A 57671-nucleotide genomic window follows, 5' to 3' on the forward strand; every position below is an offset into this window, starting at 1 on the left:
TCCCCGGGAACAGTTATTATGTAAGAAGAGGAGATACGGTTTACAAAATTTATATCCCGAGAGTAAAGGTGAGGATCGAAGAATGGGAGCATTGAGAAGAGTTGAACTTGTTAATCTGGTGATGTTTGTTTTTTCATCTTATATAGATTATAGGTTTTCTGAGGTCCAACCATTGCTTGAAGAGAGGTTTGGCCCTGTTGACTATATCTCGAAAAATCTGGATTTTGATAAATACACCTATTTCTATAATAATGAGATGGGCTACAAACTCCAGGGGAAGCTGATAAGCTTCAAAAATCTTATTCATCCTTCGGAACTTGCGGAAATAAAGTTAACCACCAATAAAATCGAAGAGCTGTTTAAGGTCGATGGAAAACGCAAGATAAATCTTGATCCAGGATATATTCATCATACGCAGTTTGTTCTTGCGTCCACGAAGCACTGGGCCAATCGGATATATATAGGTAGAGGCATATACGCTGAAATAACACTCATGTACGTTAACGGGAAGTTCATGCCATTGGATTATACCTACCCGAATTACAAAGATCAGGAATATATTCAGGAATTGACCGGTATCAGAGAAATTTATCTGAAAAAGAGAAAGGAATTTTATAGATGAGAATAGGAACACTCGTACTTGGTTGTCCCAAAAACATCGCCGATATGGATAATTTCAAAGGAATAATGCTCAAAAGAGGCCACGAATTCGCTAATGGCGTGGAAAGTGCTGGTATTGTCGTTATCGATACCTGTGGGTTCATAGATGAAGCAAAAAAAGAAAGCATAGAAGAAATCCTGAGGCTCTGCTCATTCAAAGAAGAAAAACCAGATCTTAAGGTAATCGCTGTTGGGTGCCTTGTTCAGAGATACTATCGGGAATTAAAGGAAGGAATCCCTGAAATCGATGGGTTGATAGGAGTTACATCTCCGGAAAAATTGGCCGATCTTATTGAGGCAGGGAATTTTTTCTTTATTGAAAAACCGTCAACAGTTTATGATTTCAAATTTCGAACGTATGGCAAACCTTATTCTTATGTGAAGATTGGCGATGGTTGTGATCGTGGCTGTGCCTTTTGTTCTATCCCATCGTTCAAGGGTTCATCACGGAGCAGACCTATTGAAGAAATAGAGAAAGAGGTTTGTTTTCTCGTTTCTGAAGGGATAAGAGAGATTGTACTGGTTTCACAGGATACCACACAATATGGAGTGGATATATACGGCAAGCAGGCTTTGCCGGATCTGTTGAAATCTTTGAACGAGATCCCTGGAGATTTCTGGATCCGGGTAATGTATTTGCATCCTGACCATCTTACTGAAGGAATCATTAATTCAATTTTGAAACTTGAAAAAGTAGTGAATTATTTCGATGTACCAGTACAAAGCGGTTCTGACTATATTCTTAAACGCATGGGAAGAACAAAAAAAGCTGGAGAATTGAAAGCCATGTTTGAAAAGATAAGGGCGAAAGAATCCGATGTGACTTTGCGAACCACGATAATGGTGGGATTTCCCGGGGAGACACGAAGGACTTTCGAAGAGACGTTGGAGTTTGTGAATGATGTTAAGTTTGATAAGCTTGGTGGATTTGTATATTCTCCTGAGGAAGGAACACCAGCATATTCATTTAAAATGACTATTGATGAAAATATGGCCCGTCAATACCTTGATGAACTCCTGGATTTGCAGGATGAGATATCCTATGAACTCAATCAACGACACTTTGGTAAGGTACTCAAGGTTCTTATAGAGGAAAATACTGAAGAAGTCATGATTGGCAGGAGCCCGCACTTTGCTCCCGAAATCGACGGCAGCATCTTTCTCAAAAGAGCCGATGAAGCGGGAGAGTTTGTGATGTGTCGTATAACCGGGGTTTACGAGCATGACCTGGAAGGTGTGATTGTGGATGAATCTGCCTAATATATTGACGTTTTCAAGAATGTTATTGACATTTCCTGTGGTAGCATTACTTACAGTAGAAAATAGGGTTTCGGTTATTATTTCCGTTCTTTTATTTACGATAGCTGCGTCAACGGATTTCTTTGATGGATATCTGGCGCGGAAGCTGAATCAGGTTACAGATCTCGGAAAGTTCATGGACCAGATATCGGATAAGATCCTGATAACTTCGCTGTTTCTCGTGTTTTTGAGTCTGGGAATGATCAATTTGTGGCTTGTTGTTGTCATAGTTGTGAGAGATATATTTGTTTCCGGGTTGAGGATGGCTGCTGCGTCCAAAGGAGTTGTAATTCCTGCTAATTATTTTGGAAAAGCGAAAACGATATCCCAGATTGTCCTAATTGGTTGCCTTTATCTGATTTTATTGACTGGAGTTGATTTTCAGTTATTGTTAGATGCTTTGCAATGGATCGTTGGAGTGCTCACCGTTGCCAGTGGTGGTAGTTATTTCAGGATTTCTGGTAAGATCTTTGAAGGGGGGAAGTAAATTGAGGACCTTTATAGCCATAGATACTGGTAAAGGTGTTGCTTCGGTTGTTGATATGGTTGTCGATAAACTGAAAAGGATGGGTTTTAAAGCTTCATGGGTACCGGGAAGCAACGCTCATTTAACGCTTTCATTTTTGGGTGAGATAGAGTTTAGTAAAGTTGAAATTCTTGCTTCTATGCTTTCAAAGAGGTTAAGAGGTTTTCCTTCTTTCACTTTTTCTACGAAACAGCTCGGCTTTTTTAGACACAACAATCTGCCAAGGGTAATATGGATAGGCGTGGAAAACACTCCTTTCTTGAACAATCTACATCGTGAAGTACGGGTGGCTCTTGGAAGTTTGGGACTGGCAGCAGAAGACAAGTTTCATCCCCATATTACCGTTGGACGAATGAAGTACAGTCCCCCATACTGGAAAAAATTATTAGCGACGATCGAACTCGAGGAAATTGTGGTACCTGTAAATGGAGTTCACATCTATGAATCGGAACTTTTGAGCGAAGGTGCTAATTACAGGAAAATCTTCAGTTGTAATTTTGAAGGAGGCCTGGTTAAACATGAATTCTAGGGAAGACAAAGCGAAAAAAATCGCTCTTGAAAAAGCCATTAAGGAAATCGAAAAACAATTTGGTAAGGGAGCGGTAATGCTCCTTGGTGATCAGGAAGCAAGGGCAAATATCGATGTCGTTCCAACCGGGTCACTGTCTCTGGACATAGCTCTTGGTGTAGGAGGTTATCCAAGAGGCAGGGTTGTGGAAATCTACGGATCTGAATCCAGCGGAAAGACCACTGTTGCTCTCCATGCTATAGCGGAGGTTCAGAAAATGGGAGGAACGGCGGCTTTTGTTGATGCGGAACATGCTCTGGATATAAGCTATGCGAGGGCTCTCGGTGTCGATGTGGACAATCTGCTCATTTCGCAACCCGACTATGGCGAGCAGGCTCTCGAGATAGTTGAGAGTCTTGTAAGATCCAATGCTGTCGATCTGGTTGTGGTTGACTCTGTTGCTGCCCTGGTTCCCAGAGCGGAGATTGAAGGCTCGATGGGAGATATGCAGGTAGGCCTTCAGGCGCGGCTCATGTCTCAGGCTTTGCGTAAGATATCTGGTACCGTCAGTAAATCGCGTTCTATTGTGATGTTCATAAACCAGACAAGAATGAAAATTGGAGTGGTTTATGGCAATCCGGAAACGACCACAGGCGGTGTGGCTTTGAAGTTCTATTCCTCGATCAGGCTTGAAATCAGAAGAGGTGCCGCAATTCGCGAGGGGAACAACGTTATCGGGAATGAAACCTACATAAAGGTTGTAAAAAACAAGGTGGCACCTCCATTCAAGGACGCAAAGGTCGATTTGATTTATGGAAGAGGGATCGTAAGAGAAAACGAACTCTTTGAGCTCGCTGTAAAGGAAGGATTTATTGAACGAAAAGGTGCGTGGTACACCTACATTTCTCAGGATGGGAAAGAAATCAGCCTCGGTCAGGGAAAAAGTAACGGCATAAACTTCCTGATGGCTAACTCTGAGATATTGCTTGAGATTGAAAACAGAATTCGTGAAAAGTATAGTTTACCGAAAGTAGAGGAAAAATCAGAAAAAGTGAAAGAAAATGGTGAAAAAGAATAACAATAATGCTGAGATTGTTTCCATGGCTCGTAAGGAAGCACTCAGATACTTGCGTTACAGAGCACGTTCCGAAAAAGAGATGAAAGCTTATCTCGGGAAAAGAGGATATGATTCTCAAGTCATAGAAAAGGTGCTTGCGGAGCTTAAAAGACAGAATTTCATCAATGATGAACAATTTTGTAGACTCTACGTTTATGATGCATTCAGGGTTTATCACAAAGGACCTTTTCGAATCCGTCAGGAATTGAGACAGCTAGGTATAAGCATTGGAACGATAGAAAAGGAAATTGAAAGTTTTTTGGCCGAGAACGATCTGAAGGAAATTGTAAAGGATTATTTGAACAGACATCTCGGGAATGAGCCACTATCGATAAAAAAATTGGAGAAACTAAAAGCAAGACTATATCGAAAAGGATTTGATCCGTTTTTCCTAAATGAGGTTTTAAGAGAATACCTCGAAGAAAGTCACTGATTCTGTAGTTTTTTGAAACCATGATACAAGAAAGGAGGGAGCTGGATATATCCAGATTCGGATAAGTACCAGCGTAGATCATGACAATAATTTGGTCTTTAATAGGTTCAATCATAGGAATAGTAATTTCTGCTTTGATTTTTATTCCCATTGTTTCCAGAAAGGTTCGGAAGAAGCTTGAGGAAGAGTTGAAACTGGCAAAACAGGATGCGGAATCTATAAAGAAGAGGGCTCTGGAGGAAGCAGAACATCTTAAGAAAAAAGCCATTATTGAGGGACGTGAAGAACTTCATAAGCAACGCGACGAAATGGAAAGGGAACTGCGTCGTGAACGTGAAGAACTCAAACAGTGGGAAGAAAGAATTTCCAGACGGGAAGATAACCTTGATAGGAAAGAGGAAAATCTTGAAAAACTGAGGGTAGAGCTGGAAAAGGAGCGCAATGAGATAGAAAAGCTTCGGCAGGAAGCAGAAAACAAGCTTTATCAGCTTGCTGAGCTGTCTCCAGAAGAGGCGAGAGAGATCGTCTTTAAGCGCGTTGAAGAAAGGTATGAATACGATATAGCCCAGAGATACAAACAGATAAAGGAACAGTATGAAGAAGATGCGGCTAAACATGCAAAATGGGTGGTTGTTACCACAATACAAAGATATGCTGCCGACTACACAAGTGAGATTACCGTTAGTACGGTAAGTCTTCCTTCGGATGAAATGAAGGGAAGAATAATAGGAAGGGAAGGCAGGAACATCCGTGCCTTCGAAAAATTAACAGGGGCAGATCTGATCATAGATGATACCCCTGAAGTGGTTGTAATCTCGTGTTTCAATCCTTTGCGGCGAGCAATTGCGAAATTGACACTGGAAAAGCTTGTGGAGGATGGAAGAATTCATCCAGCAAGAATAGAAGAGATGTATGAAAAAGCGAAACGCGAAATATACGCTGAAATCAAAGAAGCCGGTCAGGAAGCACTCATGAAGGTTGGGATACCTTCGATGCACCCGGAACTGGTAAAACTTCTCGGGCGCTTGAAGTACAGAACCAGTTATGGTCAGAACGTTTTGCAGCACTCCATAGAAGTGGCACAGATCGCTGCACTTATGGCGGCAGAGCTGGGGCTCAATGTTGAAAAGATCAAACGGGGTGCTTTGCTTCACGATATTGGAAAGGCTGTTGATCATGAGATAGAAGGTTCTCACGCCATCATAGGCGGAGAAATAGTAAAGCGTTACGGTGAGAAATCCGATGTTGTTAATATGATACAGTATCACCATGGTGAGACGGAGGCCCTAACACCGGAAGCTGTTCTTGTAGCAGCAGCCGATGCTGTGTCTGCGGCTCGTCCTGGAGCCAGAAGAGAGTCTCTTGACATGTACATAAAACGACTCGAGAATCTTGAGAACATTGCAAAAGGGTTCGCAAACATCGAGAAGGCTTACGCTATTCAGGCTGGAAGAGAAATAAGAGTGATAGTGGAACCGGAAAAAGTTGATGATGTGATGGCAGAAAAACTTGCCGGAGATATTGCAAAACGGATAGAAGAAGAAATGGAGTATCCAGGTGTTATAAAAGTGACAGTCATTAGAGAGAGAAGGAGCGTGGCTTACGCCAGTTAAGTTGCAATTGACACCCATAATTTTGTGCGGTAAAATTGTGCCGAGTGCCAACGTAGCTCAACCGGCAGAGCGGCTCATTCGTAATGAGCAGGTTGTGGGTTCGAGTCCCACCGTTGGCTCCATGCGCCCAAACCGGGCGCTTTATTTTTAATCAAAGTGAATGGGTGGCGAGAAAATGACCGGGTTTGAAAAGAAGGTATTTGAGTTCATAGATCGATGGGGACTTATAAAGCAAGGAGAAAAAATTCTGGTGGCAGTATCCGGCGGTAAAGATTCTATGGCTCTGCTCCACTTTTTGGTTTCTAAAAAAGAACGATTGGGATGTGAGATCTGCGTTGCGAATATGGATCACGGCTTACGTGATGACAGCGGTCGCGAGGAAGCCGTGATGATAGCCTCCTTTTGTGAAAAACATGATGTTCCTTTTTATCATGAGAGACGCGACGTAACCCAATATCATAAAAATAACCGTGGGCTTTCTCTTGAAGAAGCGGCACGTATTGTTCGATACGATTTTTTGTTCAATGCCAGAGAAAAACTTGGAGCCGATAAGATCGCCCTGGCCCATCATCTGAACGATTTGGTGGAGACGATGTTGATGAGGATAGCAAGAGGAACGGGGTTAAAAGGGGTAATTTCTATGAAGCCTATGAACAATTCTATAATACGTCCTCTCTTATCTGTTGGAGTGCAAGAAATACTCGATTATGTTACAATTAACATGATTCCTTATAAAGAAGATCCAACAAACGTTCTCGAGGTCTATGACAGAAATTTTATAAGAATGAGAATAGTTCCACTCTTTAAGGAACTCAACGCTTCTTTTGAAGATGCTATTTATAGGTTTTACATGAATATTATGGAAAGCTACAACATTATTGAAGAAAAGGTTCGAAGCTTTATTTCCAGTTTGGAAACGGAAACAGAGAATGGAAAGGTGCAAAGGTGCTTTGGGGAGCTGGATATCTTTTTGAAAGAACAAGACGCCCTTGTGGCTGAAGTGGTAAGAGAGATTGTAATGCGATTATCTGAGGATGGGTATCCACCTTCAAGGGAAAGAATAGAAGCGTTTATGAAACTCTTAGGCAAACAGGATAGAAGATGGACCATTGAGTTCAAAGAGGATATCAAATCGAGTCGTTTGGGGAAATATATATTTTTTTATAGAGGAGATCTGTTTGAAAGTATGAAAGACGATGTTGATGAAGTTATCGAAAAACTGCCGGTCAGAGTCTCAACAAGGTTCGGAGAGATTATTCTGAATTATGAGAAAGGTAAATTGGAACTCAAAGAAAAATTCGATGGTAAAAAAGTTTGTCCATGTACTCTTAAAGTATTAAAATTTCCTTTGAGGTTCCGAAGGGTAAAATGTGAAGATAGAATGATTCCTTTCGGGAGCAAAAAAGAAAAGGAAGTTTTTAAAATCATTAAAGAAAGTGGAATGACAGGTTTTATTACACGGATACCTGTACTGGAGAATGCTGATGGCACAATTTTATGGGTACCGGGAATTAGAGCCGCTGAGCAGTGCAGGGTGTCCGATTCCGAAGACGGATACGCCCTTTTTAGATTTGAAAGGAGGTAATTTGGTGGATCAAAGGCCTAAGTTTGGCATGATTCTATTCTATATCGTGTTGGGAGTCTTCTTAATGGTTGCTCTTAGAGGGCTATATACTACTGACACAAATTTGTCAGTACCTTACAATCGTTTCCTTGAAGATGTGAATGATAAGAAAATTATTAAGATAGTTATTTATGATGATGGGAGAATCGTTTATACAACCAGTGAAAGTTCGAAACGTTCTTTAGAAACCAAGGTTTCTCCCCAAACGCTTTCGACAGACAGGTTTCAGAACTATATAGACCAGCTGGTTACCGATGGTGTCAATGTTGTTTACGAGAAAGGGAATGATTCTCTTTTCTGGGTTAATCTGCTTGGCACCATTATCCCGTTGGCGATCATAGTGTTTATATGGTTTTTCGCGATGCGATCATTATCTGGAAGGAATTCTCAGGCTTTTACTTTCACAAAGAGTCCCGCGAAAAAATATCTTTCAAATGATAAGAACGTTACCTTCAAAGATGTAGCTGGAGTGGATGAGGCTATAGAGGAACTTCAGGACGCCGTTAATTACCTTAAAAATCCGAACGCTTTTTCACAAACCGGTGCACGTATGCCCAAAGGTATACTTTTGGTTGGGCCTCCTGGAACCGGTAAAACACTTTTGGCAAGGGCGGTTGCAGGAGAAGCTAATGTCCCATTCTTCTACATAAGTGGTTCCGATTTCGTTGAGCTTTTCGTCGGTGTTGGTGCAGCCAGGGTCCGTGACCTTTTTTCACAGGCAAAAGCAAGTGCACCCTCAATCATATTCATAGACGAAATAGATGCTGTTGGAAGGCACAGAGGAGCGGGTCTCGGTGGTGGACACGACGAAAGAGAACAAACCTTGAACCAGATACTGGTTGAGATGGACGGATTTGACGCGAAAACAGGTGTTATCGTGATGGCAGCCACCAACAGGCCTGATATCCTTGACCATGCTCTGCTCAGACCGGGACGTTTCGATAAGAAAATAACCGTTGATCCACCAGATGTGAAAGGCAGAGCAGAGATTCTAAAGATACACATGAGAGGAAAACCTGTTGATCCCGACGTTGATGTCTGGTTGCTTGCAAGGAGGACTCCAGGGTTTGTTGGTGCGGATCTGGAAAACCTAGTCAATGAAGCTGCCATACTTGCAGCCAGGAGAAAGAAAAAGATTATTGGGATGAAAGAACTCGAAGAAGCCATAGATCGGGTTATAGCTGGCCCGGCAAGGAAGTCCAGAATAATGAACCCAAAGGAGAAAAAGATTGTGGCTTATCACGAGCTCGGACACGCGATCGTGGGGCTCGCGCTTCCCAACGCTTATCCAGTTCATAAAGTTACGGTAATTCCGAGAGGAAGTGCTTCCCTTGGGTTCACCGAGAGTTTGCCTTCGGAAGATAGATACCTTGTCTCCCGTTCCGAGATGCTTGACAATCTGGCGCAGATTCTTGGTGGCAGAGCAGCTGAAGAGATTGTATTCGGTGAGATCACCACCGGGGCAGCCAACGATCTTGAACGGGCTACCCAGATGGCGCGAACGATGGTCTGTCAGTTAGGGATGAGCGATAGGCTCGGTCCAATAGCCTGGGGGAAGGAAGAAGGAGAGGTATTCCTCGGGCGCGAGTTAACACGAATGCGAAATTACAGTGAAGAGATAGCCAGTGAAATAGACAACGAGGTAAAAAAGATAGTTATAGAGGCACATGAAAGAGCCAGAAAATTGGTTGAAAAGTTCAGAGATAAACTTGATAAAGCGGCAGAATATCTCATAGAAAAAGAAACGATAACGGGCAAAGAACTTGCAGAAATAGTTGGATTAGCAGAGAGCGGGAATTATTACCGTGATCCTCTTGCTGAAACGAAGGGATCGAAGAGAAAAGTAAGTGCTGTAAGCACCAATGAAGAAGCAAAGGAAGGCAATGAAGATGAAAAGAATTGAAGAACACCAGGAAATTTTTGTTGTAGATACAAACAACCCTGAGTTGCGCTGGGAGGAGAATCCAGCCGGTGGGGCGTTGAATCTCATATCAAGCAGTGGGTTAATGAAGCTCATTCATAATTGCACCTATAAGATTGTTGAACCGCTGGAAACGCCGGACACTATTTTTGTTGTTGTCGAATCTTCGATAAAACATTGCTCATCGGCAGAGATCGGTGTGGATGTTCGAATAGAATGCGAGGTAACGATGACCGAAAAGGGAACGTTTAGTTTTAAAGGGAAAGTCTTTCAGGAGCAACGCCTGGTTGCTGTGTTCTCCACTGTGCGGCAGGCTGTTACGCTGGAGTATCTAGGGAGGAAACTGAGTGAGGAGACCTAGAGCCCCAAGAGCCTGGAAAGAATTTGAAAAGGTTTCCTTCTATAAGAAATCCGAGGTCTTTGTAAATCAAATAGAGCTTCAAGGAGACGTAAAGGTTGCATTGATTTATCCTAATGATTATCGTGTTGCCAGTGCTAATCTTTCGTTTCACGATCTTTTTGAGCGGTTCAATGCCCTTGGTAATGTTAGATGCGAGCGTTTCTTTTATGATAGATCTTTTGAAAAGTTTTACTCCATAGATAGCAGAACACCTTTAGACGAGTTCAGGATATGGGCAATATCAATTCACTTTGAGCTTGATATTTTGAATGTTCTGGAATTGTTGCGTAGATTTAAGGTGCCGCTGTTTAGTGAAGAGCGATTGGGGCATCATCCGGTTATCGTTATTGGAGGAGCTCTAACTTATTTCAACACGGCTCTTTTGGAACTTATAGCTGATGTGGTTCATATCGGTGATTTGAGTGAGAGCTTTCTAAGTGCTCTGGGGTCTTTGAAATCGTACATCGATAGAAAGGAGATAATCGCCGCGTTATCAGGACAAAAAGGCAGAACCTGTGATAGTTGTTTTGAGGAGAGGCTGGCTAGTGGTGTTTTTATAACACCTCATTCGGTGTTCGGAGATAGGTTTCTGATTGAAATCGGTAGAAGTTGTTTCAGGAAATGCAGGTTTTGTGTTGTTGGGTACTGTTTCGGGCCGGCAAGATTTAGAGGACTTGATGAGGTAATGAAATTGATGGAAACGGCCTCTCACCTTACGAATAAGTTTGGTTTGATCGCGGCAACGGTTACCGATTATCCCTATCTTGAAGAATTATTGAATTTTATCGAAAAAAGGGACTATCAAGTCTCGGTTTCCTCTTTGCGGTTGGATGCACTCAATGAAAAGTTGTTGACCATCTTGAGGAAAAGCGGACAGGAACAGTTTACCATTGCCCCAGAGGGTGGATCGCAGAGGCTCAGGAACCTTTATGGGAAAGGAATCTCTGGTGAACAGATTTTGAGTGCCCTGAAGCTTGGTAGAATGGTTGGATTCAGGCATGTAAAGCTTTACTATATATATGGCGCAGTCTTTGAAAGTGAGGAAGACAGGAGGGAAATCGTCGAAACTGCAAAACTGTGCAGGGAACTCGGTTATTCAAAGGTAACCCTCAGCCTTAATCCGTTGATTCCAAAGCCCGGTACACCGCTGGGAGCTCTTCCGATGCAGGACAGAAGAATTTTAAGAGGCCTCGAACGAAATTTAGCTTTAGCTTTGAGGAGTGTTGGTGCAAAAGCGGATTTTGAGAGTATCAAAGAATCGGTGATCCAGTTCAGCCTCGCTAATATGGACAGGAATGGTGGAAGAGAATTTTTGTTGTGGATAAATAACAATAAAAAAGGCAGAGAATTTCTCTATAAGTATGCAGAAAGGATAAACCTTCAAAGAAAGGAGTGAGAAAGAGTGGCCAAAAAGAACATATTGGTAATTGATGATGAGCCATCGATCGTCGAGCTTCTTAGTTTCAACCTCAAGAAAGAGGGATATGATGTCTTAAAGGCTTATGATGCCGAGGAAGCTCTCAAAATTGTAGAGGACAACGATGTTGACATGTTCATAGTAGACATCATGCTTCCTGGAATGGACGGTTTTGAATTGGTAAGAAACCTGAGGAGTACGGAAAAACACAGACATACTCCTGTGATATTCCTCAGTGCTAAAAGCGAAGAGTTTGACAAGGTTCTTGGGTTGGAACTTGGTGCTGACGATTATATTACGAAGCCATTCAGTGTCAGGGAGGCTCTAGCGAGGATAAGGGCTATATTCAGAAGGATCCAGCAGAGCGTTCAGGCAAAGGAAGAGAGACCTAAGAAGATAACGGCAAGAGACCTTGAAATAGACACTGAGAAGTATGAAGTGAGAGTCAGAGGGAAACTGGTCAATTTAACACCTCTTGAGTTTGAGCTCCTTAGATTCCTCGCTGAGAATGAAGGTAAGGTTTTCAGCAGGGATGTCCTTCTCGACAAACTCTGGGGTTACGATTACTATGGTGACACCAGAACTGTTGATGTTCATATAAGACGCCTGAGAACGAAGATCGAAGAGGATCCTTCCAATCCTAAATATATCATAACAGTGAGGGGTAAAGGATACAAATTCAGAGACCCTGGAAAGGAAGACTGATTTTTGTTGACGGTATTTGTTATAATTCTGGCAGCGCTTTCCGCGCTGCTAGTTTATCTTCTGTACCGGACTAAAGTGGTGTATGTCAGGTATGAAAAAACTATAAAGCGTTTCGCGGAGCTCGCGAATATTTCCGGCTCCCGTTCTCCTGTTGCAATTTACAATGCAGTCAGGACACTTATTAGAGATAAAACAGAAGAGATTAAGCGTGTTTCAGAAAAATTAAAGTATATGGAAAACGTGCTCGATAATCTCGGTGATGCTCTTTTCATAACAGACGCTGAAGGTAGAGTTGAATTTATAAACAAATCGGCCAAGGAACTAGTGAAATCCCAGGACCTTCTCGGAAAGAAGATGAACGAGATAATCGACAATTATTACATCGTTGATCTACTTGAAGATGCCGTGAAGAGTGGTTCGGTTCAGCAGACGAATCTTACGATTTTTCATCCCAAACGACGTTTTTATGAATGCAAAGCTATTCCGGTTAGCTATGGTGAAAAGATTCATTGTTTGCTCATTCTCAGAGATATTACGATGGAGAGAAACCTGGAACTCATGAGGCGCGAGTTTGTTTCTAACGTTTCTCACGAATTGAGAACACCATTAACCTCGATACATGGTTACGCCGAAACCCTGCTTGAGTACGATTTGAGCGATGAAGAAACTGTCAGAAAATTTCTGAGAATAATCGAGGGTGAATCTGCTCGTATGACGCGCCTGATAAACGATCTGCTGGACCTTGAAAAACTCGAGGCCGGTGATATTCAACTCGTTCTGGAAGACGTTGAACTTTCTGAGGTGGGAGAGTACGTTATAAAAATTGTGTCACCTCTCGCTGAAGAACTCGGAGTATCAATTTATGAAGACATGGAACGTGGAGTCTTCGTTGAGGGGGATTTTGACAGGCTTGTGCAGCTGACGCTTAATCTTGTTGATAATGCCGTTAAATATACTTCTGTAAAAGAGCACGGACCAAAAGAAGTCTGGATACGTGTTTATACAGCGAATAATTATGCAGTGCTGGAAGTTGAGGATACTGGTATTGGTATTCCCGAAGAAGCTCGAAAACACATATTTGAGAGGTTTTACAGGGTTGATAAAGCACGGTCAAGGAAAATGGGAGGTACGGGTTTAGGGCTTGCAATAGTTAAATTGATCGCTGAAAAACACGGTGGAACGGTTTCACTGGACAGTGAATTTGGAAATGGGACAACGTTTAAAGTTAGATTACCACTTAAGAAGGTGATAGAATGAGAGCTTATGATGTTATTTTGAAGAAGAGAAATGGATTACCAAATTCACATGAGGAATTGAAGTTTCTTATTGAAGGTTATGTTAAAGGGGAAGTGCCGGATTATCAGGTATCAGCGTGGTTGATGGCTGTGTATTTCAACCATTTGACTCCAGAAGAGCGCTTTGATATGACAAGGATAATGCTGGAATCCGGCGATCAAATCAGTTTAAGTGAAGTCAACGGAATAAAGGTTGACAAACATTCCACAGGTGGTGTTGGGGATAAAGTCACCCTTGTTGTCGGTCCCATTGTAGCTGCAGCTGGTTTAACCATGGCCAAGCTTTCCGGAAGAGGATTGGGTCACACCGGCGGAACCATAGACAAGCTGGAATCTATACCCGGGTTCAGAACAGCTTTAAAGAAGGAAGAATTCTTCAAGATAGCAAACGAGGTTGGATTGGTTGTAGCGGGTCAGACAGCGACAGTGGCACCGGCTGACAAAAAGCTTTACGCTTTGAGGGATGTCACAGCTACGGTTGATGAGATATCTCTTATAGCTTCCAGTATAATGAGCAAGAAATTAGCCATTCACTCTGATGTGATAGTGCTGGATGTTAAGGTTGGAACCGGTGCATTCATGAAGTCCATTGAGGAAGCAACGGAGCTGGCCAGGGCGATGATAGATATTGGAAAGAGGTATGGAAGAAAAATAGGTGCTGTTGTCAGTGATATGAATCAGCCTCTTGGAAAGATGGTTGGTAATGCTTTGGAGGTCAAAGAAGCCGTAGAGACCTTGAAAGGGAATGGGCCCGAAGATTTAGATAGGTTGTGCAGGCTCATTTCCGCAAGACTGATAGAACTCGCCAGAGGAGTTTCTTCAGAGGAAGCAGAGAAGATGGTAAAAGATGTTCTGGAATCTGGAGAAGCTCTGGAGAAATTCAGAAGCTTTGTCATTGCTCAAGGCGGGGATGGATCAGTCGTTGACTCGCCAGAATCGGTGCTTCCTGCAGCGAAGGGAACGATGGAAGTTTTAAGTTCAAAAGATGGTTATATTTCTTATATAGACGCCGAGCAGGTGGGAATTTCCTCGATGATTCTCGGTGCTGGTCGTGCGAAAAAAGAAGATGCAATCGACTATGCTGTGGGAATAGAGGTTTTCAAGAAGCTTGGAGATAGGGTACTTAAGGGTGATCCCATTGCTCGTCTGTATTTCAATGATGAAGAGAAAGCAGAGAAAGCAAAGGAACTATTTTTAGAAGCGTACAAGATTTCTGATGCTCCAATTGAACCACCATCTCTGGTACATGAGATTTTTTAAGGGGTTTGTGTAAGATATGCGCAGATCAGTTATAATAATTCTTCTCGTTTTTTGTGCGGTCATCTCGATTGGTAAGGATGTTGTTTTTTCTCTCGAGAATAGAACCCTGAAAATAACTGACAATGACGTTCTCCAGAGTTATGACAACATCTTTATCTCTGTGGATTCTCTTGGAAGACTATATAACAACATTTTAATCACAGAAGCAGAGGATTCTGATGAATTCTTCATATTTTTTCCGGGGAATTCATTGGTAACGTTTTCATTGGTTGATGGTTCCGCAACGGTGGAGTTTGGTAGCAAATTCCATAATGCGGCAACGAAGCGTGACGATAAGAATTACGTTAGCCTCTCTTTTTTATGCACACTATTGAACCTGAATTGTGTTGATACCGAAAAAACGATGATCGTGTACGATGTTCCACCTAAAATCGAGAACATATCAAAAACTCCGCAGGGGCTTGTTTTTTATCTGGACAGACCTGCATTCCCTGAAATGTTCAGTTATTGGCATACCACCAGTGGCGCCTTAGTAATAACCATAAAGCCGGCTGTTAAAGGGGACAAGCTTGAACTTCCCGGCAGCCAAATCTTTACAGGAACCAACTATGTTAAGCTGTATATGAATACAGCTTCGTGGTCAGATCTTTCCGTTGAGGTTTCGGAGAATAAACTCATCGTAAACAGTAGATGGAGCCTCGGAAGGATACTAAAGAAAGATTCGGGGGCAGGATATTTTCTTGGTGTATTCGAAAATTATGTTTCCGGGAGAAGGATAATATTAACTGCTTTGGAACTTGATCCCGAAAGATTCGATATACATCCAGTGCTTGCAAATGGGCGTATTCCTTCCGGGGAATCTCTTCTGTCCATGGCAAAGAGATACGATGCTTTTGCGGTGATAAACGGAGGATATTTTGATCCCTCCAGCTTTTATCCTATCGGGTTACTCATCGAGGATGGGAAGTTAATCAGCTTACCATCCCTTGAACGGCCGTTGTTTTTCCAGACAGAGGATGGAAAGATGGGAATAGGAAGGCTTGATACCCTCCTCTTCCTATCAATTGGGAATGTTACCCTTCAGGTAAAAGGAGTGAATACACCCTATCGTGGTTCTGTGGTTGTTTATACAAGGGAATTTTCCGGGAAACTGCCGTATCACGAGGACTATGTGTATGCATTTCTTGATGGTGAAACCATCAGTAGTATTGGTTACAAGGAACAGATAGAAGGTAATGAAAGTGTTATCCTCTTTTCTCCAGCAGCCATGGAGAAGATAGAAAAACTCGAACCAGGAATGAAGGTTAAATTTACGTTCTTCAATTCCTTTAACGAAAAATTGAAATTTGCCATAGAAGGGGGACCGCTGATTATTTCGCGCGGGAAACCTGTTACAGAATATGAGAAGAGTTTCTATTCCTCTTCTCTTCTCGATATAAGAGCTCCAAGAACACTAATAGGGATCACAAAAAGCGGTACTTTGATGTTCATGATAATAGACGGTTACCAGATGAAGAGCTATGGATTAACTTTTAAAGAGATGGTAGAATTCTTTACAGACAAAAATTTTGAATATCTCATGTGTGTGGATGGAGGGAAATCGTCCGCATTGGTTTTCAAAGGAGAGGTTTTCAGCTCTCCTTCTTCGGGTGTTCCCGTCGTTCCTGTGGGAATAGTTATAAGTCAAAAATAGAGTTCTGGAGGTGGAAGAAATGGGGAAAGTACCAGTTGAAGCCAAAAGAAACGTAACCTTGATAGGACATCATGGTTCAGGAAAAACACATCTCGTTGACTCTTTGCTTTTTAACGTGGGAATGATCGACAGAACGGGAATCTTCGTTACCGATAACGAAGAGATTGAAAAAGAGAGAAAGGCGACGTTCTCCCTTGGCGTAACAGGGCTCGAGTACAAAAATACCAGAATAAACATCGTTGATACACCCGGTATGCCGGATTTTCATGCCGAAACTGTGAACGGTATCTATGCTTCTGAGAATATTCTGCTGGTTCTAAATGCTACAGCAGGGATGGAGATTCAATCGGAAAGATTCGGGGCTGTTGCCAAAGAGCTCAGCAAGGGAATAATAGTCTTTTTCAATATGATGGATAAAGACAGAGCGGAATACGAAGCAGCTCTTTCTGACATCAAAGAAACCTTCGAGAGAAGTCCGGTACTTCTGCAGTTGCCCATAGGGACAGCCGCGGAGTTCAAAGGCGTAATTGATCTGATCGAAGGAAAGGCTTACATTTACGATAATGGCAAACCGCAGGTTCAGGAGCTTCCTGATGATCTAAAAGATCAATATGAAGAAGCGAGAACCAGGATGATTGAGGACATTGTAGAAACCGATGAAGAACTAATGGAAAAGTATTTTGAAGGCGAAGAAATCACAACGGAAGAGATTAAAAGGGCCTTAAAAACAGCCTATATAAACAATCAGATTATTCCCGTTCTTTTTGGATCGGCTCTAAAGAACATAGGAACAGATAGGCTCTTAGAGACCATCGTTGATCTTGGCAAGAATCCTGCTGAAGGTGGGAAATGGCCCGCGCAGCTTCAGAGCGGTGAGGAGATTGAAATATCCCCGGTTGAAAACGAACCCTTTGCCGGGTACATCTTCAAATCTGTTGTTGATCCGTTTGTTGGTAAGTTGACCTTTATCAAGATTATCTCGGGAATCCTTAAACCGGGAGATAGCATAGTCGTGGTTGACGAAGAATCCACGGAAAAGGTGAGTCATATTCTGGCACCAAATGGTACCAAGGATATTGAACTAGAGGAAGCCTCTGTTGGCGATATCATAAAGCTAGCTAAGCTCAAAAAATCAGCTGTTGGAGACACCGTAACTCATAAAGACAGGCAACTTAAGGTCAAGCTTCTCAACTGGCCAGAACCGATGATTTCCAAGTCAATACACCCGAAATCGAAAACAGACATCGACAAGATAAGCAACGGATTGTCCAGGCTTTCCGAATCCGATCCCACCTTCAACTGGGAATACGATCCTGAGACCGGTGAAACGGTCATTTCCGGGCTGGGGTCATTGCATCTCGATATTATGATCGACAGGCTCAAGAGACTTTTCTCTGTGGATGTCGAAGTTGGAAAACCAAAGATAGCTTACAGAGAAACCATCAGGAAAAAGGTTGTTGCCGAGTACAAGCACAAGAAACAGACCGGCGGTCATGGACAGTATGGACACGTTCAGATAGAGATAGAACCCCTTGAAAGGGGAGCGGGCTTCGAGTTCGTTGATAAGATAGTCGGTGGCGTTATACCAAAGAACTACATCCCTGCGGTTGAAAAGGGCGTTAAAGAAGCCATGAAAAAGGGTGTCCTCGCTGGTTATCCTGTAGTTGACGTTAAGGTCACCCTGGTATATGGTTCTTACCACGAAGTCGATTCTTCCGATATGTCATTCCAGATTGCTGCAAGTCAGGCCTTCAAAAAAGGAATGGCTGAAGCCAACCCTGTTATTCTTGAACCGATAATGGATGTTGAAATCTTCGTTCCGGATGATAATGCTGGAGACGTGATGGGTGAAGTCACATCCAGAAGAGGCCGCCCCATGGGGATGGAAACATTGGGGAAAGGTACCACGAAGGTTCTTGCGCAGGTGCCTCTTGCAGAAATGCTTGATTTTGCCAACAAGTTGAACTCCATAACCAGCGGTAGAGGTTATTTCACAATGAAATTTGCCGGTTACCAGGAGACGCCTTCAGATGTTCAGCAAAAAGTGATTGTTGAACGCGAAAGAGAGCAAGAAAACGGTTAATAAGCACAAAGAAGACGATTTTGGGGGGCGATAGAGCCCCCTTTTTTGGGAGGTAAAATGGCAAAGGATACGCAGGTTACGGCCTTTGACTTAGCGATTTATGAAATCTTTCCAAGAATGTTTGTGGACAAAGGGGGAGGCGCCTTTAAGAATATCTCTGGAATTCTGTCTGAACTCAAATCATTGGGAATTAATACGATCTGGTTGATGCCTATTCATCCTGTTGGGATAGAGAATCGCAAAGGTGCTTCCGGGTCTCCGTATGCGGTAAGAGATTATTTTGAGATCGATTCAAAACTCGGAAGCAAAGAAGATTACCGTGTTTTTGTAAAAACAGCGCATTCGTATGGTATAAAGGTTTTTATGGACATGGTGATGAATCACTGCGCGTGTGATTCTGTTTTAGTGAGGGAACACCCGGATTGGATCTTGAAAGATGGTCAGGGAAAATTCGGTCGCAAGATAGCCGAATGGGAGGATGTTTATGACCTTGACTATCACAACCAGCAACTGGTTGATTACATGGTAAGCGTTTTGAGGTACTGGGTCGAAGAATTTGACATTGACGGTTATCGTTGTGATGTGGCCGATCTGGTTCCTCTCAGTTTTTGGTTGAAGGCAAGGCATGAAATCTCCATGATAAAGCCCGATTTTTTATGGCTTTCAGAAGGCTACGAAAATGAAATGTACCGGGCTTTCGATATCACATATGATTACGATGGTTTTACAAACTTTCTTCAATATCTCGAGAAAAAGATCCCATTGATGGATTATATTTCCTATTTGAATTATCAGCATAGGAATTCGCCCAAAAATGCTGTAAAGTTACGTTTCCTGGAGAACCATGACCAACTAAGGATTTCAGGCAGGCTGGGAGTCGAAGAAGTCTTGGAATGGACGGCGTTTATGCTCATGCTTCGTGGGGTTCCCCTGATATATAATGGTCAGGAATATCTCAAGGGTTCCCGACCGGATATTTTTGATTATCCTCCATTGTATGAAAAAAAGAACCTTTGGTTCAGGGATTTTCTGGCCGGGTTGCTGAAGCTCAGAAGTAAATCACCTGCGTTGAGGTACGGCGAAATGGAATTATCATTTGAAGACCGCGATGTGGTTTTACTGAAGCGTTTTTACAATGGTAGTGAGGTTCTGGCAATATTCAATTTCGGTAACGAGGAAAGGGAAATAGCAATTCGAACTTCCGAAAGATCCGGGGTTCTTCATTACATGGAACATTTGAGCGATAGTCCCGTACATCTAAAGGTTAGAAACCATGAGATGCGATTAGCCCTGAATTCAAAACCTCTGGTACTTTCGAGAGTCATATACTAAGAGGTGATTTTGTGCATTTTGGATATACCACTTATAAGATCAAACTTTACGCCATAAATTCACTGAAGGAGAAAAGAAGCGTTGTAAAACGATTGATAAACGATCTCAGGAAGAATTTTAATGCATCGATTGTAGAGACGGGTGCCCATGATTCCAGGGACTGGCTCGAGATTTCGGTGGGGATGATAACAAGAACGAGAAAAGAGATAGATGCGCTTTTTGAGTCTGTAGAATCGAGAATTATAAACTGGAACGGTCTGGAGGTAATCAATGTTGAAAGCGAGGTCTGGTGAGAACTTAGAAAACACGGAAAAAATTTTGAATGTACTCAAAGAAAAGGTTCACAGGTATTGCACCCCGTTGAGATTGAATCATATAAAAGGAGTATCGAAACTGTCAAGAGAACTTGCCCGGCAATACTTAGTCGATATTCAAGAGACTGATATAGCTGCCTGGGCACATGACATGTTCAGGGATGTAAGCAGTGAAAAACTGCTGAGTATGGCAAGAGATTATGGAATAAATATTTCAGATATAGAAGAAAAAAAGCCCATCCTTCTTCACGGGAAATTGGCTGCCATATATTTGAAAAAGCATTTTGACGTCGATGATGAAATCTTTGAGGCGGTTTACTGGCATATTACGGGTTATCCCGGTCTCTCTATTCTTGGGAAGATCCTCATGGTGGCAGATATGGCAGAAGAGGGAAGATCCTTTGAAAGTGCCAGGATTATACGTACCATCGCAAAGAAAGATCTGGAAGAAGCCTTTAAGAACGTGATAAGATTGAAAGTGAAATGGGCAGTCGAAAGTGGATTGTTCATCCCGGTTGAGCTGGCCATGACATGGAACTATCTTTTAGGGGGTGTTTCCCTTGGCGGCAATAAGGGTTCGCAGAAAGAATAATGCTTCGAGAATCGCTTTATTCCTTATTGTAGTTGTTGCGATACTGGCAGTTGGCGGTTATTTTGTTCTTAAAACCTACCGCGTGAAAAACAGCGAAACCTTTAAAGCAGAAAAAATTGACTATCTCATTCACGTCGATGAAAGCATTGGTGGAAACGAAAGTTACGTTTTGATGCGTACAAGGAGCAACGGGAAGATATTTATGGTTAAGTTCCCGAAGTACCTTAGTTTAGGACAGAAAGAAATTCTCGGAGAACAGGAATCATTGTCGGATGTCATGAGAGCTATTTACAACTGGCTTGGAATAAAGGCGGATATCAGTTTTTATTTCAGTCTGGATGATACAGTTCTAAAGGATCTGTCAAATAGCCTTGGTTTTTTCGCGGATAATTTTGATGATTTTCTGGATGGTGTTTCAAGAAGAGGATTCAATTTTTCGGATTACTGGAAACTCGACAAATACAGAAAGATTTTATCGGACGCTGGTTTTGAAACAAATTTAACTGCGGAGGGTATTGCTGCCTTCATCGAGAGAGTTTCAAATTCCCGTTTCTACGAATTCAAGCTCGAAACCCTCACTGATCACCCTATACAGGTCTATGTGAATAATGCTGAACCGAAAAAGGTTCTCTATATATCTACTGAGTCTATTAAAGAACTGAAAAATGAGATTCTGGAGTGGTAGGGTTTAAATGGCATTTTCAAAGCTTACCTGTTTGATCGTACTCGTCGGATTCCTGGCGTTTTTTGTTTTGTTGATGTCTTCAACCTTCTTGACTTCGGATGATTTCCAGGCTAAAGCTTGTGATGGCTTTTTTCTTGTCCTGGGGATAGATTCAGGTGGAAAACATTCCTTTGGCGGTAGAACGGATTTTATAGCGGCGGTAGAGCTTTACAAAGGCGAAGGAATAAAGGTTATCAACATTCCGAGGGACACGTTGGTTGTCAAGGATGGTGAAGAACACAAGATAAATGCTCTGTACAACAATTATGGGATTTCGACAGTGTTGAAGACTGTCGAAGGCCTTTTGAACATGGATTGTATAGGGTATGTGATTGTTGATTTCAACATTGTCGTGAAACTGACGAATTTTACTGGTCCTATTCCCGTGAAGATTGATAATCCGATGCATTACGATGATTTTCAGCAGGACCTTCACATTCATTTTGAACCGGGGGTTTACTTTCTCGAAGGAGAAGACCTTCTGAAGTATGCGAGATTTCGCCATGACAGTGCCGGTGATCTTGGCAGGATAGAACGTCAGCGTGAAGTGATAGAAAAACTTCTAAGAAAGCTTTTATCATTACCGCCTAAAGAGCTTCTGAAGGCTGTTAGATTTGTTTTCAGTGAGACTGAATTGGACTTCTCTTTTCCATCGGTTGTAAAGATGTTGATTGGATTCTTATCCGGAGAGAGGCAGATACATTTTTCAAGGCTTCCGGTAAAAATAGATGAAGAGGGAAATGTTTTTCCCATCATCGGGATGGTGGATCATGCTTCTGAGAATTCTTCAGCCGATCCCAGGATCCTTGTTCTTAACAACATACCGGGATATCAGGGAGCTCTTGGAAACTTTTCCGAGATTGTCTCGGGACAGTGGAAAACGAGGACGGGAATCGATATTGACGTTTTTCCCGATGAACTTCCTCTCGAAGATTTCATACCCCGTAAGTCTTATATATTCATAAACTCAAGAGAAGATGATGTTCTGGAGAATTTCCGGAAAGCGCATCCATTCCATAATGCTCAGATCTTCAGGGTATACAAACTGGAAGGCCTGAAGCAGTATTTTGAGGTTGTTCGATGGTTAGCTTCAGGGCGTTTTTATAAGAGTGGTTACGATGCGATTGTTATTTTGGGGGTAAGCGGTAAATGAGAAATCTTTCTGTTAGTTTAGAACTTGCGAGAGCTTTCAGCTCGAGAAACAGAAAACACTTTGTTTTGCCGTTTTTAGCCATAGTGATAGGGCTTATCGGGTTAATCGTGGTGTTGTCGGTTATCAACGGTTTCGATTCACTGTTGATCGAGTCATTAACCTCATTTTTTCCTCATCTTCTCGTTGATTCACCTGATTACGTTCCTTCAGGAATAAATGAGCTTCTTACCTATTTTCCTCTTTCAATACATGAAGGTGTGGTATCGATGGGGACCAACTTTTCGGGAAGCTTTGTTTATACCACAAATGAGGATGGATTGAGATATATCGACCGGTTTCTTCAGGATGGCAGAATGCCACTTGCAGAGAGTGAAATAGTTCTTGGCAAAGAGATAATGGAAAAGCTTGCGCTGACGATTGGAGATATCATTCTGTTGTACTCTTATAAGGGGAGAGAGCCTGTTTCGAAGCAGTATACAGTGGTTGGGACCCTAAACACGGGAATTTATCAGTTCGATTCTTCTGTGTGTGTGATACGAGGAGATCTGTTTGATTTTACTGCTGTTTATTTACTTGATCCGATGAAAGCCGGTGAGTTCAAGAGAAGGATCGAGAAGGATACATCTTTCGTTGTTTATTCCTGGCAGGAACTCAATCAGAGTTTTTATAAAGCGGTGAAGATGGATGAATTTTTTGCGATGTTGATCACTGTTTTTGTCGTTCTCCTATCAGGATTTGGTGTTTCCAATTCAATACTCTATTCGGTGCTTACCAGAAAGAAGGAAATAGCGGTACTGAGCTCGCTGGGTTTATCTTCGAGAAGCATCTCAGCGATTTTTGGGTTTCAGGTAGCATATATAGCAACCTTTGGCTCAGCGATTGGAGTTAGTGCTGGCGTGATGATCTCTTATCTCATCTCGAAGATACAAATACCGTTACCTTCGGATATTTTTTACACCACATCTTTACCGGTAAAGATAGAACCCTTGCATGTGTTGATCGCTGTGATTTTTGAGTTTTCTCTGGCTATCGTATTTTCGATGATTCCTGCAAGGATGGCCGGGAAGATCGATCCCATGGAGGTACTGAGATATGAGTGAGTTACTGCTCAAGATAGTAAACGTGGGTCATAATTACGGGAAGGTTCAGGTTCTGGAGAACTTGAATCTGACCATACAGCACCATGGTATTGTGGGTATTTATGGAAAATCCGGAGCCGGTAAGTCAACGCTGTTTGGCATAATCGGAGGGCTTCTGAAGCCGAAATCCGGAAAGGTTTTTATAGAGGAAAGAGATGTTTATTCGTCCATGAACACGACGTTGAGTGTACGAAGAAGACTTGGTTTCGTTTTCCAGCTCTTCAACCTGATTCCTGAGTTGACGGTTTACAAGAACATAGAAATAGCCCTGAAACTACGGGAAGGTCGTTCGGATCCTCAACAGATACGCCAGTTATTGCGGGAAATGCATATAGAGGACCTGGAAGGGCGTTATCCTTCGGAACTCTCGGTTGGAGAGCAGCAGCGTGTGGCGATAGCAAGGGCTGTTGTTGGGAGCCCGAAGCTTGTGTTAGCCGATGAACCAACAGGCAGCGTGGACGAACATAACAAGCAGGGAATATTGGAACTCTTTAAAAAGGTTAAAGCCAGGGGGATAACGCTGCTGATTACGAGCCACGATTTATCAACTCTAGAAATATGCGACAGAGTACTTGAATTAAGAGAAGGAAAACTCTGGGAGGTGCAACAATGAGAAGCATATTCAGGGATTTTTCAGAGGAGTTTTTTCAAATACTTACATATCCTAAGGAGGATTGGTTTGAGTTCTGGAAAGAGTACAAGAAGAATCATCCAAGGATTTTTGAAGAATACCTCATAAAACATTCCTTGACCGAAGAAGAGGAAAAGAAACGCCTCAAAAGCCTTGAACGGCGTTCCCTCGATATGCTGCGTCAAAACTGGCAGCAGTGCCAGCAAAAAGTCAAACAACACGTTATCAAAAGCATAGATGAATTGTCCGACAAACTGGAGCTTTCCAGAGAAGATTTTGTTGTTTTTGTTATGGGAGCTCTCGGTTACGAGCGCAGGATGTTTGTTCCCACATCTGTAGGGCATGTGATAATGGTAGATCTTGTTGGAAACTTGCAAAGGGGAAATCTCGAAAATCTCGGGGAGTTCATCATAGAAAGTATGCTCGAATTCAGAAGGTTTTCCGAATTAGAGGTAACGCTTGAGATGCCAGTAGAAGAAAGAAAAAGGCGCTTTGAAAAGTTGTTCAACGTCATTTCCGAAAAGATTAGAGAAAAAGAGTTTGATGAAAAGCTGAAAACCATTGTGAAACTTTTAGATCATTACGTTACTTATTACAACTGGACCGGGTTTTATCTTACCGATGAAGACGAAGCCACCCTGTTACTCGGTCCTTTTGTCGGGGAACCAACGGAACATGTGAGGATCAAGTTTGGTCAGGGAATTTGCGGTCAGGCCGCTGAGAAAAAAGCCCTGTTCCTTGTCCCGGATGTTTCCAGAGAAGCAAATTATCTATCCTGCAGTCCTAAAACGAAATCGGAAATCGTTGTTCCAATCTTGAAAGGGAACAAAGTCATTGGAGAATTGGACATAGACAGCCACAGTATTGGAGCATTTACTGATGCTGACAGCGAATTTCTTGAGAAGATCTGTAAGTTACTTGTAGACAATCAATGATCGGTTTGGTGCTGCATTTCATGGAATAAATTTAGTGTGTGTTTGTAGTTTGTTGTAATCTTAATTTAACCTTGATTGCGAAAATGAGAAATCAAATCTTCTCAAATTATACGAAAAAAAGATGATAGAATTTCCCGACACCTGCTTATGCCGGGGAGGGATGTTTTGTGGAACTCACCAATGAAATCAGACAGATTTCCAGGGTCCTCCAGACTCCTTTTCTCGTGATGGATCTGAAATATGTAGAAAAAAATTATTATGATCTGGTTAGGAACATAAAGGATGTTAGGGTTTTTTATGCTGTTAAAGCCAACTCTCATCCAAGAATAATTTCCCTTCTTCGCGATCTTGGCAGTTCTTTTGATGTTGCTTCAAGAGGGGAAATAGAGAAATTACTTTCCCTTGATGTTCCAGCGGAAAAGCTGAGCTTCGGGAATACAATAAAGAAAGTTGAAGATATAGCTTATGCGCATAGTGTCGGGATAGAATATTTTGCCGTTGATTCCGAAATGGAAGTTGAGAAGATCGCCGCTCACGCTCCTGGAAGTAAGGTTTACGGAAGAATTGCCACAAGTGGAGCCGATAGCGATTGGCCCCTTTCCCGGAAGTTTGGCACCGATGTGGAGCACGTGATTTCTATACTCGAATATGCTTCGCGGCTCGGGCTTGACGCCTACGGGGTCTCTTTCCACGTGGGATCGCAGAATTACAGCGTGAAGAATTGGGAGACGGCTATACAGGACGCCTCGAAGGTCTTCAAGGCTCTTAGGGCCAAAGGAGTTAACCTGCGGATGCTGAATCTCGGTGGAGGGATACCCGTAAAGCATGTACGGGAAATCCCATCGATAGAAGAGATTGCCGCCTGTATAAACGCTTCCATTGAGAAGTATCTCGGATTTGTTCCGAACCTCGAGGTCTTCATTGAACCCGGCAGGTCTATGGTCGGAGATGCCGGTATAATGGTGACGAGTGTGATATTGAAGAGCAAAAAAGGAAACGAAGATTGGCTGTATATAGATGCAGGTGTTTTTCATGGGTTAACGGAAACCATCGAGAATTTCAGGTACGAAGTTATCACCGACGTGGAAGACAACAACTTGAAAACCTTCCACCTTGCTGGGCCAAGCTGTGATTCAGTGGACACGATCTACGATGACATCAAGTTACCTAGAAGCATCAGTTATGGTGATATCCTTTACTTTTTGAATGCCGGTGCTTATACCACGGAATACGGGACGCACTTTAACGGAATAGAACCCCCCAGGATATATTTTGTGGACGAACTTGTCGAATTCACGGAAAAGAGAGTAAAAAAAGAGGAGCTTTAAAAGCTCCTCTTTTTCATTTTCCGAGAGCACCTTTATATATAAATCTCATAAAGACATCGCTTTTCTTACCCGGAGTGTTTTTCCAGCCAAAGATATGATATCCCAATGTTCCAATGTATAGCTCAGAGGCAAACTCATCTGTATCCGAGTCCGTATAATAAACATACCTTGATTTTCCGTCTAAATCTGTTTTGAATAGATATACGTCGTAGTCTTTATCACGATAAACCGAGCCAGTCACGATAACATTGTCTCCGAAGACTTTGATATCTCCTGCAATATCGTCTCCATCATTGTCTATACTGATTTTCCATAGAAGATGCCCCATGGGGTCAAGCTTCACAAGTAATAGATCGTTATCCTGGTCGAAGGGGCTGTCAATTTCTCCAAGGAGATATATTCCATTTTTTGTTACAAAAGCATCGGTGAAACGTCCGATCATCGGTAGTTCAAGGTAACGGGTGATTTTATAGCCTTTCAGAACCGTGACTGCAGGAAGGATTTCAGAATCTTTTTTAATGAAACCTGCTACAATTGTTAGATCATTCTTGAAAGACAGGGTTTCTGGTTCCAGCGGGGGAAGCTTAATAATCGAAGAGGTTGACGAACCGGTGAGATTCAATTTTTGTAGAACAGGAGTACCATCCTGGGTTTTTCCAAGAATAAGAAAAGTGTTGTTACCGAGAGGTTTAGGCTCTTTCAATAGAGAATATTTCTTATCCGTGAGGATATTTACCAAACCGTCTTTTATCATCGCCGGTAGGTAAACGCTTTCATCATAAATTGCACCGAAGAAACGGTCGCCGTTCATTGCCAGGACTTCGAAATTCGTGGCTTCTAACGTAGTTTCTCCAAGTTCTTCGCCCGCAGAGGTTATTCGGATCACCCGAAATGATTTTTTATACGGTTCGAGAGATTTTATTACGATCCGGAAAATGTCTTTTTCTGCATACTCAAGGGTTGTAAAATAATCCCAGCCAGCTGTTCCAAACGAGGATGAGATTTGGAGGGGAACGGTAAAATTCCAGAACTGTCCGGGATAGGTTTTATCGTATACGATGGTCGTTACTTTCCAGCGATAAATTTTTCCGGGGCTAACCGCGAGCTTGAAATGGTTCTCTTTCAGTCTGTAACTCTTTTTGCCATCTCCGTCTTCTATTTCCAGAAGGTAACTGATGGTTTTATTGTAAGGGTTCGATATATCCCAGCTAAGGGTTACCTCTCCGTTGATGGGAACGATTGTCTCGTTATCCGATGGAGATGGGTTGTAGGGAATGTATTTCTTTTCTCCAAAAGCGAAACCAAAAAGCATAACACTCAATAAAAAAGTCAGGAGAAAGTTTCTTAGCATGCTTTCCTCCTAAATGAATTTTCTGAGCTTTTCAAATTCATCATCCGTTATCAGATTACGCCTGTAAAGATCCCCAAGGACCTTATAAGCCAGTTCATAATCTGCCAGTTCACTGAGTTCTTTCCTAAGTTGGGCAATTTGCACGGTTCTTTCATCAATCTCCCTATTATCCTGCCGAGAGTTTTTAAGGGCATTGAGTATAGGGACATACTTCAGCAGTATATCTCTGGCGATTTCCTCTGGCGATTTTTGTTTCACACGGCTTACACGAGGTTTCCTCACAATGGCATACTGTGGCAGAACAAACCACCCAAGCAGGCTTCCTGCGATAAGCCCACCAACGTGAGCGGAGTTGCTGATATTGGGTATCATAAGACCAAACATGAGGTTTAAGAGAATAATAGGCAGCAGAGAAAGTCCTGTAACAGATTTCAACACAACAGGTGTATCCTTTTTAAAGCCGAGGGCAAAAAGCACCCCGACCAATCCGAAGATGGCGCTGCTGGATCCGATGGTTATGTAAGGGGTCATTGTGGCCGCCGTCAGGTTTCCAATTATTCCAGAGACGAAATAGAAAATGAGAAATTTCCGCATGCCGTAAATTCCCTCAACAAGATATCCAAGCTGAAACAAGGCATACATGTTGAAAAGAATGTGGAGCATGTTTCCGTGCAAAAAGAGCGCGGTCAAAGGGGTATAAAAAAGACCTCTTAACAATGCACCGCGGCTTATACCACCGTAGATCAGGATCAGATTGTACAGATCAATAGTTCTTCTGGAGTGGGATAGAATAAAGACGAAAAAATAAACAGCCAGGTTAATGATTATAAGTATTATTGTAGCATTTGTACGCTTTGAGATTCGCATCTTTTTATCCACCTTATCTGAGTAATCTTATAAGTTTTTTGTATTCCTTCTCATCAATTATATCTTTTTTGAGCATCTCGGAGATGATTCGAATGGCATCATCGCGGTTTGTGTCACCGAGATCTTTAAACAACTGTGCGATAATGGTCTTTCTTTCATGAGGATCGGTTTCCTTTGCTAGCATCTCTGAGTACTTTTCATTCATGTTAGCTATTTTTTCCAGACGTTTTTTCTCTTTTTCTTTTCTGGCTTGTTCAAGTGTTTCATATTGTGCCTTAGCTTCTTCAAAGCTTCTATCGAGCTGAAAGTAAAGAACCTGAATTCTCATGAGTTTATATCTGATGTACCAGCTGAAAAGGCCTGACGTGATTATCGTGAATACAACAGCCATGGGTATGGACAAAGGGCTCCTCAAAATCATCGGGATTTTCTTTCGCGAGCTTTCAATGGATTGCATCTTGAATTCATCGTTGAAGGTTATGGACAGAAGTTTGAAGTACATTATCAAGGTCAGGATCGCCGAAATCATGAACACGGAGGAGGCAATCATATATTCGGGTCCAAGAAGTCCCACCAATTCTTCCGGCGAGATATTTTGTACGGTATCAATATTGGATACAAATAGTTGAGCCGATACAATCCCCGAAAGATTCATCACTGAAAATACGAGGGAGTAGAAAATTGCCCAAACTACCGCTTTTCTTTTCAAACCAAAGCTGAAAAGTTCTTCCTCTTTGATAACACCCTTTTTCAACGAATTTTCAAGGTGTTTATCTCTATTCCAGGCGAGAACGTGCCATATATACAGACTCAACACTATACCTATTACTACAAGGGTTATAGCAAGTCCCTGATTTTCAAAAAGCAGTCCAGCATAACTGAAAAAAACACCGAGGATAAACAAATATCCGGGAACCCTGATCACTCTTCTTTCACCTCTCCGACGTCCAGAGTTTCTGGATCGACCGTAATGGTTTTGAAGTCTCTGTACAGCACCCTTCCCAGGGCAAACCCTTTGGGTTTCCAGAGATTTTTAACTTCTGTATAGTCAACCTCTACCTTTTTGGAATAACGGGCTTTCGAAAAACGTGCAGCGAGAGCTGCACCATAAAGATATTCCCTTTCTGATGGTTTTCTGCCTGACACTTTCAGTATAACATGAGCACCCGGTATGTTTCGTGCGTGGAACCAGATATCATTTCTTGCGGCCTGTTTTCTCAGAAGGTCGTTCTGAAGATTGTTTCTCCCTATAAGATAGGTCCAGCCGTTTATATTGAAAATCCTTGGCCCGCTGATGGGAGGCTTTTTGTTTCGCTTTCGGGATTCCTTTATCAATCCGGTGTGGACCATCTCTTCTTTAACGGCATCAAAATCCTTTTCATCTTCCGCCAGCAGAAGGATCTCTTTCAAATCCAGGAAATATCCCAGTTTTTTTTCTAATTCGTCTAACCTCTTTTCTACCTGTTTGATCTTTCTTTTCGCTTTCTCGTAGTATTTGAAAAAGGATTGTGCATTTTGTGCCGGAGTGAATCTGGAATCCAATTTTATTTCAATCTCTTCCCCGGTATTCCAATCTTCCAGAACAACGGTTTCTCGCTTCTCATTCAAGCGATATAGATTCGCGGTCAATAGTTCTGCCCGGCGTCTGTAATCCTCATAATCTTCTACCTGGCTTTTCTCCCTAAGAAGTTTATCTCGTAGCTTTTCCAGTTTGCCGATTTCCTTTTGCAGTTTTTTTAATAGAAGAGCCCTTTTTGATTCAATTTCTCTATGCAATCTGGAACTTTCGATTACCATCATGATAGCGGTGTTTACGGACTCTTTTTCACAGGGATACCTTTTGTCCGGTAGCAAAGATATCTCTGAAGAATCATCACGATGGATTACATAAACATCCTCGTTTTCCAGCTCTTTTTTCAACGTTTCAAAGACTTTCCATAGTGAGATTATTGCACTCCCATTCCTGGATTCAAGTTCTCCAGGATTCAACTCGAAAAGCTCAAAAATCTTCCTGATCGTCTTTCTTGAGATACCTTGAATATTCTTGATAATAGCAGTTTCAATATTTCCTGAATAATTTTTGATTAAGCTTTCCAGTGACTCTTTAGTCAGATCTGTTATCAATACACCGTTTTTGTCTGGAAAGATGTATCGGGCGCCGGGTAACAGGGTTCTGTTTTTTGTTACACGTGGTTTGAACGACTGAAGGATTATACCGGAGGCACCGGTAACGATGATGTTTGAATTGGGGCCCATCAGTTCGACGATTAACCGATAAGCCTCTTTCTCCCCGAAGGGTGTCTTCTTCTCAAAATCCAGCGACAATATCCTGTCCATCCCGTGTTGTTCGATACTCCGAAGTACCGCACCAGTGAGCCTGGATCTCAAAAACTGAAGAAATTTAGATGAATCTGAAGTTCCTGGAGTGAACCTCTCTCTGAACACAAGGAACGTCCATTCCGGGTGTAGAGAGATCTGAAACATCCCGGAACGAAACTTGAAGAAGAAGTTCCATCTATCCTTTTGATAAACCTGCCTCAGAGACTCGTTCTGGATTTTTGTCATGGTCTTTGAAACTTTGTAGAGGATAACACCATCAAAGGTCATCGTTTTTTCCCCCAATCGCTGGAAGAAAAGAATATTCCCCATTTTTACTTTCAGGAGGGTACAGCATGAATAACGTGCTTCCAGAACCAGACATCCTTACCATTATTGCATCCTCTTTCAGGGATTCGATTGCCTCCACGTATTTTCCTTTAATCTCCGGAAAAGCTTCAGAAACGACTTTTTCAAAGTCATTTTTGGATAATTCTCTGATTCTATTGTAATTTTTCTCTAAGAAAGCTTCATAAAGTTTATAAACATTGCCATCATCCAGAATTTTTTTCGTTCCTCTTTCGTCTAAGAGTTTGTACGCATACGCTGTTTGAACTGAAACGTTTGGAAAAATCAGCGAGACCCGGTATTCACTTAAGCCTTTCAGATATTCTAGAATTTCACCGCGCCCTTTTCCTATGGCGGTCCCTCCTTTCAAAAAGAAAGGAACGTCACTGCCAATTTTTTTGGAGATCTCGTAGATCGCTTTGGCATCGACCCTGTATTTCGAGGCTAGAAAGCTTAAAATCGTGGCTGCGTCAGAACTTCCGCCACCCAGCCCTCCGCCTGATGGTATTCGTTTTCTTAGAAATATACGCAAGTAAAGCCTGTTTCCTGTTAGTTGTTCAAAGAGTTCACAGGCTCTGTATATGGTGTTTTCAGGACTCCATTTCAAATTAGCATCACTGTCAAACAATACCCCAGGTATGGGCCTATCTTCAACGAACAGTTCGTCGTAAAGTGATATCGTTTGAAAAAGCGTGAGAAGCTCGTGAAAACTGTCATCACGCTTCGGCCCGACAGCGAGGTAAAGATTTAATTTGGCGTAAGCTTTTAACAACCCGTTATTTCTTTCAACACCAGTTTCGACCAACCTTCAAGTCCCCAATCTTTTTTACAGAGTTCATCAGGATGAATCCATTGGATTTCAAACATATCCTCTTCTCTGAGACCGAAAAACTCTACCTCTGCTACATAGGCAATCCCCAGGTGTACCCTGCTGACTTCCGTTGAGGTTTCATTTATCAATCCTATGTACTTCAATTCTTTTATCTCGACTTCTACTTCTTCATTTATTTCGCGTTCCATCCCTTTTTTAAAGGTTTCCCATAGATCGGAAGAAGCATCGGTATCGTTTATATGTCCGCCAACACCAAGAGAGTATTTGTTGTGAAGCCTTTTTTCTCCCTGTCTGGTTGTACGTCGTAACAACAGCACCTTACCTTCCGACATCATGACGACATAGGGAATTATCTGCCGGTAATTTTCATCGAACTCTGCCGCATTCCGAGGTAAAAACTCGCCGAATTCTCTCAACTTAGACTCAATTATCTCTTCGCTTACCTTAAGTACACCTTCTTCCGTGAGAATGTCTGAAAGAGCCTGTGTTTTTACTACCAGAACGTTTTCTTCCACTGTTTACCTCCTCGATTAGCGTTTTCCCCTCATTTCCGGGGGTTCTTTTAGAAGCTTTCTGACAAAAGCCTCTTCCTCACTTTCTGGTAAGCCCTCAAGACGTGCACAGTATAATTCTTTCAGTATCATTTTTATCTCTGGGCCTTCTTTCAAGCCGTACTTCTGGATTAAAATTCCACCATTTACTTTTGGTTTATTGCTTTCAAGAGCCTTGAGATATTTCAACAGAATGTTCGACTTTTTTTCATCGAAATGTGCATCGATAAAGTGAAAAATCTCTGCCGATGGTCTTTCCATCAGTCTGTATAGATTGGAAAATCTCCAGTCCTCCATTTCTTGGAGTTTTTTTAATATCCTTAGACTAGTTTTCAGAACTTCTGGAAGACGTTTGGGGAAACCATATCTTGATATTATCCAGTCTGTTGATTCCTCTGGAGTATTTTCGAGAACCAGCATCACCATAACCGTTATTTTTCTGCTTTCATTTGTTAGTTTCTCAATAGTTTCCCATCTTGTGAACAGCCGGTCAAAATGTTTCTGGAGCTCTTTGCTGTGACGAACTCCCGGAAACAAATGTTTGAGAATATCAAGTTTTGTCATCCTTTTTACTGCGTTTTGAGGTTCAGGTTCGGCAAGAATTTTCTCCAGCTCATCTCTCAGTCTCTGACCGGTGACTCTTTCAAGGTAACCATCATTCACAGCTTTTTTCAACAGTTGCAACGTTCTCTCTTCGATCTTGAACCCGAAGCGTTGTTCGAAGCGTATGGCTCTGAGTATCCTTGTTGGGTCTTCAATAAAGCTCAGATTGTGGAGAATGCGGATTATGCCTTTAGCGAGATCTTTTCTACAACCAAAGAAATCAAGCAAAAGACCATATTCTTCATGATTGAGTTTTATTGCCATGGCATTTATCGAGAAGTCTCTACGGTACAAATCCTTTTTTATTGTGCTTGTTTCAACATTTGGAAGGACAGCAGGTTCTTCATAAAATTCAGTTCTCGCCGTTGCTACGTCTATTCTCACACCATCACTGAAGAATATCGAGGAGGTCTTAAAACTCTTGTGTTCGACGATTTTCACATCGAAATACCTTTTGACGGTGTGACTGAAAATCCTGGCGTCACCTTCAACAACGACATCGATATCGTAATTTGGTATATTCAGCAAAAGATCTCTGACCATTCCCCCAACGAGATATGTGGGCATCAAAAGTTCGTCTCCAACGACGCCAAGAAAGCGCAGCAATGTCTGGATTCTTCTTGGAAGTCTTTCCTCGATCAGTTTATCTACCTTTGTTGTTATCGGTGTGGCGAACCCAATAAACCGATCCTGTTGTCCTTTCAATATGTATCGGCTTCTCATTATGTCGCTACGGGTAACTATTCCGGTAAGAACTCCGTTTTCCACCACCAGTGTTCTGCCCACACCTTTTTCAACCATTTTTCTCATGGCTTCGCCGATTGAATCTGTTGGTTTCACCGTGACGAGCTCCGTTGTCATGATTTCCCTTATTTTTTCGTTGGCCAGTCCGTGTTTCAATGCTTTTTGAACATCCTTCCACACGATCATTCCCACAAGTTTTCCGTGATCTATTACCGGGAGGCCGGTATGACCGGTATTTGCCATTATCCTTGCAGCCTCACTTACGGGCATATCCGCGAGAACCGTTCGCACCGGCGATGACATGATGTCTTTAACCCTAACAAATTCCAGGACATTCTCTTTCAATGAACTGATTATCTTTTTTTCAACCTCCTGTAAGGAAACGTTGTCCAAGTAGCCCAGAGTGTAGAAAGGATGTGATAGCAGATTCGCATCCTCAAAGATGCGTCCAAAATCTATTTCACTGTATCGCGATCTAGCTATGATGAATACGCGTCTCCCTGATTTTATGAGTAGTATCAAGTTATCGTAACCGAGAAACCGCCAGATACGGTCTGCTATTTCGAATATGCCTGACGGAAGTGTGGAATAATCAACAGTTGCGATTCCTACTTCAACTCCGTCAACGATAAGCTTTTTCACAGTTTCAAGCAGTTTTCTGTATAATTTTAGTTGTTCATCAGAAAGGTTAACCTTCAGGTATTTTAAGACTCCTTCAAAGGATGCTCCGGATTCCAGCAGCCATGATGCGACCTTCAGATCCTGGGGAGTCGTTGTTGCCAGGGTGAAGTTGAGAGTAGACCGATAAAGTGCCGTTAGGAACAACGTTGCTTCAGCGGGTGTTATCTTTATACCGGCTTCCATGAGGTGCGTCGTAATAAGGGTGATGCACGCTCCAAGATCTTTTGCATATAGCTTTTCCCAGCGAGTTGCTGTTGTTTCATGATGATCATATACGATTGTCGAGACTTCTTTCACGAAGGGTTTGAGTTTTTCGGGTAGTCTATCATAATCCGAATTGTCCACGATTACCAGGGAAGAAATACTCGTTAGTGTCAGGTCTTCGTCCATTCTGAAGGACAGAAACGGAGAAAATTCTTCGATGAAATCAAGTAATTCTTCATCAAGTTTTCCACCAAAAACGATTTGGTGGTCAGGGAAAAGCCTCTGAGCCGCTACCGCTGAAGCGACCCCATCAAAATCAGGGTTAACATGCGTCGTTATAATTTTCAAAAGGGTTCCCACCTTTTGAGTTTTTCGTAGAGAGTGCTCTTACTGATTCCAAGTACTTGAGCGACCTTCGTTTTATTTCCGGAGTACTTTTTCAGTAACTTGCGTATGTAACGCTTCTCGAGTTCCTCTAGGGTCAAATCTTCATTGGAGGCATCTCTGGAATTATCTATTCTTGACCCAAGTACGTCGAAAAGCATCCATTCTTCAAGTGTCTCAGAACTATCGTGAACTGCGAGTATTGATAGAAGACAGTTTCTCAGTTCTCTGACATTTCCAGGCCAGTGATAGTTCATCAACGCCTGAATAAAGGTTTCGGAAATTTTCGGTCGTTTTCTCAAGCCGAGTTCCGCAGAGATGTCTTTGACGAACTGTTTTGCGAGAATCGCAATGTCTTCCGGCCTCTCTCTTAATGGCGGGAGCTTTATACGCACGACGTTGAGACGGTAAAACAGGTCCTCACGAAACTTCCCTTCTTCCACGAGTTTTTCCAGGTCTCTATTGGTAGCGCAGATTATTCTGACATCCGTTTTTTTCCTTTTTGTACTCCCTATTCTCTGGAAGGTGCCCGTTTCAATAAAACGGAGCAGTTTTGGTTGAAGTGTTATTGGTAGTTCAGAAATTTCGTCCAGGAAAAGCGTTCCCCTGTCGGCTTCTTCCACAAGCCCCTTTTTCGAATCTCCAGCACCGGTAAAGGCTCCCTTTTCATAACCGAAGATCTCACTTTCAAAGAGATTTTCGGGGATAGCCCCACAGTTTATATCAACAAATTCTTTTCTCCCACTGAGTTTATGGATCATCCTTGCGATAACCTCTTTGCCCGTGCCGCTTTCGCCCTGAATAAGTACGGTTACTTTTTTGGGTGCTATGTTTTCTATGAGTTTTTTTATTGAAACGATTGATTCCGAAACGCCGAGCAACTCATCGGTAAAGCCCAGCTGCTTGACTTTTTTCAACAGCAAGCGATGTTCCCGTTGAAGCTCAGCGAACTTCAGGGCTCTCTCAACCTCTACGAGTGCATGATTCAAATCGAAGGGTTTCTCGAGGAAATTGTAAGCCCCTTTCTTTACCGCTGAAACAGCAGTTTCTATGTTACCGTGGGCGGACATAACAATGACGATAGTTTCCTGACTTCTAGCGAAGTCTATCAACTCAATTCCATCACCATCAGGTAACCTGATGTCGAGCAAAGCACAGTCGAAACTTTCTTCCTGAAGCAGTTCTTTTGCGCTTTTTAGATCGTGGGCTTTTGTTACGAGATATCCTTCGCTTTCCAGTGCTTCGCAAAGTATTAAATTGAATGCCATATCATCGTCCACAACCAGCAATTTTCTTTTCATTTCACTCCACCTTCTTCATCGTTAGCGAAAAAACGGTACCCTTTCCAGGAATACTCTTAAATCTTAATATAGCACCATTGTCCTCACAAAAGCTTTTGGCTAAAGCTAATCCAAACCCTGTTCCCTGTGGTTTTGTGGTGAAGAAGATCTTGAATATTTTCTCAGCGTTTTTTGGTTCTATTCCAGGACCATTGTCACAGATAATGACTGTCACGATATCGCTTCCTTCACGAAGTTTAACGGTAACCGACGCGTCGTCAACATTTTCGCAGGCTTCTATAGCATTCAAGATCAGGTTTTTCAAAACATTCTCAAGCCTGTTTGACTGAACCTGAATCTTCCCATCGCCGTGATAGCGACAGGAGAGACGCACCTTCCTGGATTCAGCAATGGAACTCATATATCCCATAATTCTTTCGAGCAAATCTTTAAGGTTTACTTCTCCAAAATCTTCTCCGAAATGGTACAACTGCAGAACCGCAGCGATTTTTTCGCGAAACTCTGACAGGTTTCTCTTGAGTTGCTCCAGATATTTCTCATCCTTCGTGCGAATATACATATCAAAGGTTAATTGTATGGTTGCAAGAGGTTGTTTGAGACCGTGTGCAAGATCTGCGACGCTTTCAGCGCTGACTGCGTATTTTCTGGTTTTTTCCAGAAGCCGTTTTGTTTTCCAGTAGGCAGTTACATCCGAGAAACTGACGATCCACCCTTTGTTCTTCCTGACGATGGAGACAAGGAATCTCTTCTTCAAACGGCGGGAGTAAATCTCATAGTTTCCATCTTCAAACGAAAAGCGGAAACCACTACGCTTCATTAAAGCTCTAAAATCCTTTGCTTTGGTATTGTGCCTCTCAAGGAAGTATTCCTTGAAGGCCTTATTTGCTATCTTGATTTGAAAGGAATCATCGATTATGACAATAGCGATGTTGAGAGAATCCAGAACCTCGGCAAAATCTGAATACAGCTTTCTGTAAAGCTCCCATTCCTGTCCTAACTGATATACAACATTCTTATAAGCTTCGTAGATCTGGCGGTAGATGCCATGCAGTTTCCCCGGGGGAACCTCCCTTCTCCCGGCGAAAGCGTTCAAAAGCTTAAAAAGAGGGATGTTAAAAAGGTAATGGGAAACCAGAAAACCTGCACCTGCTGCAACCATAAGCGCTACAAAACTACTTACGGATAGCGAACCATACAAGAACAACACAACAAAACCGCTCAAAAAAGTCCAGATAGCAACGGTCAACGGTATTCTGAAATCCTCTTTATTCCATCTTGTTAGGAACAATTTCTATCAACTCACCTTCTCTCGCTTTGATAAGAGATTTTGCACTTCCCTCATTCACAGCGATTTCTATAAAGCCACTGCTATCAATGTGGACGAGAATTTCACCAGGTCTAACATCAAAGTATGTCTTTCCAAAGGTAGCCCCGAATTCGTTCTTTCCGTATTTAATGAGAATTTTCTCTCCTTCATTGGGATTGACAGCTTTTAAGAGTTGTTCGGGGATATTTGTTTCCATGTTTCCAAAGTGATCGTAGAAAGCCACTTCACCGATGATTGAATTACCTTTTATATGGGATTTTCTGTATCGTAATACCTCGTAGTTCATCAGCAGAGATCCCACTCTGGAAAGCTCAAGACCGTTTGCCAGATGCGCAGCTACAGCTGCGAAGATGTCTCGGCCATGGAAGGTCGTGGAATGCCCGTAGTAGTACTTTTTGTTGTCCAGTTCCCTTATTTCATGAACGCCATACTTCTCAGCCACAAAGGTGAATAAACCGTTATCCGGTCCCACAAAAGTCATTCCATTTTTGGTTCGCATGGCTATGGCTTTTCTGGATGTTCCGACGCTGGGATCAACTACACACAAAAAAATTGTGTCCTTTGGAAAATCTATAGACGCTCTGAGTAAGATATGGGCTCCCATCCTGATGTTGAAGTGGTCGATATTGTGCGTTATATCGATTATTTCTTCCTTTGTAATGCTTCGAATAACAGCCTTTGCTACACCTACATAATAACTGTCGTAACCCCAATCACTCATGAAAGCAATCATCTATCTCCCTCCGTTTTCTCAGTATATTTGTAAGCATTTTTTCTAGTTCTTCATCCTTCAATCGGTATAAATTCGTTACCGTATCGCGGTCACTCGAACCGAATCCTTCAACGACTTCCACGGAATATTCACCAACAAACACAGACCAGAAATCCTCTTCACGCTTGTTAGAGGGAAGCAACAAAGCCCCTAAAACCTTCGCATGAGGTAAAAGAAAATCTATATGCCAGTGATTTTTCTTACCACCAATAAGATGACGTTTAACCCGTGAGGTCAACCCTCCCATCCCTGAGCCGATATAAGCATATGTCCCTGGCTTCAGTTCCCATGATCTGGCTTTGGTTTTGAGATTTACATTAGAATCTACCTGCAAAAATAAGATATAACTTCCCTTATCCAGGATATCACCCTAATAAATTATACGATAAATTGAGGTTTACAGTTCTCCTGTGTTGGTGCGAGGGTAGCTTTTTTACGAAATTGGTATAATCGTTAAGGAGGTTGATATTTATGGCATTTGTGGAGATTTATCCGAATAGAGTGAAAATGAATACTTCCTATTTGAGGAATTTATGTGCTGGTTACGGTGTTGAAGTTGTTGGTGTAACCAAGGTTACCTGTGGAGATGAAAAAATCGCATCCGCGATAGTTGAGGCTGGTGTGAAGACAATAGGTGAGTCCAGGATTGAGAATATCATCAGAATCAGAAATTCAGGTATGGATAACGCCAATTTTATGCTTTTACGTCCTCCTCAAAGGAGCAGAGTGTCTGCAGCCCTGGATGTTGCTGATGTCTTTCTGATATCGGATCTGGATATGCTGGGTTGCTTTATGGAAGCTCCCAATCTGAGAAAATACCATAGGATGATTTATATGATCGACACCGGTGACCTCCGGGAAGGTGTCTGGTATAAAGAAGCTATTCCGGAACTTGAAGAGGCTGTAAAAATCGCTGGTCGATATTTAGCTGGTATTGGAACGAATCTTGGCTGTTACGGTGGGGTACTGGCAACTCCTGAAAAATTTGAAATATTGCTGGACCTTGGTGAAAAACTTTACAAAAGGACCGGTGTAAAGTTGGAGATTTATTCTGCGGGCAATACAGCTTCGTTACCTCTTATTGAAAACAACACGTGCCCGGAAGGGATAAACCAGTTCAGATTGGGTGAATCGATCGTTTGCGGAACGGATGTTACCAACAACAGGGTGGTTCCAGGAACGAGGCAGGATACGTTCATACTCTACGGTGAGATCATAGAATTGAAAACAAAACCCTCGGTTCCGGAAGGTGAAATAGGCAGGGATGCTTTTGGAAGGATACCGGTTTTTGAAGACAAAGGGCCAAGATTGAGGGCCATTCTCGATATGGGTGAACTGGATGTTATTCCGTCAGGGCTTACACCGCTGGATTCGAAAATCTCAATATTGCATGCTTCCAGCGATCATCTTATAGTTGATTTGACGGAATCCAGTGTTGATTACAAAACAGGCGATATCATTGCCTTCAAAATGTCTTATGGTGCTTTACTAAGAGTGATGACCTCCAGATATATTGAAAAGGTTTATCGATGGGAATAATCCACTCGCTCATAGAGGTGCGAGTGGGTTATTTAACATCATAAAGTGCCTTGAGAATTTCCAGTGAGTTTAGGTCACCAAGTATATTGCCGTTTTTGTCAATGACGGGAATCTCCTGGACCTCATTTTCTATCATATACCTCAAAGCTTCATCCAGGGTGGTTTCTTCGGTAACCGTTATAGGATCGAACATGATATCTTTCGCTTTTTTACCCGTAATTATTTCTATTGTCTTGGCAAAAAGGCTTCCGGGTTGAATGATTCCGTAGAACTCATATCCGGATATTTTTAAGAGGTAAAGCACGGGTATCATTCCGACGATCTTTTCATTGTCATCGACTACATAGACCGTTCTCGCTAGAGGATGATCCAGGAGCGCTTTGACTATATCCTGTATAGCCGCATTCTCTTTAACAATAGGGGCGTCAAGGGTTATGGAATTGAAAATATCCTTTACCAGCATTCTCACATACCTCCCATCGAAAGTTGTACAAGCACATAGATGGTTCCCAGCCCTAGCGAGATCATTGTGGGTATTATGGAAAGTTTTAAATAATTCAGATATCCAAATTTCTTTCTTGTATGCTTCTCAACCAGGGCAGCTCCTACCATATTCGCTGCTGCACCCGTGAGTGTGGCATTTCCACCAAAACACGCTCCAATGGATAAAACCCACCAGATATCCGCTGGAAATCCGTGTGTAGCTATCAGAGATTTTACGATAGGTATCATGACGGTCACCGTAGGGACCGCACCTATTATAGCGCTCATGATAGCTGTGAGCCACAGCATGACCATGAATATGGTGAGAGGGTGATTATATAGGCCGGCAATGGAGGAGGATATCAGGTCGGTTATACCAACTTCCTGAAGCGCGGAGGCAACCATGAACAATCCCATAAAGAAAAAGATTGTATCCCATTCTATATCTCTTGACAGTTCACCAACGCTCTTTTGAGATAGCAACATAGAGATTGCCGCGCCTGTCAATGCGATGCTGGCCGTTTCATAATCAAGGGTTTCATGAAGTATGAAGCCAACGATGACAGCCACGAAGATTCCAAGGGATTTGTACAGCTCTTTTTGAGATTTGATTACCTTAGAAGCGTCCACAGCTGAAAGTTTTTTTAACTTTCGGGATAAACCCGAGTACTTTCTGAAGACGGTGAGATCCATGTACAAAAGAAGAATACCGAGAGTTACCAGAACAAGCGGCCCCAGATTAATGATAAAGTCGAGGAATCCATTTCCACTTGCTGAGCCTATCAGTATATTTGGTGGGTCACCGATAAGGGTAGCGGTGCCCCCGACATTTGCGGATATAACTCCCATGATTAAAAAAGAGACAGGAGAAACCCCCAGAGAATCAGCAACAAGAAAAAGGATGGGAGAAAAAAGGAGAATGGTGGTAACGTTGTCCAGGAAAGCGGAAAACACAGCTATCGTAACCATGAAAAAATAGAAAAGAAGTCGGATATTTCCTTTCGAAAGCCTCACAACGAGTATAGCAACGTACTCGAAAAAGCCTGTGGTTCGAAGTATAGCTATGATTATCATCATTCCAATGAGAAGACCGATGGTGTTGAAATCAATATACTGACCTACATCAGTTGTATTGAAGCTTTCAATTACCTTTGAAAGGATTATGATCATGCCCGCGGCAAAAGCTACGATGGAGCGTTTGAATTTTCCCTGAATAATTAAAAGATAAGTTACGACAAATACTACTGAGACGAAGATCTTTTCCAAGCGATCACCCCGAATAAGTATAACACTTTTGAACCATCAGAATAATCGCAAAGTCTCAAAAAATGAACCCAATTTTTTGCCACACAGTTGATGAAGAGGAGGGAGGTAGAAAATATGAAAAGACTTTTTGTTGTTTCTCTCGTGATCCTTCTTGCAACCCTGGGTCTGGCATATGTGAATCCAGATTATGAAAGTCCCATTGTGAAGGTTGTGGAAGTAGCAGCACCCGCAGTCGTAAAGATCGATGTGGTAACCACTCAGCGTTATAGTCCCTTCGATCCTTTCACTGATGAGTTTTTTAGAAAATTCTTCGGTGAGATTCCCTTTGGAGAGCGAAAAGCAGAAGCACTTGGTTCTGGATTCATATTTGATAAAGAGGGTTACATTCTTACCAACGAACATGTTGTCCATAACGCTGACAAGATAATGGTTACTTTGCTGGATGGTAGCAAATACCCGGCGAAGTATATCGGTGGGGATGAAGAACTCGATATCGCGGTTATCAAGATAGATCCTGACGGAAAGGATCTCCCTGTTCTTGAAATAGGCGATTCTGATAAGCTTCAGATAGGCGAATGGGCGATAGCTATTGGGAATCCTCTTGGATTCCAGCATACGGTGACGGTAGGTGTTGTGAGTGCGGTAGGAAGGCAGATCCCGAAACCGGAAGGAAATGGTTATTATTCCAATCTCATTCAAACGGACGCGGCGATTAATCCTGGAAACTCTGGTGGACCGCTTTTGAACATTCACGGTCAGGTTATCGGGATCAATACAGCCATCGTTTCTCCCCAGTATGGGACAACGCTTGGCTTTGCGATCCCGATCAATATGGCCATGAGGTTTGTGGATTCTATAATCAAAACAGGGACTGTTCAAAAAGCTTTCCTTGGCGTTTATGTCACAACGGTTACCGAAAGCACAGCTAAATCGCTGGGCCTAAAGGTTGATGAAGGTGCGTTGGTCACCGATGTTTTCAAGGATTCTCCTGCGGAAAAAGCCGGTATAAAACCTCAAGACGTCATTATAAAACTGAATGGCCTTGATATTCGCAGCTCTTCAGAGCTTGTAGCGGCGGTACACAACTATCCCGCGGGAGCCAGAGTTACGATAACGGTTGACAGGTTCGGCAAGAGGATCACTTTCGATGTTGTCCTTGGTTATCAGGATAACGCTTCCGGCGAATCGAATGCACAGTACTCAGATGACAAATTAGGATTGGTTTTGGGAAACCTGCTACCCGGGGACAGGGAAAGGCTTTCAATTCCGGAGGAGATCAATGGTGTAATTGTGCGTGATGTTAAAGCTAAAGCCTATGCAGCGCAGCTTGGAATCAAGAAGGACGATGTCATTATTCGAATCAGCATCAACGGTAAGCAGAAAGAAATATCCAGTCTGGAGGATTACGAAAAGGTAATAAAATCCCTTGAAAGAGGGGACTATGTAGCACTCTTCATATTGCATGAGGGTGTACGGTTTGTAGCTTCATTCAGATATTACTGATATCGATATAAACTGCATAAAAAAGCGCCGCGTCACCAGTAACGGTGTGCTCGCGGCGCTCCCCCCTTTTCCCCTGTTACGGGTACACAAGGGATTATAGCATAACCTTGCTTAAAGCCAAAAATCAATGGAAAATTACCAGAGGTTTTCCATTTATGGGATTTTTGATTATCTTCGACTTCACACCATAAACCTTTTCCAGAAGCTCTTCAGTAATCACTTCCTCAGGGTGGCCTTTTGAGATTATCTTTCCGTCTTTCAGAAACATAATCTCACTCGATACCTTTATAGCCTGGTTCACATCATGGGCAACCATTATCGCCGTCAGGTTGTTGGTTTTAATCAGATTCAGGGTAAGGTCCAGAAGCTTTTGTGAGTGACCGGGATCGAGGTGTGTGGTGAACTCGTCCAGGAGTAGGAGCTGACCTTCCTGTGCCAACGATTTTGCAATGATAACGCGTTGTTTTTCACCACCGCTGAGGGTGGAGCATCGTCTTTCCCTGAATTCGTAAACCTCTGTGCTTTTCATCGAAGCTTCTATTATTTCATAATCTCTTTTGTTGAGTCCTCGAAAAAGCGAAAGATGGGGATTCCTTCCAAAGGAGACTATTGTGAAGTTCTTCAGGTCAAAAACAGGTGAAAACTCCTGTGGAATATAAGAAGCGATCATTGCTAGATGTTTTATGGAATATTCTTTTACTTCTTTATCGAGGATCTTTACGCTTCCGCTGTAATCTCTCAAGATACCAACTATTATCTTCAACAACGTGGATTTTCCACTTCCGTTAGGTCCAAGGATACTTAAAACCTTGCCTTTTTCAACGGAAAAACTTATGTTTTTGAGGACCTCTTCGTTCGTGTAACGGTAAGTGAGTCCTTCGACTCTTACGAAAAAGTCACTCACGGGAAATCGCCTCTCTGCGACGCATCAGATAGATAAAGATTGGAGCTCCCACGAGAGCTGTTACGGCTCCTATCGGGAGTTCTGTAGGTTGGAAAAAGGTTCTTGCGAAACTGTCACAGGCGATGAGAAAGATTCCACCTATGGCAACGTTTGAAAAGAGGCTGAATCTGCTGTCAACGCCAAAGATGAGACGAGTTATATGAGGAATAATAAGCCCGACAAAGCCTATCAATCCCGCTGTAGCTACGGAAATCGCCGAAACCAGTGCTACGGTAAAGAAAACAGTCACCTTTATTTTTTCCGGATTGATTCCAAGGGTTATGGCGTGTTCTTCCCCCATCGCGATTATCAGCATCCTCTGCCTTAAAAAGAAGAAGATGATTACCTCTGCAATTACAACGGGCAGTAGTTTCAGAGCATCGTCCCATGTCACGCCCGAAAGAGAGCCAAGCGACCAGAAATGTAGGCTCAAAACGTTCTTCCACGCAAAAACCACAAGAAAAGTGACCGCTGCATTGAAAAGAAAAGAGATTATCACACCGCTTAAAATCAAAGAGGTTACCGGCACCCTTCCTCCCCTCTTTGCGAGATAATAAACGAGGAAGGCGGAGACAAGGGCGAAAATAAAGGAAAGAACCTCCATACTTATGAAGATACCGGCACTCTCTTTAAGAACAAGGCTCAATACTGCACCAAAAGAAGCTCCCGCCGATATCCCTATGATATAGGGATCGGCGAGAGGGTTCATTAAAGTTAACTGAAGGCCATCTCCAGCAACGGCCAATCCGGCACCTATCAGCAGTCCTACAATTACTCTTGGCAATCGGAGATTCATGTAGAGATGCGCTTTGGGTCCTAGAAGTTTTCCGCTAATTATTTTGAGTACTTCAAACAATGAGTACCTGACGGTACCAAGGCTGGAGAGCCATATTATTAGAAATAAAGAGCTAAAAAGAATCAAAAGGAATAAAACGAATCGTTTCACATTTATTCACCGTAGAAAAGCTGGTACAGTCGCTCCAGCAGGATTATGATATCTGGATTTGCGTAAGACATGAGGTTCCCGTCTATGGGATAGACTCTCTTATTTTTAACAGCCGGAACCGAAGCGAAAGGTTTATAATTCAGGATTTTGTTTACGGCTTCTTGCTGACCTCCTTCGTAATAATACGGAACGAGTATTACATCCGGAGATGTTTTGAGAACGAATTCCGGACTGACCGGGAACCAGCCGTTATTTCCGGTGTATGGAGCGGCAACGTTGACACCGCCGGCGTAAGCAATTATCTGGTTCAAATAAGAACCCGTTCCACAGGTCCAGATTTCGTTGATTTCCGAGGAGATCATGGCGAGAAAAACCTTTGGCCTTTCCTCCTGAGGAACGGAATAGGTTTTCTTGGCTATCTGAAGTACCCTGTTTCTGAAATCAGCAGCAATGTTTCTTCCCTTATCGTTTATCCCGAATATTGAGGCTATGAGAACGATATCGCGGTAGATATCTTCAATGGAATTTGCGTTTATCACAACAGCGGTAACCTCTATATTCTCGAGTTTTTTCACTTCCGGTTCCTGAAAGCCGCCCGTAAGAAATACGATGTCAGGTTCTAAAAGGAGTATCTTTTCCAGATTTAAAGGCACCAGGTTTCCGATCTTCTCAACGTTGCTTTCAAATGCGTAAGGATCCCAATCGGTAACGCCAACTATTTTGTCTTCCAATCCCAGGGTTTTCAAGAAGCCTGTAACAGCTGGAGCGGCAACTATAACTCTTGATGGTGCCTTAGATATCTCCACCATTCTGCCAAGATCATCAACGATGACCAGGGACAGTCCCATAGCAGCGAGAATAGTAACAAAAAAGAGTGAAAACAAAACCTTTTTCACGAAAAACACCTCCATAGGAACGAATTTTCACCATCCCTTTAGCCTCGAAGGGATGGCGAACCTTAAACGTCGGGGAGGTCTCCTGGCTCGTGGATCATCCTACTCTCCGCGCCTTCCCAGCTTTCGCCAGTGGCATAATTGCGGATTTTGTCCCCACTCACAGTGGCGGGCCCGCACCGGATTTTCACCGGTTTCCCTGATCCCGACGTTGTTGTCCGGTTATGCGTTTACCTTGAGAAGTGTCTGTCCAGATCTTTAAATCGGATCAACATCGATACCGGCCTTCCGTGTGGACAGAACAGTATCTCTTCTTCCAGTAACTTTTCTAAAAGTTCTTTAGCTTCACTCTCGCTCAAACGATCACCGGTTTTTATCGCTGATTTGCACGCAAGCGTTGACAAAAGATGGTCGAAAATCTTCTCGGGTTCCTCGAGTCCTTCCAGCCTTAGCTCGTCTAAGACTTCGTTCAATGCGTTAACGGCAACACTTTCCGAAAGTATTGAAGGAATACCCGTCAAAAAGATTCTATCACCTTCGAAGGAAATTTGAAATCCCAGTTTTTCAACATCATTTTTCTTTTCTCTTAAAAGGGACTTCCTTGAATCCTCAAGGGTTAACCTGATGGGCGAAAGTAATTTCTGACTTTGTATCTTTGCAGCTTTCTTTAATTTTTCATAAATGAGCCTTTCATGTGCAGCGTGCTGGTCGACTATCAGTAGACCATCTTTTGTTTCGGCGAGGATATAACGCTCGCCGAATACTCCGAATAATCTTGGTTCACCCGTTTCTTTTGCTTCTGTTTTTTCGAAGCGTCTGGAAGCAGTTCTTTCGATATTCAACAGCAACTCATTATCTGGTTGGTAGTGTAGAGGTACTTTTCTTTTCTCAAAATGATCGCGCTGTTCCCAGTGTGTTTCTCTCAAATGTGTTCCGTATCCCCGGGCTTTTTCTGGGTTGTCAGACTCTTGTTTTTTAGTGTCCTGTTGTATTCCGGAGTAGTTGGTTGAACTACCTGGGAACGGTCTTTTCTCTATGCGAAGGATTGATGTTCCGGACGTTCGCAAAGTATTTCTGACGGCTCTTTTGATTGCGTCAAAGACAAGGGAAGGGTTGGAGAAACGAACCTCGAGTTTTTGAGGGTGGATGTTTACGTCTATCATTTCCGGATTTACCGAAATGAACAGAATAGCGAAGGGGAAACGCCCTTTTTCAAGTGATTCTCCGTAGCCTTTTTCTATGGCGTAATTTAGCTCCGGTTGCCTAACATAACGCCCGTTGACAAACACCATCTCACCGAGTCTGTTGAACCGGGTTCTTTCTGGGAAAGTGATGTAGCCTGTTATTGAGATCCCGCTGGTTTCTTCTTTAACCTCCAGCAAGTCGGTTGTAGAGAGTTCTGGAAAAACTACAGGTATTCTTTCAAGAATTCTTTCTGCAGGGGTGAGATCGTAAATAAGTTCACCGTCGCGAATGTATTTGAATCCGGCGTCCGGGATAGCCAGAATGAACCTTTGCACGATCTCTGTAACCATTCTTCCTTCAACTCTTTGAGATTTCAGGAATTTTCTTCTGGCAGGTGTATTGAAAAGCAGGTCATAAACCTCAACGGTTGTCCCTTTTGGTCCGATATATGACTTTTCCCTGACGATTTTCCCGCCAGAGATTTCGATAGTCAACCCTAAATCAGCGTTATCAGGCATCGATGAAATACGCATTCTTGAAACGCTGGAGATGGTTGAGAGCGCTTCGCCACGAAATCCGTATGTCAGAATTCTTTCCAGATCTTCTATGCACTGAATTTTGCTTGTGGTGTGTGGCTTTATAGCCATTTTGAGTTCCTCGGGCAGCATGCCAATACCGTTATCCGAAACCCTTATATATTCTTTTCCCCCAGCTTTGATCTCTACTTCCACTGTTGTAGCTTCTGCGTCGAGAGCGTTTTCCACAAGCTCCTTTACCACTGAGAAACAACCGGTAACAACCTCACCTGCCGCGATCTTCAAAATCACTTCCTGAGGTAATTCATGTATTTTCATGGATTCACACCTTCTCTCAAAGCCCATTGCCTTCGATACTCGAAAAGCATTATTGCTGCTGAAGCGGCAACATTCAGCGAGTCGATACCCTCACACATTGGGATAGAAACGAGGTAATCACTTTTCTTTTTAACCAGGTGTCTTATCCCTTTGCCTTCGTTACCAAAGATCAAAGCGGCTTTGTCAGTGAAACTCACCGAGTAGTAAGGCTCTCCTTCCATTGTAGCAGCATAAGTCCAAAATCCCTCTTCCTTTAAGGTTTCAATTGTTCGCGCCATGTTGACCACGCGAACGATAGGAATCCTGAAAACCAGGCCTGTGGAAACTTTTACCACAGCCGGTGTTACCTCTACCGACGCCTTTTCCGTTATGATTACGCCATCGGCACCGGCGGCTACAGAACTTCGAATTATCGCTCCAAGATTGTGAGGGTCTTGAATTCTATCCAGAAGAACCAGTAAGGAGCGCTTTTTTTCCATAATTTTATCTAGAAGTGTTTCTAAAGAGGTGTAAGGGAATTCTTTGAGGTTTATCACAACGCCCTGATGTTTCTTTTCGCGGGAGAGGTTGAAGAGTTTTTCAGGAGGGACGACTTCCATTCTGTAACCTTTTTTAGCTGTATGTTCTTTCAACTCCTCGAGCTCCCTGTCAACATTTTTCTGATCCGTAAAGAGGACCTTTTTTATTTTCAGTTTTTTTGGTTCAAGTTTTAGAATCTCTCTCAGCACATTTCTTCCATGAAGATACATCATTTTCCACCTTTTCCAGAAGTTCCTCCAGACGACGATACCGGCCTTTCAAAAAGAGATACCCAACGAGGGCTTCCAGGGCGGTAGCACATTTATAGTTTTCGTCATCACCGCGTTTTCTCGCACCGCGAGAATTATATCCTCTGCGAACAATTATTCTCTCTTCTTCTGAAAGAAATTTCTCTATAACTTCGAGTGCTTTTCTCTGGCCTTTTGCTTCGACGTAGAGAAGCGTGAGATTGTGTTGATATCCTGTTCTTCTTTTTGCCGACCGGAGGGTTTTTATACGGAAATACAGGCTATAAACAGCATCTCCTACGAAAGACAGGGAATCTATCGATAATTCTTCCGGTACTATATCGGTTCTAAAAAAATTTTCGAAATCAGACAAAGAACTTTTCAAGATTCTTGATGACCCATTCGACACGTTCAATCTTTTTTCCTCCAGCCTGTGCAAAATCGGGTCTTCCGCCGCCGCCACCGCCAAGTTCTGTGGCGATTTTTCTTGCAAGATCTCCAGCTCTGTATTTCTGTTGGAGTTCTTTACTGACTTTTACAACAAAAACAACCTTTCCGGATTCCGGCATTCTATTGAACAGGATGACCACACCTTTACCGAGTTTTTGCATAAGAACATCGGCGGTATTTCTCACAACATCCATCGAGGTGTTTTCTACAACTCTTGCAAGTACCTGAGCATCATCGAGTGTGAGTTTTCGTTCCAGTGAAGAAGCACCTTCACCGGATAGAAGTTTTTCCTTTAATCTTTTCAATTCCTTTGCCTGGTCTTTTAATTTTCCGTTCAGGTTGATGATTTTCTCCACAAAGGCTTCCTGTGGAACTTCGAGAACGGCTCTAAGCTCTTCAACCAGATTCATAAGTTCGGTCATTTTCTCTAACGATTTCAGTCCGGTTATGGCTTCAATCCTTCTAACACCGGCGGAAACGGAAGACTCTGAAACAATCTTAAACAGGCCAATTTCGCCGGTGTTTTTCACGTGGGTTCCGCCACAGAGTTCCTTGCTAAAATCTCCTATGGATACGACACGGACGCGGTCACCATATTTTTCTTGAAAAAGGGCGACGACATCCTCATTTTTAACCTCTTCGAAGCTCTTCTCTGCAACATCGACGGGAATAGCTTCCAGTATCTTTCTATTTACGAGTTCTTCGATTTTTTGGATTTCCTCTTTATCAAGGGCGGTATAGTGGGAAAAGTCGAATCTCAATCTTTCCGCTTCAACAAGGGATCCAGCTTGTTTAACATGTTCACCCAGTATTTTTCTCAAAGCGGCGTGTAGCAGGTGGGTGGCGGTATGATTGCGAGCCGTAGATCTTCGGTTCTCTTTGTCCACAATTAGTGTGGCAAGATCTCCTGATTTTATCTTTCCGCTTTTTACCAGAACCCGGTGAACGATCAGATCCTGAAATGGAATAAATACGTGCTCAACCTCTGCAAAGCCTTCAGCGGTTTTTATGATGCCTCTGTCGGCAACCTGCCCGCCTTTTTCTGGATAGAAAGGAGTGATATCAAATATCAATTCACCCTTCTCGCCTTTGGAGAGTTCTTCGGTAATTTTCTCGTCTTTGAGTATATGCGCGATCTTCGTTTTTACAGTGAGCTTTTCATAACCGACGAATTTCGTTCCGCCAATGATTTCGTAGGCTTTTCGGTAGCGGGAAGAATCCTTTTCGTACTCCACATTACCGGCAGCTTTTCTTGCCCTTTCTCTCTGCTGTTCCATGAGAGCTTTAAAGCCCTCTTTATCCAGAGGGAGATTCTTCTCAGCTACAATCTCCTCTACCAGTTCGAGGTGGAATCCGTAGGTATCGTGAAGCAAGAAAAGATCTTCCCCGTCCAGGCGGTTTTTCTTTTCCACGATTTGCCATAGGCGTTTTGTCCCGCTTTCAAACGTGGTGAGAAAACGTTCCTCCTCTTTCAGGGTTATCTCTTCAACAAGAGAGAGTTTTTCTTTTATCTCCGGATACACATCTCCAAGCGTCACGACAACCACTTCTGGTATTTTATACAAGAAGGGTTTGGAGCTACCAAGTAACGACCCGTGTCTTATAGCTCTTCTCATTATTCTTCTGAGAACGTAGCCTCTGCCTTCGTTTGAGGGGAGAACGCCATCGGTTATGAGAAAGGTTATTGCTCTGGAATGGTCGGCGATGACGCGAATAGAAACATCGCTTTTGTCTGAAACACCGTATTTTACATTGAGCAATCCTTCTATTCTTTCCACTATCGGTTTGAACATGTCTGTTTCGAAGTTCGAACTGACTCCCTGCATGATTGCAGCCATCCGTTCCAGTCCCAGGCCGGTGTCTATGTTCTTTTTCTTCAAACGGGTCAGATTACCGTCTCCGTCCATGTTGTATTCAGTAAAGACCAGATTCCAGAATTCTAGGAATCTACCACAATCACACGCCGGAGAACAGTTTTCAACATCCGGGCAGTCCTTCGTTCTTCCGGTATCCACAAATATTTCTGAAGACGGGCCGCATGGACCGGTTGGGCCAGCAGGGCCCCACCAGTTGTCATCTTTTCCGAGGCGAACGATCCTCTTTTCGGAGATTCCCACGTTATTACGCCATATCTCGTAGGCTTCGTCGTCGTCGTGGTACACGGAGACCCAGAGTTTGTCCTCCGGGATTTTGAGAACCTCGGTTATATATTCCCAGGCCCATTCTATTGCTTCTTTTTTGAAATAATCACCAAATGAGAAGTTCCCAAGCATTTCAAAGAACGTGTGGTGTCTGGGTGTTCGTCCCACGTTATCTATATCCACTGTTCTGACGCATTTCTGGCAGGTGGCAACCCGGGGATAGGTGGGTTCGATTTTTCCCCAGAATATCGGTTTGAACGGAACCATACCAGCTACAGTGAACATCAGTTGGGGATCATTGGGTATTAGAGAAGCACTTGGAAGAATCGTGTGCTTTTTTGACTCAAAAAATTTCAGGAAGCTTTCCCTTATTTCGTGACCGGTCATATATCTCATAAAACTTTCTTTCCCTCCTCAACTGAATAATATCAAGAAAATGTAAAACATGGGCACCACAAACAGCAAACCATCTATTCTATCGAGCATTCCACCGTGCCCGGGAAGAATGCTGCCAGAATCTTTAACATTATGATACCTCTTAAATGATGATTCCACAATATCGCCCACCGTGCCGAAGAAAGCTACAACGGCGGAAAGTATCAATGAATTGACTGCGCTGAGAGTAAAAATCTCTCCAGATAGGAGTATTTCCCTGGCGGTTTCGTATATAAGAAAGAACAAGAATGTGGTTACAAACCCTCCTATTACCCCTTCAAGGCTTTTCTTGGGGCTGTAAGAAGGTGATATTCTTATCCTGCCAAATCTCATTCCGATAAAGTACGCTCCCGCATCATATACCCAGACTGATACCAGCGTAAGCAACGCTAAACTTGCCCCGAATTTTAGATATATGGGGAAGAAAAAAGATAGATTCATTGCTACATAAAAAAGGGAAAAAATACCATTTACGACAAAATCCTTAGCTTTTTTTGGGTCCTTTATCGAAAAGATAACGATGGAGGAAATGGCTATCATGATAATTAAAAAAACAAGTTCAGGTCTTTTGGCGTTGTCGTTGGAATAGACAAATTTTTCCAGAGCAAGCCCATAAAACATCGTACTGAGAACCACAAGGGTGTTTACCAGCAACCTTACAATGGTGTGCCCGTGCCCTTTAAGACTGAAGGTTAAATACTCATAAGAGGCAAAGAAGACAACAGTCGCTACCAATCCCACCAGAGATTTGTAACTCACAAAACACAGTACAACAAATGGGCTAATGGTCAATGCAGTTAATATTCTTGTGAAAACATCCGATTTACTCTTCATCCTTTATCACCGCACCAAATTTTCTCTTTCTTCTGGAATAATCTTCAATCGCCTGTAAAAAATCATCTTTCGTAAACTCAGGCCAGAGCTTTTCACAGAAATACAGCTCTGAATAAGCACTTTCCCACATTAGAAAATTACTTAGCCTTTTTTCTCCGGAAGTTCTGATTATTAGATCCGGCTCCGGCATTTCGGGGAGATAAAGGTAACGTTCAAAGATATGTTCATCTACTTTTTTGAGCTTGGCAGCGAGGATTTTGTTTACAGCGTCTATGATCTCAGCACGTCCTCCATAGTTTAAGGCAATGATCAAATTCAGGCGGTCGTTTTTTGCGGTTTTCTGTTCTATATTCTCACAAAATCTGCGTATATTTCCTGGCAGTTGTTGAATTCGCCCGAGAAATTTCAGTTTTATACCTTCGTTAATGATCTCGTTCAAGCGGTTGTTGATGTAACGAACGAGCAAATTGAAAAGAAATTCAACCTCCTCTTTCGGGCGTTTCCAGTTTTCCGTGGAGAAAGCGTACAGAGTAAGATAACGAATCCCGAGTTCCGCTGCCCATCGGGCAACACTGTCTGCGACCTCAGCACCTTTTTTATGCCCTTCCGTTCTCCGTAATCCTCTTTGTTTGGCCCAGCGACCGTTGCCATCCATTATGATAGCAATATGAGTAGGTATCTTCATCTGCTTTAAAACTCCATGATTTCCTTTTTCTTTTTCTCAAAAAGCTTATCCATTTCTTCAACGTATTTGTCGGTCAACTTTTGGAGCTCTTCCTCAAATCTTCGAAGATCGTCTTCTGTCATTTCCTTGTTCTTTTCCATTTCTTTAGCTTCCTTTAGAACGTCACGCCTGATGTTCCTGACCGCTATTTTTCCCTTTTCAGCGATCTCTTTGCTCAGTTTTACCCATTTTTCCCTCTGTTCAGTTGTCGGAATGGGGAAATTCAGTCGCACAACGTTACCATCGTTGATGGGGGTCAATCCCAGATTAGAGGCCAATATAGCTTTTTCAATATGGGAGAGCATGTTCTTTTCCCACGGCCTGATGATTAAAGACCTATCCTCACTAACATTTATCGTTGCTAACTGATTAATGGGGGTAGGAACGCCATAATAATCCACCTTGATTTCCTCGAGGATTGCAGGCGAAGGTCTTCCGGTTCTCATATGGCTGAACTCTTCAGAGATTTTTTCTGTGCTTTTTTTCATGCGCTCTTCAGCATCTTTCAGAAGCATATTTTTCATTATTTATTCCTCCTTTCATGTTGTTGAATATTCAACCCAAATTATATCACAGCTTTAGTGGCAACAATGCTGATTTCAATTTGGCAGACGATAAGCTGTATTGAATTGGTAAGATTCTTCTGGTAAAATGTTCACGATGTTCTAACAGAATGAACAGAATGGGAGGTAAGAAAATGTTCCCTATTTTGGGTTTTGTTGCCTATGGTCCCGCTGCTCCTGAGACCACATCGCCAGTTCCGACTGGTGCCACAGGTGGATTTGCCGGTATAATTGTGTGGCTGGTAATAATGATTGGTTTGTTTTATTTCATGATTATCCTTCCACAAAAGCGTAGGGACAAGAAATTTAAGGAACTGATGTCCAAATTGAAGGTTGGAGACAGGGTAATCACCGTTGGTGGAATCATCGGAAAAGTTACAAACATCAAGGAAAATACCGTAAGGATAAAAACTGGCAATGGTTCAGAGATAGACATTGCCAGAAGGTCCGTGACGGCTATTCTCGGGAAAGGAACCCCAACGGACATAGATCCTGGAATTCAGTAAGAAAGCAGGAGTAAGGGTTCATAAAAAAGTATTTCTGATATTTCGAAAGGGGGTGCTCTGTCCGACTATCGGACAAAACAATATGAGAGCAAACCAAAAACGTCTCATTGTTGTTGTAATTGTTATTGTTCTCGCGCTTCTTCCCCTGGTTATACCTCGTGGAGAAACGGCTGGAGGTTCTTTTTTGTCGCTAATTACTTCCAACATTCGATTGGGTCTTGACATCAAAGGTGGAGCCCTGCTTGAGTATGCTCTGGTAACTGACACTCCTAAAGAAGAGCAAAGCACAATAGCCGATAGAGTTGTGGAAGTGCTTAGAAAGAGGCTTGATGCTGCCGGGTTCACTGAAGCGACCGTTGAGAAGGTTGTTGCAAGTATTAGCTTTGGCGAAGAGGTGCCTTCTGTTAGGGTGCGTGTGCAGATACCAGGGATAACCGATATCGAAAAAGCCGAAAAACTCGTTGGGCAAACGGGTAAATTGTACTTTGCTGATGTTCTTGCCATCGAGACGTCAGATGCAACACCAGGTATGCCTTCTGGAATGGCTTATGAGATAAGCAAACTCAAACTTCAAGGAGTCGAGCCTTTCTGGACCAAAAGCTTTCATTATGGAAAGATCGAAAACGGTGTTGAAAACAGGATATGGTATTATATAAGTCCTAAAATAAACATCGGTGGAAGATATGTAGAGCTCGATGGAAGTACCATTACTGATGCGAAGGCACTGGTAAATCCGAGACCACAACCCGGTCAAGGTAAGTTCATGGTTTCTCTGGAGTTCAATAGAGACGGTAGAGATACCTTCAGAGATATCACAGCTTCCAAATCGGGACTTCCCGAGAACGATATAAAGAAAAGACTGGCGATTGTTCTAGATGATAAAGTTATCATTGCGCCGATCGTCTCTTCAACGATTTCCGATGGAAAGGCAGTTATTGAAGGACTTCAAACGATCGATGAAGCCAGGGAGATCGCCATACTTGTCAGCAGTGGAAACCTGCCAGTTGAGCTTAAACCTTTCAACAAAAGGGTACTTTCTCCTACTCTGGGTAAGGACATAATAACATCAGCCCTCTGGGCCGGGCTTGCTGGCCTGGTTATCATTATGATTTACATGGTGCTTGTCTATGGCTTGATGGGACTCGTTGCTGATGTTGCTTTGCTTTATAACTCGCTCCTTCTCTTCGGAATGCTTGCGTTGACCGGATCGATCCTGACGCTTCCTGGTATTGCGGGTATCATCCTTACAATAGGTATGACCGTGGATGGAAACATTCTCATATTTGAGAGAATCAAAGAAGAACTCAGAGTTGGAAAAACACCTGAAAATGCTGTTGATAGTGCTTTCAACAAGGTGTTCTGGACGATATTTGATGCGAATCTGACCACAATTCTTGCCGGTCTCGTGCTTCTTTACTTTGGAACGGGAACAGTTAAGGGATTTGCTGTAACGCTCATAATTGGAGTTTTAGGCGCAATGTTTACTAACCTGGTTGCCTCCAGAACAATGCTCGTTGGAATGGCCGGAAGCATCAATGCTGCACGCTACGTAAAGGCTACCGGCGGTGAAGGGAGCGATAAAAGATGAGATACAACTTTGATTTTGTTGGTAAAAGAAAGGGATTCCTTACTCTATCATTGGTGCTTGTAGCATTGACGCTCGTCATGGTGTTCACTAAGGGTTTTAACCTCGGCGTGGATTTCACCGGCGGTATAGAGATCAGCGTTACAGTTTCAGATTTAGAAATGTCTGTCGGCGAGATGAGAGGACTTTTGAGTTCCGTGAATCCCATCTTTGAATCTGCTCGAATCATCAAGCAGAAGCCGTTAACTCAAGAAGGTAGTTCTGATCAGCTTGCCAGGTTCTCTATTGTTGTCAATTCGGAAAATGAGCAGGGGCTCAAAGAGGATATCATTAAAGCGCTTACTTCAAAGGGAGTAAAAAGCAGCAATATTCTTTCGGTAAACAGAATCTCAGGGTTCGCTGCTCAGGAGATCAAAGGGTATGCATGGACAGCGGTTATCGTTGCTGTTGCTCTTATATTGCTTTACATAACAATACGTTTCAGGTTCTCTTTTGGTATTGGTGCAATTATCGCTCTTGTTCACGATATACTCATAACACTCGGTTTCTATAGTATCTTTGGCATAGAAATAAACGCACCTGTGGTTGCCGCACTTCTAACGTTGCTGGGGTATTCTCTTAATGATACTATTGTTGTATATGACAGGGTCAGGGAAAATCTCCGTAAGCTTAGAGGGAAAAGCATAGAGGAAATCGTCAACAGGAGCATCAACGAGGTTATCGTTAGATCTTTGAATACGTCTTTGACAACGTTCACAGCCGTTCTGATGCTCTTTATATTTTCTGGAGAAGTTCTTAGACCCTTTGCCTTTGGAATCATGGTAGGTGTTGTAGTCGGTACATATTCTTCGTTGCACATAGCGGCACCGGTTGTCATTACCTGGCTCGGACGCTCGAAAGTAAAGATAAAATAAGGGTAAAGGCTATTGAAATTATAATTGGTGTAGTGTATAATCTTTGACGAAGTGGGGTCGTAGCGCAGCTGGGAGCGCGTCACAATGGCATTGTGAAGGCCGAGGGTTCGAATCCCTTCGACTCCACCAGCGGGGAACCTGGTTCCCCGTTTTTTCT

The 57671-nt window shown here is 42.7% G+C and carries 54 protein-coding genes, 2 tRNA genes and 1 riboswitch (1 of these 57 running past the window's edge); of the genes, 33 read left to right on the forward strand and 23 right to left on the reverse strand.

Going from position 1 to position 57671, the window contains the following annotated elements:
• The 27 genes from KOLE_RS07855 to KOLE_RS07985 all read left to right on the forward strand — a co-directional run.
• Window positions 1–95 carry the 3' end of a hypothetical protein gene (locus KOLE_RS07855; protein ID WP_015868894.1) on the forward strand. It extends 145 nt beyond the left edge of the window, so the window shows 95 of its 240 coding nt (coding positions 146–240); its start codon lies beyond the left edge, outside the window; its stop codon occupies window positions 93–95.
• On the forward strand, window positions 83–622 hold the full coding sequence (locus tag KOLE_RS07860; RefSeq protein WP_015868895.1) for a DUF4416 family protein: 540 nt from the start codon (window positions 83–85) through the stop codon (window positions 620–622). Before KOLE_RS07855 ends, KOLE_RS07860 begins: the two co-directional genes overlap by 13 nt.
• The gene (gene rimO, locus KOLE_RS07865) at window positions 619–1920 is read left to right on the forward strand and encodes a 30S ribosomal protein S12 methylthiotransferase RimO (protein ID WP_015868896.1); all 1302 of its coding nucleotides are present in this window, start codon (window positions 619–621) and stop codon (window positions 1918–1920) included. Before KOLE_RS07860 ends, rimO begins: the two co-directional genes overlap by 4 nt.
• Window positions 1907–2446, forward strand: coding sequence for a CDP-diacylglycerol--glycerol-3-phosphate 3-phosphatidyltransferase (gene pgsA / locus KOLE_RS07870; RefSeq protein ID WP_015868897.1), 540 nt, complete (start codon window positions 1907–1909; stop codon window positions 2444–2446). Before rimO ends, pgsA begins: the two co-directional genes overlap by 14 nt.
• A 1-nt stretch (window position 2447) precedes the next feature.
• Window positions 2448–3014 (forward strand): RNA 2',3'-cyclic phosphodiesterase, encoded by a 567-nt coding sequence (gene thpR, locus KOLE_RS07875; RefSeq protein WP_041288717.1) that lies wholly within the window; start codon window positions 2448–2450, stop codon window positions 3012–3014.
• Window positions 3004–4071: a recombinase RecA gene (recA, locus tag KOLE_RS07880; RefSeq protein WP_015868899.1), complete on the forward strand. Its 1068-nt coding sequence runs from the start codon at window positions 3004–3006 to the stop codon at window positions 4069–4071. The genes thpR and recA overlap by 11 nt, the downstream gene beginning before the upstream one ends.
• A gap of 22 nt (window positions 4072–4093) precedes the next feature.
• Window positions 4094–4543, forward strand: coding sequence for a regulatory protein RecX (locus tag KOLE_RS07885; protein ID WP_015868900.1), 450 nt, complete (start codon window positions 4094–4096; stop codon window positions 4541–4543).
• 86 nt (window positions 4544–4629) lie between these two features.
• Window positions 4630–6156: a ribonuclease Y gene (rny, locus tag KOLE_RS07890; protein WP_369816077.1), complete on the forward strand. Its 1527-nt coding sequence runs from the start codon at window positions 4630–4632 to the stop codon at window positions 6154–6156.
• A gap of 46 nt (window positions 6157–6202) precedes the next feature.
• Window positions 6203–6278 (forward strand) — tRNA-Thr (locus KOLE_RS07895).
• A gap of 53 nt (window positions 6279–6331) precedes the next feature.
• Complete coding sequence (gene tilS / locus KOLE_RS07900) at window positions 6332–7741, forward strand: tRNA lysidine(34) synthetase TilS (protein ID WP_015868902.1); 1410 nt, start codon at window positions 6332–6334, stop codon at window positions 7739–7741.
• A gap of 28 nt (window positions 7742–7769) precedes the next feature.
• Window positions 7770–9683, forward strand: a complete 1914-nt coding sequence (ftsH, locus tag KOLE_RS07905) for an ATP-dependent zinc metalloprotease FtsH (protein ID WP_369816078.1) — start codon at window positions 7770–7772, stop codon at window positions 9681–9683.
• Window positions 9670–10062, forward strand: coding sequence for a thioesterase family protein (locus KOLE_RS07910; RefSeq protein WP_041288718.1), 393 nt, complete (start codon window positions 9670–9672; stop codon window positions 10060–10062). The genes ftsH and KOLE_RS07910 overlap by 14 nt, the downstream gene beginning before the upstream one ends.
• On the forward strand, window positions 10049–11497 hold the full coding sequence (locus KOLE_RS07915) for a B12-binding domain-containing radical SAM protein (protein ID WP_015868905.1): 1449 nt from the start codon (window positions 10049–10051) through the stop codon (window positions 11495–11497). The genes KOLE_RS07910 and KOLE_RS07915 overlap by 14 nt, the downstream gene beginning before the upstream one ends.
• 6 nt (window positions 11498–11503) lie before the next feature.
• The gene (locus KOLE_RS07920; protein ID WP_015868906.1) at window positions 11504–12223 is read left to right on the forward strand and encodes a response regulator transcription factor; all 720 of its coding nucleotides are present in this window, start codon (window positions 11504–11506) and stop codon (window positions 12221–12223) included.
• Between the two features lie 3 nt (window positions 12224–12226).
• Complete coding sequence (locus tag KOLE_RS07925; RefSeq protein WP_015868907.1) at window positions 12227–13480, forward strand: sensor histidine kinase; 1254 nt, start codon at window positions 12227–12229, stop codon at window positions 13478–13480.
• Entirely contained in the window at window positions 13477–14778 is a 1302-nt protein-coding gene (locus KOLE_RS07930; protein ID WP_015868908.1) for a pyrimidine-nucleoside phosphorylase, read from the forward strand. Before KOLE_RS07925 ends, KOLE_RS07930 begins: the two co-directional genes overlap by 4 nt.
• A gap of 16 nt (window positions 14779–14794) precedes the next feature.
• On the forward strand, window positions 14795–16471 hold the full coding sequence (locus KOLE_RS07935; RefSeq protein ID WP_015868909.1) for a phosphodiester glycosidase family protein: 1677 nt from the start codon (window positions 14795–14797) through the stop codon (window positions 16469–16471).
• Between the two features lie 19 nt (window positions 16472–16490).
• The gene (gene fusA / locus KOLE_RS07940) at window positions 16491–18554 is read left to right on the forward strand and encodes an elongation factor G (RefSeq protein WP_015868910.1); all 2064 of its coding nucleotides are present in this window, start codon (window positions 16491–16493) and stop codon (window positions 18552–18554) included.
• A gap of 57 nt (window positions 18555–18611) precedes the next feature.
• Entirely contained in the window at window positions 18612–19886 is a 1275-nt protein-coding gene (locus tag KOLE_RS07945) for an alpha-amylase family glycosyl hydrolase (RefSeq protein ID WP_015868911.1), read from the forward strand.
• An 11-nt stretch (window positions 19887–19897) separates the two neighbouring features.
• A complete protein-coding gene (locus KOLE_RS07950) occupies window positions 19898–20179 on the forward strand; it encodes a DUF503 domain-containing protein (RefSeq protein ID WP_015868912.1) in 282 nt (93 codons plus the stop codon).
• Entirely contained in the window at window positions 20157–20792 is a 636-nt protein-coding gene (yqeK, locus tag KOLE_RS07955) for a bis(5'-nucleosyl)-tetraphosphatase (symmetrical) YqeK (RefSeq protein WP_015868913.1), read from the forward strand. Before KOLE_RS07950 ends, yqeK begins: the two co-directional genes overlap by 23 nt.
• The gene (locus KOLE_RS07960; RefSeq protein ID WP_015868914.1) at window positions 20761–21477 is read left to right on the forward strand and encodes a hypothetical protein; all 717 of its coding nucleotides are present in this window, start codon (window positions 20761–20763) and stop codon (window positions 21475–21477) included. The genes yqeK and KOLE_RS07960 overlap by 32 nt, the downstream gene beginning before the upstream one ends.
• A gap of 7 nt (window positions 21478–21484) precedes the next feature.
• Entirely contained in the window at window positions 21485–22669 is a 1185-nt protein-coding gene (locus KOLE_RS07965) for an LCP family protein (RefSeq protein WP_015868915.1), read from the forward strand.
• The gene (locus KOLE_RS07970; RefSeq protein ID WP_015868916.1) at window positions 22666–23769 is read left to right on the forward strand and encodes an FtsX-like permease family protein; all 1104 of its coding nucleotides are present in this window, start codon (window positions 22666–22668) and stop codon (window positions 23767–23769) included. Before KOLE_RS07965 ends, KOLE_RS07970 begins: the two co-directional genes overlap by 4 nt.
• Window positions 23762–24421: an ABC transporter ATP-binding protein gene (locus KOLE_RS07975; RefSeq protein ID WP_015868917.1), complete on the forward strand. Its 660-nt coding sequence runs from the start codon at window positions 23762–23764 to the stop codon at window positions 24419–24421. Before KOLE_RS07970 ends, KOLE_RS07975 begins: the two co-directional genes overlap by 8 nt.
• Window positions 24418–25374 carry a GAF domain-containing protein gene (locus tag KOLE_RS07980; RefSeq protein ID WP_015868918.1) on the forward strand — a complete coding sequence of 319 codons (957 nt, stop codon included), beginning with the start codon at window positions 24418–24420 and terminating at the stop codon, window positions 25372–25374. Before KOLE_RS07975 ends, KOLE_RS07980 begins: the two co-directional genes overlap by 4 nt.
• Before the next feature lie 167 nt (window positions 25375–25541).
• Entirely contained in the window at window positions 25542–26702 is a 1161-nt protein-coding gene (locus tag KOLE_RS07985) for a type III PLP-dependent enzyme (RefSeq protein WP_015868919.1), read from the forward strand.
• 13 nt (window positions 26703–26715) lie between these two features.
• Here KOLE_RS07985 and KOLE_RS07990 read toward each other — a convergent pair whose 3' ends face one another.
• Genes KOLE_RS07990 through KOLE_RS08040 form a run of 11 tightly spaced genes read right to left on the reverse strand, consistent with a single transcriptional unit; the run spans window position 26716 to window position 39317 of the window.
• The gene (locus KOLE_RS07990) at window positions 26716–28053 is read right to left on the reverse strand and encodes a hypothetical protein (RefSeq protein WP_015868920.1); all 1338 of its coding nucleotides are present in this window, start codon (window positions 28051–28053) and stop codon (window positions 26716–26718) included.
• 9 nt (window positions 28054–28062) lie between these two features.
• A complete protein-coding gene (locus tag KOLE_RS07995; protein ID WP_015868921.1) occupies window positions 28063–28920 on the reverse strand; it encodes a rhomboid family intramembrane serine protease in 858 nt (285 codons plus the stop codon).
• Window positions 28921–28933: 13 nt separating this feature from the next.
• On the reverse strand, window positions 28934–29845 hold the full coding sequence (locus KOLE_RS08000) for a hypothetical protein (protein WP_015868922.1): 912 nt from the start codon (window positions 29843–29845) through the stop codon (window positions 28934–28936).
• Window positions 29842–31527 carry an Rqc2 family fibronectin-binding protein gene (locus KOLE_RS11230; RefSeq protein ID WP_015868923.1) on the reverse strand — a complete coding sequence of 562 codons (1686 nt, stop codon included), beginning with the start codon at window positions 31525–31527 and terminating at the stop codon, window positions 29842–29844. Before KOLE_RS11230 ends, KOLE_RS08000 begins: the two co-directional genes overlap by 4 nt.
• Window positions 31517–32389 (reverse strand): 4-(cytidine 5'-diphospho)-2-C-methyl-D-erythritol kinase, encoded by an 873-nt coding sequence (gene ispE / locus KOLE_RS08010; protein WP_015868924.1) that lies wholly within the window; start codon window positions 32387–32389, stop codon window positions 31517–31519. The genes KOLE_RS11230 and ispE overlap by 11 nt, the downstream gene beginning before the upstream one ends.
• Complete coding sequence (locus KOLE_RS08015; RefSeq protein WP_015868925.1) at window positions 32350–32931, reverse strand: NUDIX domain-containing protein; 582 nt, start codon at window positions 32929–32931, stop codon at window positions 32350–32352. Before KOLE_RS08015 ends, ispE begins: the two co-directional genes overlap by 40 nt.
• A 15-nt stretch (window positions 32932–32946) precedes the next feature.
• Complete coding sequence (locus tag KOLE_RS08020) at window positions 32947–35547, reverse strand: CBS domain-containing protein (RefSeq protein ID WP_015868926.1); 2601 nt, start codon at window positions 35545–35547, stop codon at window positions 32947–32949.
• On the reverse strand, window positions 35544–36884 hold the full coding sequence (locus KOLE_RS08025; protein WP_015868927.1) for a sigma-54-dependent transcriptional regulator: 1341 nt from the start codon (window positions 36882–36884) through the stop codon (window positions 35544–35546). Before KOLE_RS08025 ends, KOLE_RS08020 begins: the two co-directional genes overlap by 4 nt.
• Before the next feature lies 1 nt (window position 36885).
• Window positions 36886–38172, reverse strand: a complete 1287-nt coding sequence (locus KOLE_RS08030) for a sensor histidine kinase (RefSeq protein ID WP_015868928.1) — start codon at window positions 38170–38172, stop codon at window positions 36886–36888.
• On the reverse strand, window positions 38150–38944 hold the full coding sequence (locus KOLE_RS08035) for an SAM hydrolase/SAM-dependent halogenase family protein (protein WP_015868929.1): 795 nt from the start codon (window positions 38942–38944) through the stop codon (window positions 38150–38152). Before KOLE_RS08035 ends, KOLE_RS08030 begins: the two co-directional genes overlap by 23 nt.
• Complete coding sequence (locus KOLE_RS08040; protein WP_015868930.1) at window positions 38925–39317, reverse strand: GIY-YIG nuclease family protein; 393 nt, start codon at window positions 39315–39317, stop codon at window positions 38925–38927. Before KOLE_RS08040 ends, KOLE_RS08035 begins: the two co-directional genes overlap by 20 nt.
• 137 nt (window positions 39318–39454) lie before the next feature.
• Here KOLE_RS08040 and KOLE_RS08045 point away from each other — a divergent pair, with 137 nt between their 5' ends.
• Window positions 39455–40522, forward strand: a complete 1068-nt coding sequence (locus tag KOLE_RS08045; RefSeq protein WP_015868931.1) for an alanine racemase — start codon at window positions 39455–39457, stop codon at window positions 40520–40522.
• Between the two features lie 28 nt (window positions 40523–40550).
• On the opposite strand, the gene KOLE_RS08050 is transcribed toward KOLE_RS08045, so the two are convergent.
• Together KOLE_RS08050 and KOLE_RS08055 are read right to left on the reverse strand one after the other, a co-directional pair.
• Entirely contained in the window at window positions 40551–40985 is a 435-nt protein-coding gene (locus KOLE_RS08050; protein ID WP_015868932.1) for a CBS domain-containing protein, read from the reverse strand.
• 2 nt (window positions 40986–40987) lie between these two features.
• Window positions 40988–42271, reverse strand: a complete 1284-nt coding sequence (locus tag KOLE_RS08055; protein ID WP_015868933.1) for an ArsB/NhaD family transporter — start codon at window positions 42269–42271, stop codon at window positions 40988–40990.
• Between the two features lie 114 nt (window positions 42272–42385).
• On the opposite strand from KOLE_RS08055, the gene KOLE_RS08060 reads away from it, so the two are divergent.
• Window positions 42386–43774, forward strand: a complete 1389-nt coding sequence (locus tag KOLE_RS08060; RefSeq protein ID WP_015868934.1) for a Do family serine endopeptidase — start codon at window positions 42386–42388, stop codon at window positions 43772–43774.
• Between the two features lie 124 nt (window positions 43775–43898).
• Here the strand turns inward: KOLE_RS08060 and KOLE_RS08065 are convergent, their stop codons facing one another.
• The 10 genes from KOLE_RS08065 to frr form a co-directional block, all read right to left on the reverse strand.
• A complete protein-coding gene (locus KOLE_RS08065; RefSeq protein WP_015868935.1) occupies window positions 43899–44678 on the reverse strand; it encodes an ABC transporter ATP-binding protein in 780 nt (259 codons plus the stop codon).
• Entirely contained in the window at window positions 44671–45663 is a 993-nt protein-coding gene (locus tag KOLE_RS08070) for a FecCD family ABC transporter permease (RefSeq protein WP_041288720.1), read from the reverse strand. The genes KOLE_RS08065 and KOLE_RS08070 overlap by 8 nt, the downstream gene beginning before the upstream one ends.
• A gap of 2 nt (window positions 45664–45665) precedes the next feature.
• Complete coding sequence (locus KOLE_RS08075; RefSeq protein WP_015868937.1) at window positions 45666–46559, reverse strand: ABC transporter substrate-binding protein; 894 nt, start codon at window positions 46557–46559, stop codon at window positions 45666–45668.
• A gap of 55 nt (window positions 46560–46614) precedes the next feature.
• Window positions 46615–46780, reverse strand: a riboswitch (cobalamin riboswitch).
• A gap of 6 nt (window positions 46781–46786) precedes the next feature.
• The gene (gene mutL / locus KOLE_RS08080; RefSeq protein WP_015868938.1) at window positions 46787–48595 is read right to left on the reverse strand and encodes a DNA mismatch repair endonuclease MutL; all 1809 of its coding nucleotides are present in this window, start codon (window positions 48593–48595) and stop codon (window positions 46787–46789) included.
• On the reverse strand, window positions 48592–49347 hold the full coding sequence (gene rlmB / locus KOLE_RS08085; RefSeq protein ID WP_237697523.1) for a 23S rRNA (guanosine(2251)-2'-O)-methyltransferase RlmB: 756 nt from the start codon (window positions 49345–49347) through the stop codon (window positions 48592–48594). Before rlmB ends, mutL begins: the two co-directional genes overlap by 4 nt.
• On the reverse strand, window positions 49298–49771 hold the full coding sequence (locus KOLE_RS08090; RefSeq protein WP_237697559.1) for a Mini-ribonuclease 3: 474 nt from the start codon (window positions 49769–49771) through the stop codon (window positions 49298–49300). Before KOLE_RS08090 ends, rlmB begins: the two co-directional genes overlap by 50 nt.
• Window positions 49728–52349: an alanine--tRNA ligase gene (gene alaS, locus KOLE_RS08095; RefSeq protein ID WP_015868941.1), complete on the reverse strand. Its 2622-nt coding sequence runs from the start codon at window positions 52347–52349 to the stop codon at window positions 49728–49730. The genes KOLE_RS08090 and alaS overlap by 44 nt, the downstream gene beginning before the upstream one ends.
• 18 nt (window positions 52350–52367) lie before the next feature.
• Window positions 52368–53222: a phosphatidate cytidylyltransferase gene (locus tag KOLE_RS08100; protein WP_015868942.1), complete on the reverse strand. Its 855-nt coding sequence runs from the start codon at window positions 53220–53222 to the stop codon at window positions 52368–52370.
• On the reverse strand, window positions 53212–53907 hold the full coding sequence (locus KOLE_RS08105; protein ID WP_015868943.1) for an isoprenyl transferase: 696 nt from the start codon (window positions 53905–53907) through the stop codon (window positions 53212–53214). The genes KOLE_RS08100 and KOLE_RS08105 overlap by 11 nt, the downstream gene beginning before the upstream one ends.
• A 5-nt stretch (window positions 53908–53912) precedes the next feature.
• The gene (frr, locus tag KOLE_RS08110; RefSeq protein WP_015868944.1) at window positions 53913–54470 is read right to left on the reverse strand and encodes a ribosome recycling factor; all 558 of its coding nucleotides are present in this window, start codon (window positions 54468–54470) and stop codon (window positions 53913–53915) included.
• A gap of 173 nt (window positions 54471–54643) precedes the next feature.
• On the opposite strand from frr, the gene yajC reads away from it, so the two are divergent.
• The 4 genes from yajC (at window position 54644) to KOLE_RS08130 (ending at window position 57643) form a co-directional block, all read left to right on the forward strand.
• Entirely contained in the window at window positions 54644–55015 is a 372-nt protein-coding gene (yajC, locus tag KOLE_RS08115) for a preprotein translocase subunit YajC (protein ID WP_015868945.1), read from the forward strand.
• An 82-nt stretch (window positions 55016–55097) separates the two neighbouring features.
• On the forward strand, window positions 55098–56603 hold the full coding sequence (gene secD, locus KOLE_RS08120) for a protein translocase subunit SecD (RefSeq protein WP_015868946.1): 1506 nt from the start codon (window positions 55098–55100) through the stop codon (window positions 56601–56603).
• A complete protein-coding gene (gene secF, locus KOLE_RS08125; protein WP_015868947.1) occupies window positions 56600–57514 on the forward strand; it encodes a protein translocase subunit SecF in 915 nt (304 codons plus the stop codon). Before secD ends, secF begins: the two co-directional genes overlap by 4 nt.
• Before the next feature lie 53 nt (window positions 57515–57567).
• Window positions 57568–57643: transfer RNA gene (locus tag KOLE_RS08130), tRNA-Ala, on the forward strand.
• Window positions 57644–57671: the final 28 nt, after the last annotated feature.

This window comes from Kosmotoga olearia TBF 19.5.1, from assembly GCF_000023325.1.
GTDB classification, from domain to species: domain Bacteria; phylum Thermotogota; class Thermotogae; order Petrotogales; family Kosmotogaceae; genus Kosmotoga; species Kosmotoga olearia.

Bases quoted from the DNA above. Each gene is read 5' to 3' on its own strand.
- KOLE_RS07860 (WP_015868895.1), top strand. From the start codon at position 83: ATGGGAGCATTGAGAAGAGTTGAACTTGTTAATCTGGTGATGTTTGTT.
- rimO (WP_015868896.1), top strand. From the start codon at position 619: ATGAGAATAGGAACACTCGTACTTGGTTGTCCCAAAAACATCGCCGAT.
- pgsA (WP_015868897.1), top strand. From the start codon at position 1,907: ATGAATCTGCCTAATATATTGACGTTTTCAAGAATGTTATTGACATTT.
- recA (WP_015868899.1), top strand. From the start codon at position 3,004: ATGAATTCTAGGGAAGACAAAGCGAAAAAAATCGCTCTTGAAAAAGCC.
- KOLE_RS07885 (WP_015868900.1), top strand. From the start codon at position 4,094: ATGGCTCGTAAGGAAGCACTCAGATACTTGCGTTACAGAGCACGTTCC.
- tilS (WP_015868902.1), top strand. From the start codon at position 6,332: ATGACCGGGTTTGAAAAGAAGGTATTTGAGTTCATAGATCGATGGGGA.
- ftsH (WP_369816078.1), top strand. From the start codon at position 7,770: ATGATTCTATTCTATATCGTGTTGGGAGTCTTCTTAATGGTTGCTCTT.
- KOLE_RS07910 (WP_041288718.1), top strand. From the start codon at position 9,670: ATGAAAAGAATTGAAGAACACCAGGAAATTTTTGTTGTAGATACAAAC.
- KOLE_RS07930 (WP_015868908.1), top strand. From the start codon at position 13,477: ATGAGAGCTTATGATGTTATTTTGAAGAAGAGAAATGGATTACCAAAT.
- KOLE_RS07935 (WP_015868909.1), top strand. From the start codon at position 14,795: ATGCGCAGATCAGTTATAATAATTCTTCTCGTTTTTTGTGCGGTCATC.
- fusA (WP_015868910.1), top strand. From the start codon at position 16,491: ATGGGGAAAGTACCAGTTGAAGCCAAAAGAAACGTAACCTTGATAGGA.
- KOLE_RS07945 (WP_015868911.1), top strand. From the start codon at position 18,612: ATGGCAAAGGATACGCAGGTTACGGCCTTTGACTTAGCGATTTATGAA.
- yqeK (WP_015868913.1), top strand. From the start codon at position 20,157: ATGTTGAAAGCGAGGTCTGGTGAGAACTTAGAAAACACGGAAAAAATT.
- KOLE_RS07965 (WP_015868915.1), top strand. From the start codon at position 21,485: ATGGCATTTTCAAAGCTTACCTGTTTGATCGTACTCGTCGGATTCCTG.
- KOLE_RS07970 (WP_015868916.1), top strand. From the start codon at position 22,666: ATGAGAAATCTTTCTGTTAGTTTAGAACTTGCGAGAGCTTTCAGCTCG.
- KOLE_RS07975 (WP_015868917.1), top strand. From the start codon at position 23,762: ATGAGTGAGTTACTGCTCAAGATAGTAAACGTGGGTCATAATTACGGG.
- KOLE_RS07980 (WP_015868918.1), top strand. From the start codon at position 24,418: ATGAGAAGCATATTCAGGGATTTTTCAGAGGAGTTTTTTCAAATACTT.
- KOLE_RS07990 (WP_015868920.1), bottom strand. From the start codon at position 28,053: ATGCTAAGAAACTTTCTCCTGACTTTTTTATTGAGTGTTATGCTTTTT.
- KOLE_RS07995 (WP_015868921.1), bottom strand. From the start codon at position 28,920: ATGCGAATCTCAAAGCGTACAAATGCTACAATAATACTTATAATCATT.
- KOLE_RS11230 (WP_015868923.1), bottom strand. From the start codon at position 31,527: ATGACCTTTGATGGTGTTATCCTCTACAAAGTTTCAAAGACCATGACA.
- KOLE_RS08025 (WP_015868927.1), bottom strand. From the start codon at position 36,884: ATGAAAAGAAAATTGCTGGTTGTGGACGATGATATGGCATTCAATTTA.
- KOLE_RS08035 (WP_015868929.1), bottom strand. From the start codon at position 38,944: ATGATTGCTTTCATGAGTGATTGGGGTTACGACAGTTATTATGTAGGT.
- KOLE_RS08045 (WP_015868931.1), top strand. From the start codon at position 39,455: ATGGCATTTGTGGAGATTTATCCGAATAGAGTGAAAATGAATACTTCC.
- KOLE_RS08050 (WP_015868932.1), bottom strand. From the start codon at position 40,985: ATGCTGGTAAAGGATATTTTCAATTCCATAACCCTTGACGCCCCTATT.
- KOLE_RS08060 (WP_015868934.1), top strand. From the start codon at position 42,386: ATGAAAAGACTTTTTGTTGTTTCTCTCGTGATCCTTCTTGCAACCCTG.
- mutL (WP_015868938.1), bottom strand. From the start codon at position 48,595: ATGAAAATACATGAATTACCTCAGGAAGTGATTTTGAAGATCGCGGCA.
- rlmB (WP_237697523.1), bottom strand. From the start codon at position 49,347: ATGATGTATCTTCATGGAAGAAATGTGCTGAGAGAGATTCTAAAACTT.
- alaS (WP_015868941.1), bottom strand. From the start codon at position 52,349: ATGAGATATATGACCGGTCACGAAATAAGGGAAAGCTTCCTGAAATTT.
- KOLE_RS08100 (WP_015868942.1), bottom strand. From the start codon at position 53,222: ATGAAGAGTAAATCGGATGTTTTCACAAGAATATTAACTGCATTGACC.
- KOLE_RS08105 (WP_015868943.1), bottom strand. From the start codon at position 53,907: ATGAAGATACCTACTCATATTGCTATCATAATGGATGGCAACGGTCGC.
- frr (WP_015868944.1), bottom strand. From the start codon at position 54,470: ATGAAAAATATGCTTCTGAAAGATGCTGAAGAGCGCATGAAAAAAAGC.
- yajC (WP_015868945.1), top strand. From the start codon at position 54,644: ATGTTCCCTATTTTGGGTTTTGTTGCCTATGGTCCCGCTGCTCCTGAG.
- secD (WP_015868946.1), top strand. From the start codon at position 55,098: ATGAGAGCAAACCAAAAACGTCTCATTGTTGTTGTAATTGTTATTGTT.
- secF (WP_015868947.1), top strand. From the start codon at position 56,600: ATGAGATACAACTTTGATTTTGTTGGTAAAAGAAAGGGATTCCTTACT.